This is a genomic window from Variovorax sp. ZS18.2.2 (assembly GCF_024701975.1).
Taxonomy (GTDB): Bacteria; Pseudomonadota; Gammaproteobacteria; order Burkholderiales; family Burkholderiaceae_C; genus Variovorax.
On the sequence record NZ_JANLNM010000008.1, the window covers coordinates 55,371 to 110,251 of the forward strand.

At 67.5% G+C, this 54,881-nt stretch carries 58 protein-coding genes and 1 pseudogene (2 of these 59 cut by a window edge); 26 read left to right on the forward strand and 33 right to left on the reverse strand.

The features are described from left to right. The 3 genes in view from coaD to NU688_RS25745 are tightly spaced (at most 43 nt apart) and all read right to left on the reverse strand, a layout consistent with a single transcriptional unit that may run on beyond the window. Positions 1-24, reverse strand: partial view of a pantetheine-phosphate adenylyltransferase gene (gene coaD, locus NU688_RS25735; protein ID WP_257863675.1) — the beginning only. Its footprint begins 480 nt before the window's first position; the window shows 24 of its 504 coding nt (coding positions 1-24); its start codon is at positions 22-24; the stop codon falls past the left edge of the window. 43 nt (positions 25-67) lie between these two features. Continuing rightward, on the reverse strand, positions 68-724 hold the full coding sequence (locus tag NU688_RS25740; protein WP_257863677.1) for an RsmD family RNA methyltransferase: 657 nt from the start codon (positions 722-724) through the stop codon (positions 68-70). Positions 725-758: 34 nt separating this feature from the next. Next, positions 759-1,394: a LysE/ArgO family amino acid transporter gene (locus tag NU688_RS25745; protein ID WP_257863678.1), complete on the reverse strand. Its 636-nt coding sequence runs from the start codon at positions 1,392-1,394 to the stop codon at positions 759-761. Between the two features lie 79 nt (positions 1,395-1,473). On the opposite strand from NU688_RS25745, the gene NU688_RS25750 reads away from it, so the two are divergent. Beyond that, positions 1,474-2,385, forward strand: coding sequence for a LysR family transcriptional regulator ArgP (locus NU688_RS25750; protein ID WP_257863679.1), 912 nt, complete (start codon positions 1,474-1,476; stop codon positions 2,383-2,385). Between the two features lie 3 nt (positions 2,386-2,388). Here NU688_RS25750 and NU688_RS25755 read toward each other — a convergent pair whose 3' ends face one another. Further along, the gene (locus NU688_RS25755; protein WP_257863680.1) at positions 2,389-3,732 is read right to left on the reverse strand and encodes a pitrilysin family protein; all 1,344 of its coding nucleotides are present in this window, start codon (positions 3,730-3,732) and stop codon (positions 2,389-2,391) included. Positions 3,733-3,746: 14 nt separating this feature from the next. After that, positions 3,747-5,198, reverse strand: coding sequence for a pitrilysin family protein (locus NU688_RS25760; protein WP_257863681.1), 1,452 nt, complete (start codon positions 5,196-5,198; stop codon positions 3,747-3,749). Between the two features lie 29 nt (positions 5,199-5,227). Between NU688_RS25760 and ftsY the strand changes: the two genes are divergently transcribed. Beyond that, positions 5,228-6,472, forward strand: a complete 1,245-nt coding sequence (gene ftsY / locus NU688_RS25765; protein ID WP_257863682.1) for a signal recognition particle-docking protein FtsY — start codon at positions 5,228-5,230, stop codon at positions 6,470-6,472. A gap of 211 nt (positions 6,473-6,683) precedes the next feature. On the opposite strand, the gene NU688_RS25770 is transcribed toward ftsY, so the two are convergent. Next, the gene (locus tag NU688_RS25770; RefSeq protein ID WP_257863683.1) at positions 6,684-8,513 is read right to left on the reverse strand and encodes a hybrid sensor histidine kinase/response regulator; all 1,830 of its coding nucleotides are present in this window, start codon (positions 8,511-8,513) and stop codon (positions 6,684-6,686) included. 19 nt (positions 8,514-8,532) lie between these two features. Continuing rightward, entirely contained in the window at positions 8,533-9,243 is a 711-nt protein-coding gene (locus tag NU688_RS25775) for a response regulator transcription factor (protein WP_257863684.1), read from the reverse strand. Positions 9,244-9,418: 175 nt separating this feature from the next. Here NU688_RS25775 and NU688_RS25780 point away from each other — a divergent pair, with 175 nt between their 5' ends. Continuing rightward, entirely contained in the window at positions 9,419-9,883 is a 465-nt protein-coding gene (locus tag NU688_RS25780; protein WP_257863685.1) for a DUF962 domain-containing protein, read from the forward strand. Positions 9,884-10,577: 694 nt separating this feature from the next. Here the strand turns inward: NU688_RS25780 and NU688_RS25785 are convergent. Further along, positions 10,578-10,943 carry a DUF2513 domain-containing protein gene (locus tag NU688_RS25785; protein ID WP_257863686.1) on the reverse strand — a complete coding sequence of 122 codons (366 nt, stop codon included), beginning with the start codon at positions 10,941-10,943 and terminating at the stop codon, positions 10,578-10,580. Positions 10,944-11,078: 135 nt separating this feature from the next. Then, positions 11,079-11,336 (reverse strand): annotated as a pseudogene (locus NU688_RS25790) (helix-turn-helix domain-containing protein); the annotation flags it as partial. A 292-nt stretch (positions 11,337-11,628) separates the two neighbouring features. On the opposite strand from NU688_RS25790, the gene rpoH reads away from it, so the two are divergent. Then, positions 11,629-12,570: an RNA polymerase sigma factor RpoH gene (rpoH, locus tag NU688_RS25795; protein ID WP_042582807.1), complete on the forward strand. Its 942-nt coding sequence runs from the start codon at positions 11,629-11,631 to the stop codon at positions 12,568-12,570. 43 nt (positions 12,571-12,613) lie between these two features. Here the strand turns inward: rpoH and NU688_RS25800 are convergent, their stop codons facing one another. Genes NU688_RS25800 through NU688_RS25825 form a run of 6 tightly spaced genes read right to left on the reverse strand, consistent with a single transcriptional unit; the run spans position 12,614 to position 17,793 of the window. Then, positions 12,614-13,453: a DNA alkylation repair protein gene (locus tag NU688_RS25800; protein WP_257863687.1), complete on the reverse strand. Its 840-nt coding sequence runs from the start codon at positions 13,451-13,453 to the stop codon at positions 12,614-12,616. Positions 13,454-13,466: 13 nt separating this feature from the next. Continuing rightward, the gene (locus NU688_RS25805; RefSeq protein ID WP_257863688.1) at positions 13,467-14,072 is read right to left on the reverse strand and encodes an SCO family protein; all 606 of its coding nucleotides are present in this window, start codon (positions 14,070-14,072) and stop codon (positions 13,467-13,469) included. 19 nt (positions 14,073-14,091) lie between these two features. Further along, complete coding sequence (gene cyoE / locus NU688_RS25810; protein WP_257863689.1) at positions 14,092-14,997, reverse strand: heme o synthase; 906 nt, start codon at positions 14,995-14,997, stop codon at positions 14,092-14,094. 55 nt (positions 14,998-15,052) lie between these two features. Continuing rightward, positions 15,053-16,279: a heme A synthase gene (locus NU688_RS25815; protein WP_257863690.1), complete on the reverse strand. Its 1,227-nt coding sequence runs from the start codon at positions 16,277-16,279 to the stop codon at positions 15,053-15,055. A 7-nt stretch (positions 16,280-16,286) separates the two neighbouring features. Further along, positions 16,287-16,970 carry a hypothetical protein gene (locus NU688_RS25820; RefSeq protein ID WP_257863691.1) on the reverse strand — a complete coding sequence of 228 codons (684 nt, stop codon included), beginning with the start codon at positions 16,968-16,970 and terminating at the stop codon, positions 16,287-16,289. Next, positions 16,954-17,793 carry an SURF1 family protein gene (locus tag NU688_RS25825; RefSeq protein ID WP_257863692.1) on the reverse strand — a complete coding sequence of 280 codons (840 nt, stop codon included), beginning with the start codon at positions 17,791-17,793 and terminating at the stop codon, positions 16,954-16,956. Before NU688_RS25825 ends, NU688_RS25820 begins: the two co-directional genes overlap by 17 nt. A gap of 27 nt (positions 17,794-17,820) precedes the next feature. Here NU688_RS25825 and NU688_RS25830 point away from each other — a divergent pair, with 27 nt between their 5' ends. Beyond that, a complete protein-coding gene (locus tag NU688_RS25830) occupies positions 17,821-18,051 on the forward strand; it encodes a twin transmembrane helix small protein (RefSeq protein ID WP_013543416.1) in 231 nt (76 codons plus the stop codon). Between the two features lie 77 nt (positions 18,052-18,128). Here the strand turns inward: NU688_RS25830 and NU688_RS25835 are convergent, their stop codons facing one another. The 8 genes from NU688_RS25835 to NU688_RS25870 form a co-directional block, all read right to left on the reverse strand. Continuing rightward, a complete protein-coding gene (locus tag NU688_RS25835; protein WP_257863693.1) occupies positions 18,129-19,010 on the reverse strand; it encodes a cytochrome c oxidase subunit 3 in 882 nt (293 codons plus the stop codon). A 63-nt stretch (positions 19,011-19,073) separates the two neighbouring features. Continuing rightward, positions 19,074-19,280, reverse strand: a complete 207-nt coding sequence (locus tag NU688_RS25840) for a DUF2970 domain-containing protein (protein ID WP_257863694.1) — start codon at positions 19,278-19,280, stop codon at positions 19,074-19,076. After that, entirely contained in the window at positions 19,277-19,903 is a 627-nt protein-coding gene (locus tag NU688_RS25845) for a cytochrome c oxidase assembly protein (protein WP_257863695.1), read from the reverse strand. The genes NU688_RS25840 and NU688_RS25845 overlap by 4 nt, the downstream gene beginning before the upstream one ends. A gap of 30 nt (positions 19,904-19,933) precedes the next feature. Continuing rightward, on the reverse strand, positions 19,934-20,050 hold the full coding sequence (locus NU688_RS25850) for a cytochrome oxidase small assembly protein (RefSeq protein ID WP_007836360.1): 117 nt from the start codon (positions 20,048-20,050) through the stop codon (positions 19,934-19,936). Between the two features lie 14 nt (positions 20,051-20,064). Continuing rightward, positions 20,065-21,705 carry a cytochrome c oxidase subunit I gene (gene ctaD, locus NU688_RS25855; RefSeq protein ID WP_257863696.1) on the reverse strand — a complete coding sequence of 547 codons (1,641 nt, stop codon included), beginning with the start codon at positions 21,703-21,705 and terminating at the stop codon, positions 20,065-20,067. Positions 21,706-21,748: 43 nt separating this feature from the next. Then, entirely contained in the window at positions 21,749-22,927 is a 1,179-nt protein-coding gene (gene coxB / locus NU688_RS25860; RefSeq protein ID WP_257863699.1) for a cytochrome c oxidase subunit II, read from the reverse strand. 62 nt (positions 22,928-22,989) lie between these two features. Further along, a complete protein-coding gene (locus NU688_RS25865) occupies positions 22,990-23,466 on the reverse strand; it encodes a DUF2244 domain-containing protein (RefSeq protein WP_257863994.1) in 477 nt (158 codons plus the stop codon). Positions 23,467-23,656: 190 nt separating this feature from the next. Beyond that, positions 23,657-24,571 (reverse strand): class I SAM-dependent methyltransferase, encoded by a 915-nt coding sequence (locus NU688_RS25870; protein ID WP_257863700.1) that lies wholly within the window; start codon positions 24,569-24,571, stop codon positions 23,657-23,659. Between the two features lie 23 nt (positions 24,572-24,594). Between NU688_RS25870 and NU688_RS25875 the strand changes: the two genes are divergently transcribed. From NU688_RS25875 to NU688_RS25885, 3 genes are all read left to right on the forward strand, one after another. Beyond that, the gene (locus tag NU688_RS25875; RefSeq protein WP_257863702.1) at positions 24,595-25,311 is read left to right on the forward strand and encodes a ComF family protein; all 717 of its coding nucleotides are present in this window, start codon (positions 24,595-24,597) and stop codon (positions 25,309-25,311) included. 31 nt (positions 25,312-25,342) lie between these two features. Further along, positions 25,343-25,804, forward strand: a complete 462-nt coding sequence (gene trmL / locus NU688_RS25880) for a tRNA (uridine(34)/cytosine(34)/5-carboxymethylaminomethyluridine(34)-2'-O)-methyltransferase TrmL (protein WP_257863703.1) — start codon at positions 25,343-25,345, stop codon at positions 25,802-25,804. A gap of 256 nt (positions 25,805-26,060) precedes the next feature. Further along, positions 26,061-26,354: a DUF4148 domain-containing protein gene (locus NU688_RS25885; RefSeq protein ID WP_257863704.1), complete on the forward strand. Its 294-nt coding sequence runs from the start codon at positions 26,061-26,063 to the stop codon at positions 26,352-26,354. A 19-nt stretch (positions 26,355-26,373) separates the two neighbouring features. Here the strand turns inward: NU688_RS25885 and NU688_RS25890 are convergent, their stop codons facing one another. Both NU688_RS25890 and NU688_RS25895 read right to left on the reverse strand, forming a co-directional pair. After that, positions 26,374-26,844, reverse strand: coding sequence for a MaoC family dehydratase (locus NU688_RS25890; RefSeq protein WP_093438523.1), 471 nt, complete (start codon positions 26,842-26,844; stop codon positions 26,374-26,376). A 66-nt stretch (positions 26,845-26,910) separates the two neighbouring features. Next, on the reverse strand, positions 26,911-27,531 hold the full coding sequence (locus NU688_RS25895; RefSeq protein ID WP_257863705.1) for a ParA family protein: 621 nt from the start codon (positions 27,529-27,531) through the stop codon (positions 26,911-26,913). A gap of 93 nt (positions 27,532-27,624) precedes the next feature. Between NU688_RS25895 and NU688_RS25900 the strand changes: the two genes are divergently transcribed. Then, complete coding sequence (locus NU688_RS25900) at positions 27,625-28,383, forward strand: NAD(P)H-dependent oxidoreductase (protein ID WP_257863707.1); 759 nt, start codon at positions 27,625-27,627, stop codon at positions 28,381-28,383. A gap of 2 nt (positions 28,384-28,385) precedes the next feature. Continuing rightward, a complete protein-coding gene (kefC, locus tag NU688_RS25905; protein ID WP_257863708.1) occupies positions 28,386-30,236 on the forward strand; it encodes a glutathione-regulated potassium-efflux system protein KefC in 1,851 nt (616 codons plus the stop codon). Between the two features lie 13 nt (positions 30,237-30,249). On the opposite strand, the gene NU688_RS25910 is transcribed toward kefC, so the two are convergent. Then, the gene (locus NU688_RS25910; protein WP_257863709.1) at positions 30,250-31,116 is read right to left on the reverse strand and encodes an amidohydrolase family protein; all 867 of its coding nucleotides are present in this window, start codon (positions 31,114-31,116) and stop codon (positions 30,250-30,252) included. A 104-nt stretch (positions 31,117-31,220) separates the two neighbouring features. Between NU688_RS25910 and NU688_RS25915 the strand changes: the two genes are divergently transcribed. The 6 genes from NU688_RS25915 to NU688_RS25940 are packed head-to-tail and all read left to right on the forward strand — an operon-like array spanning position 31,221 to position 37,942. Beyond that, positions 31,221-31,994 (forward strand): crotonase/enoyl-CoA hydratase family protein, encoded by a 774-nt coding sequence (locus tag NU688_RS25915; RefSeq protein WP_257863710.1) that lies wholly within the window; start codon positions 31,221-31,223, stop codon positions 31,992-31,994. Then, positions 31,991-33,844, forward strand: a complete 1,854-nt coding sequence (locus NU688_RS25920; protein WP_257863711.1) for a feruloyl-CoA synthase — start codon at positions 31,991-31,993, stop codon at positions 33,842-33,844. Before NU688_RS25915 ends, NU688_RS25920 begins: the two co-directional genes overlap by 4 nt. 22 nt (positions 33,845-33,866) lie before the next feature. Further along, positions 33,867-34,631, forward strand: coding sequence for an SDR family NAD(P)-dependent oxidoreductase (locus NU688_RS25925; protein ID WP_257863712.1), 765 nt, complete (start codon positions 33,867-33,869; stop codon positions 34,629-34,631). 35 nt (positions 34,632-34,666) lie between these two features. Continuing rightward, a complete protein-coding gene (locus NU688_RS25930; RefSeq protein ID WP_257863713.1) occupies positions 34,667-35,659 on the forward strand; it encodes a Bug family tripartite tricarboxylate transporter substrate binding protein in 993 nt (330 codons plus the stop codon). Between the two features lie 8 nt (positions 35,660-35,667). Next, positions 35,668-37,413, forward strand: coding sequence for an acyl-CoA dehydrogenase family protein (locus NU688_RS25935; protein WP_257863714.1), 1,746 nt, complete (start codon positions 35,668-35,670; stop codon positions 37,411-37,413). Between the two features lie 37 nt (positions 37,414-37,450). Continuing rightward, positions 37,451-37,942: a MarR family winged helix-turn-helix transcriptional regulator gene (locus NU688_RS25940; RefSeq protein ID WP_257863715.1), complete on the forward strand. Its 492-nt coding sequence runs from the start codon at positions 37,451-37,453 to the stop codon at positions 37,940-37,942. Between the two features lie 22 nt (positions 37,943-37,964). On the opposite strand, the gene NU688_RS25945 is transcribed toward NU688_RS25940, so the two are convergent. After that, positions 37,965-38,618, reverse strand: coding sequence for a TetR/AcrR family transcriptional regulator (locus tag NU688_RS25945; RefSeq protein WP_257863717.1), 654 nt, complete (start codon positions 38,616-38,618; stop codon positions 37,965-37,967). A 131-nt stretch (positions 38,619-38,749) separates the two neighbouring features. Between NU688_RS25945 and NU688_RS25950 the strand changes: the two genes are divergently transcribed. The 5 genes from NU688_RS25950 (at position 38,750) to NU688_RS25970 (ending at position 42,140) form a co-directional block, all read left to right on the forward strand. Then, entirely contained in the window at positions 38,750-39,184 is a 435-nt protein-coding gene (locus NU688_RS25950) for a VOC family protein (RefSeq protein WP_257863718.1), read from the forward strand. Positions 39,185-39,226: 42 nt separating this feature from the next. Then, positions 39,227-39,754 carry an SRPBCC family protein gene (locus NU688_RS25955; protein ID WP_257863719.1) on the forward strand — a complete coding sequence of 176 codons (528 nt, stop codon included), beginning with the start codon at positions 39,227-39,229 and terminating at the stop codon, positions 39,752-39,754. 19 nt (positions 39,755-39,773) lie between these two features. Beyond that, complete coding sequence (locus tag NU688_RS25960; RefSeq protein WP_257863720.1) at positions 39,774-40,193, forward strand: VOC family protein; 420 nt, start codon at positions 39,774-39,776, stop codon at positions 40,191-40,193. Between the two features lie 47 nt (positions 40,194-40,240). After that, positions 40,241-41,710, forward strand: a complete 1,470-nt coding sequence (locus NU688_RS25965) for a DHA2 family efflux MFS transporter permease subunit (RefSeq protein ID WP_257863721.1) — start codon at positions 40,241-40,243, stop codon at positions 41,708-41,710. A gap of 70 nt (positions 41,711-41,780) precedes the next feature. Next, positions 41,781-42,140 carry a DUF1428 domain-containing protein gene (locus NU688_RS25970; RefSeq protein ID WP_257863722.1) on the forward strand — a complete coding sequence of 120 codons (360 nt, stop codon included), beginning with the start codon at positions 41,781-41,783 and terminating at the stop codon, positions 42,138-42,140. Between the two features lie 15 nt (positions 42,141-42,155). Here NU688_RS25970 and NU688_RS25975 read toward each other — a convergent pair whose 3' ends face one another. Continuing rightward, a complete protein-coding gene (locus NU688_RS25975; RefSeq protein ID WP_257863723.1) occupies positions 42,156-42,914 on the reverse strand; it encodes a sulfite exporter TauE/SafE family protein in 759 nt (252 codons plus the stop codon). Positions 42,915-43,023: 109 nt separating this feature from the next. Then, positions 43,024-43,869, reverse strand: a complete 846-nt coding sequence (locus NU688_RS25980) for an intradiol ring-cleavage dioxygenase (protein ID WP_257863725.1) — start codon at positions 43,867-43,869, stop codon at positions 43,024-43,026. Between the two features lie 376 nt (positions 43,870-44,245). Here NU688_RS25980 and NU688_RS25985 point away from each other — a divergent pair, with 376 nt between their 5' ends. The 3 genes from NU688_RS25985 (at position 44,246) to NU688_RS25995 (ending at position 48,889) form a co-directional block, all read left to right on the forward strand. Then, positions 44,246-47,182, forward strand: coding sequence for a hypothetical protein (locus NU688_RS25985; RefSeq protein WP_257863726.1), 2,937 nt, complete (start codon positions 44,246-44,248; stop codon positions 47,180-47,182). A gap of 182 nt (positions 47,183-47,364) precedes the next feature. Beyond that, positions 47,365-48,294 (forward strand): LysR family transcriptional regulator, encoded by a 930-nt coding sequence (locus NU688_RS25990; protein WP_257863727.1) that lies wholly within the window; start codon positions 47,365-47,367, stop codon positions 48,292-48,294. A 124-nt stretch (positions 48,295-48,418) separates the two neighbouring features. Continuing rightward, the gene (locus tag NU688_RS25995; protein WP_257863731.1) at positions 48,419-48,889 is read left to right on the forward strand and encodes a DoxX family protein; all 471 of its coding nucleotides are present in this window, start codon (positions 48,419-48,421) and stop codon (positions 48,887-48,889) included. A gap of 15 nt (positions 48,890-48,904) precedes the next feature. Here NU688_RS25995 and NU688_RS26000 read toward each other — a convergent pair whose 3' ends face one another. Beyond that, positions 48,905-49,642 (reverse strand): Crp/Fnr family transcriptional regulator, encoded by a 738-nt coding sequence (locus NU688_RS26000; RefSeq protein WP_257863732.1) that lies wholly within the window; start codon positions 49,640-49,642, stop codon positions 48,905-48,907. Between the two features lie 29 nt (positions 49,643-49,671). Between NU688_RS26000 and NU688_RS26005 the strand changes: the two genes are divergently transcribed. Next, positions 49,672-51,342, forward strand: coding sequence for an adenylate/guanylate cyclase domain-containing protein (locus NU688_RS26005; RefSeq protein ID WP_257863733.1), 1,671 nt, complete (start codon positions 49,672-49,674; stop codon positions 51,340-51,342). 116 nt (positions 51,343-51,458) lie between these two features. After that, positions 51,459-51,845, forward strand: a complete 387-nt coding sequence (locus tag NU688_RS26010; protein ID WP_257863735.1) for a helicase SNF2 — start codon at positions 51,459-51,461, stop codon at positions 51,843-51,845. 108 nt (positions 51,846-51,953) lie between these two features. Here NU688_RS26010 and NU688_RS26015 read toward each other — a convergent pair whose 3' ends face one another. From NU688_RS26015 to NU688_RS26025, 3 genes are all read right to left on the reverse strand, one after another. Continuing rightward, complete coding sequence (locus NU688_RS26015; RefSeq protein ID WP_257863736.1) at positions 51,954-53,015, reverse strand: maleylacetate reductase; 1,062 nt, start codon at positions 53,013-53,015, stop codon at positions 51,954-51,956. A gap of 176 nt (positions 53,016-53,191) precedes the next feature. Beyond that, positions 53,192-54,403: a 3-hydroxybenzoate 6-monooxygenase gene (locus NU688_RS26020; protein ID WP_257863737.1), complete on the reverse strand. Its 1,212-nt coding sequence runs from the start codon at positions 54,401-54,403 to the stop codon at positions 53,192-53,194. A gap of 1 nt (position 54,404) precedes the next feature. Further along, positions 54,405-54,881, reverse strand: the 3' portion of a protein-coding gene (locus NU688_RS26025; protein WP_257863738.1) for an amidohydrolase family protein. The gene runs 495 nt beyond the window's last position; only the last 477 of its 972 coding nucleotides appear in the window; its start codon lies beyond the right edge, outside the window — the gene reads right to left on this strand; its stop codon occupies positions 54,405-54,407.

Sequence of the window (54,881 nt, forward strand, 5' to 3'; positions counted from 1 at the left end):
AACCGCGATGACGTTGCTGGCCATGGTTGCTTCTTCCTCATGCAGCCGGTGCGGCTTGTTCGGCGGATTATGCAGTCCCCTCCGAGGCCAGTCGCAGCAGGTGGGCATGCACGGCGCCGGCCTTCAGATAGCGGAAGCCCGCGAGGCCGAACGCGGCCAGTTCCTCGTCGTTCCACTGACGGGGGGCTTCGAGGTAGGCGACGCCACCGGGGCGCAATGCGCGCGCCGCGGCGCGCAGGGCCGGTTCGTAGAGCGCGGTGCTCTCGAAGGGCGGATCGAGGAAGACGGCGTGCAGGCTGCCCGCCGTCGTGCGCTCCAGCGCCGTGAGGCCATTGCCGCGCTCGATGCGCACCGCCTCGGCCGACAGCTTGGTCTTCGCGGCCTGCAATTGCGCGACCAGCGCCGCGTCCTGCTCGCACAGCAGCACGTTGGCCGCGCCGCGCGAGGCAGCTTCCAGGCCGAGAGCACCGGTGCCCGCGAAGGCGTCGACGCAATGCCAGCCCGGCAGTTCTCCACCACCCGCGCCGGCCAGGCTTGCGAGCCAGTTGAACAGCGTCTCGCGCACGCGGTCGGGCGTAGGGCGCAGGCCCGGCTTGTCGGCCACCGCGAGGCGGGTGCGCTTCCATTGGCCGCCGATGATGCGGACCTCGCTGGGTCGCACGGGGCGTGCGGGGCGCTTGGTTGCGGGCGGACGGGAGGCTGCGGCGGCTTTCTTCTGGGGCATGCGGCGAGCTTAACGCCGCCGCACCGGCGGCCGGTCAGGCGCCGGTCAACGCACGCCGCGCCAGCATGGCCGCCAGCACGAGCATGGTGCCGCCGATCAGCGCATCGAGCATCTGCCAGGCGCGCGGACGCGCGAACACCGGCGCGAGCAGCCGTGCGCCGAAACCCAGCGCGGTGAACCACAGCACGCTCGCCATCGAGGCGCCCGCGACGAACCAGACCTTGAGCGAGCCCGCGTACTGCGCGCCCGCGCTGCCCACGAGCAGCACGGTGTCCAGATAGACATGCGGGTTCAGCAGCGTGAAGCCCGCCGCCTGCGCCACCACGGCCGCGCGCGAGAGCGAAATGCCCTGCGCCGTCGCCTGCAGCGCGCCGGGCTGGCGCGAACGCCACAGCGCACGAAGACCATAGGCGCACAGGAACGCCGCGCCGAGCCCCGCGAGCGCCGTCGCCAGCATCGGCCGCCCCTTCAGCGCCTGCGCCATGCCAGCGACGCCCGCACCGATCAGTACCGCATCGCTGGCCGCGCAGAACAGCACCACGGCGCTCACATGCTCGCGCCGCAATCCCTGGCGCAGCACATAGGCGTTCTGGGCGCCGATGGCGACGATGAGCACCAGGCTCATGAAGAGCCCGTGGAGGAAAGCGGTGGTGGCGAGTTCGGCAGACATGGTGCGAGCTTGCCGCGCACCTCGGATTAATTCAAACTAAACCTCCTAACTTCAATTCAGTTTGACTTAATCAATCAAGATGCTCGACTACGCCGCCCTCAACGCCCTGGCCGCCGTCGTGCGCGAAGGCAGCTTTGAGCGCGCCGCGCGCGCGTTGAACGTCACGCCCTCGGCCGTCTCGCAGCGCGTGAAGCTGCTCGAGGAGCGCACGGGCGGCGCGCTGCTGGTGCGCGGCCAGCCCTGCGTCGCGACGGAAGCCGGCCTGCAGCTGTGCCGGCACCTGGAGCGCGTGGGCATGCTGGAGCACGAACTGCGCGACGCCCTTCCTGCCCTCGGCATGGGAAGCGGCGAGGCGCACGAACGCGTCACGGTGCGCGTGGCCGTCAACGCCGACAGCCTGGCGACCTGGTTCATGGCCGCGGCCGCCGCCTTCTCCACGCAGGAGGAAGCCGCGCTGCTCGATCTCTCGGTCGATGACCAGGACCACACGGCCGAGCGCTTGCGCAGCGGCGCCGTGCTCGCGGCAGTGACCGCGCTGGCCGAGCCGGTGGCCGGCTGCAACAGCGAGGCGCTGGGCACGATGCATTACGTGGCCGCCGCAAGCCCCGAATTCGTGAAGCGGCATTTCGCCAAGGGCGTGGGCGCGCGAACGCTGGCAAGCGCGCCGAGCCTGGTGTTCGACCGCAAGGACCGCCTGCAGGCACGCTGGGTGCGCCGCATCTGCCACCGCAACGTCGAGACGCCGCGGCACTGGATTCCATCGCCGAACGCGTTTGTCGAGGCGGCGTGCGCGGGCATGGGCTGGGGCATGCATCCGGCCAGCATGGTGGCCGATGCAATCCGCGAGGGGACGCTGATGGAGCTGGTGCCCGGCTCGACGCTGCCGGTGCCGCTCTACTGGCAGCAGGCGCGCGCGGCGCCGCAGTTGCTCAAGCGGCTCGGCGCGGCGGTGCGTGCGGCCGCGACGAGCGGCCCGCACGCGCTGGCATAACGGTTACTTTCCGCCCACCACCACCGTCACCATCCGCGCCGGCTGCAGCTTGCGCGCGAACGCCGCCTTGACGTCCGCCGCCGTGACCGCATTCATGCGCGTGGTCCAGGTATCGAGGTAGTCCAGCGGCAGGTCGTGCCAGGCGATGTTGGCGACGTTGCCGATGAGCTTGCGGTTGCTGTCCAGCAGCAGCGGGAAGCCGCCGATCAGGTTGTCCTTCGCGGCCTTCAGCTCGCTCTCGGTCGGGCCTTCGGCCACGAACTTCGCCAGCACTTCGCGCGACATCTTCACGGCCTCTTCAGCCTGGTCGGGCCGGGTCTGGAAGCCGATGCGAAACGCCCCCGCATCGAGCCCCGGCGCAAAGCCGCTGTAGATGCTGTAGGTGAGGCCGCGCTTCTCGCGCACCTCGTTGGTCAGGCGCGAGACGAAACCGCCGCCGCCGAGCACGTAGTTGCCGAGGGTGAGCGCGAAGTGGTCGGGGTCCTTGCGCGGGTAGCCGGGCTGGCCGATGAAGACGTGGGCCTGCGCGGAGTCGAACGGGATGCGCTCGTCCTTCTGCGCAGCGAGCGCGGCCACCGGCGCGATGGTGGGCAGCGGCGCGCAGCTGTCGGCGGCCGGCAGGCGCGACAGCAGCGTGACCGCCACCGATTCGGCCTCGGTACGCGTGACCGCGCCCACGATGCTGAGCTTGGCGCGGCACGGCACGATGAGCTGCTGATAGCGCTGGCGCATCGCGACCGTGTCGATGCGCGCCAGCGTTTCCTCGGTGACTTCCTGCCCGTATGGATGCACGCCGTAGACGGCCTGTGCGAACGCGCGGCCGGCGATGGTCGCGGGCTTGGTGTTCGACTCCTTGATGGAAGCGTTGATGCGTTCGCGCTCGCGCAGCCAGACGTCGTCGGGGAACGAGGGCTCGCCGAGCTCGCGCGAGGCCAGCGTCACGGCCTTGCCGAGCAGTGCCGGATCGGAGAGCGTCCGCAGCGAATAGCTCATGCGGTCGGTGCCTGCGCTCACGTCGAAGCTCGCGCCCAGGTCCGCCCAGGCTTCGCCGAGGGCATTCTGGTCGAGCGCGGGCTCGCCGTTCTTGCCGGCGCGCACGCCCTTCTCGACCATCGCCGAGGTCACGCTGGCCAGGCCCGCCTGCGGTGCCGGGTCGCGCCGGCTGCCGGCGTCGAAGTCGATCTGCACGTCGACGATCGGCAGCGCGTTGGTCGACACGAGGTATATCTTGGCGCCGTTCGCGAGCGTCCATTGCTGGATGGGCAGCGCGGCCTGCGCGCTGGCAAGGCCGAGAACGGCGGTGCCGGCAAACACGGCGCGCAGCGCCAGTTTCTTGAGAGTCATCATGTGTTCCGGGTCTTTCAGCGCAGCTCGCCTGCGGGTGCCGCGAAGCCGCGGCCGCGGGGCTTGGCTTCGGGCGGCAAGGGACGCAGCGTGGCCACCGTGAGCTGGTCGTCGCCGAAGTACTTGGCAGCCACGGCCTGCACCTGGGCGGCGGTGACGGCCTGCAGCCGGGCGACGATGCGCTCGCTCGCGTCGAGCGGCAGGCCCTGGACCCAGTTGCTGCCCAGTTCGCGCGCCTGCGCCATCACCGAGTCGCGCTTGTAGGTTTCGCTGGCCACCCACTGGGTCTTGACGCGTGCCAGTTCGGCTTCGCCCACGCCGTCCTTCGCGATGCGCGCCACCTGGGCGCGCAGCGCGGCTTCGACCACCTCGGCGCTCTTGCCCTGAGAGGGCACGCCGTCGAGCACGAAGAGCTGCGGACCGCGGCCGATGAAGCCCGAATAAGCGCCGGCGGAATCGGCCACGCGGTCAGGGCCCTGCGTGAGCGCGCGGTCCAGGCGCGCACCGGCGTAGCCGTCGAGCACCGCCGAGAGCACCACCAGCGCCCACGAATCGCTGTTCGTGTCGTCGATGTTCGCGAGTTGCGGCACGCGGTAGGCGAGCGACACGTAGGCCTGCTCGGCCGGCGCCTTGAATTCGAGGCGGCGGATGCCGCGCTGCACTGGCTCGACGCGCGGCTTGCGCGTGGGCACGGCGCGCGACGGGATGCCGCCGTAGTACTTCTCGGCGAGCGCGCGGACCTTGGCGATATCGACATCGCCGGCCACCACGAGCACCGCGTTGGCGGGCACGTACCAGCGCTTGCGGAACTCGCGGGCATCGTCAGGCGTCATCGCGTCGAGGTCGCTCATCCAGCCGACCACCGGGCGGTGGTAGGGCGAGGCGGTGAAGACGGCGGCGTTCTGCTGCTCGCCGAGCAGTGCGCGGGGCTGGTCTTCGGTGCGGAGGCGCCGCTCTTCCTTGACGACCTCGATCTCGCGCTTGAACTCGTCGTCGGGCCACTGGTTGTTGGCGAAGCGGTCGGATTCGAGCTTCATCACCTGCTCGAGACTGCCGACCGGGATCTGCTGGTAGTAGCCGGTGTAGTCGCGCGTGGTGAAGGCGTTTTCCTGGCCACCGAGCTGCGCCACGCGGCGCGAGAACTCGCCGGGCTTGATGGTCTTGGTGCCCTTGAACATCATGTGTTCGAGCGCATGTGCGACGCCGGAGGTGCCGTCGACCTCGTCCATGGAGCCGACGCGGACCCAGACCATCTGCACCGCGGTCGGCGCGCGCCGGTCGGGCTGCACGATCAACGTCATGCCGTTTGCGAGGGTGAATTGCTGGGGGCCCGGTGCGGCCGCGGTGGCGGCTGGAGATGCAGCGGGGGGCGGTGTGGACTGGGCCTGCGCAGGCATGGCCCCGGACGCCATCAGCGCCACCGCCAGCACCGCACCAGACGCAGCACTGCGTGGCGAGAGGTGTTTCATAGAATGGGTCGGATTGTAAAAAGCTCCTGATGTTCAGTTTCTTCAAGAAAAAACCGCCTGCCGAAACCCCGGTCGCGCCGGCACCGACCCCACCCGTCGAACCGCCCGCCGCCCCCGCACCTGTTGCCGAGGCCGCACCGGCGCGCTCGGTGTTCTCGCCTTCGAGCTGGTTTGGCGGGAAGCCGGCAGCCGAAGAGGCGGCGCCTGCTGTGGTGGTCCCTGCACCGACCCCGGTTGCACCGCCGGCGCCCTCCCCGGCCCCGATTCCAGCGCCCGTGCCAACGCCGGTCGCAGCGCCTGCGCCGGTCCCGGTTCCTCCCCCGGCTCCCGTCCCCGCCCCGACACTCGCCGTCGTCGAAGCAGCGGCGCTCCCCGAGCGCAAGGGCTGGTTCGACAAGCTCAAGACCGGCCTGCGCAAAACGGGCACCGGCATCCAGGCCGTGTTCGTCAACGCGCAGATCGACGATGCGCTGTATGAAGAACTCGAATCCGCGCTGCTGATGGCCGACACCGGCGTCAAGGCCACCGAATACCTGCTCGACGACCTGAAGGTCCGCGTCAAGCGCCAGATGGCCACCAACGCTGCGCAGGTCAAGGTGCTGCTGGCCGAGGCCATCGCCGATCTGCTGCGCCCGCTCGAGAAACCGCTGGTCATCGGCCAGTTCACGCCCACCGTGATCATGGTGGCCGGCGTCAACGGCGCGGGCAAGACCACCTCCATCGGCAAGCTCACCAAGCATCTGGCGACCGAGGGCGCCTCGGTGCTGCTGGCCGCGGCCGACACCTTCCGGGCCGCGGCACGCGAGCAACTGCTGGTCTGGGCCGACCGCAACACGGTCGAGATCGTGAGCAACGAGGGCGGCGACCCCTCGGCCGTGAGCTTCGACGCGGTGAACGCCGGCAAGGCGCGCGGCAAGGACGTCGTGCTGGTCGACACCGCCGGCCGCCTGCCGACGCAGCTGCACCTGATGGACGAGCTCAAGAAGATCAAGCGCGTCGTCACCAAGGCCGACGCCACCGCGCCGCACGAGGTGCTGCTGGTGATCGACGGCAACACCGGGCAGAACGCGCTCGCGCAGGTGAAAGCCTTCGACGAGACGCTGGGCCTCACCGGCCTGATCGTGACCAAGCTGGACGGCACGGCCAAGGGCGGCGTGCTGTGCGCCATTGCGCGCGAGCGGCCGATCCCGGTCTATTTCATCGGCGTGGGGGAAAAGCTCGAAGACCTCGAGACCTTCGACGCGCGCGAATTCGCGCAGGCACTCCTCGGGTGATTTCGGACAAAAGAAAGCGGCCCCCGCTTGCGCCGGGGCCGCTTCTCACTTTTCTTCTTCTCTCCCTTCCCCCTGGTTTGTGCCGTACGGCCCACTGGGCTGTGTCGGGAATGCAGTGAAGATATTCGGCGGAGCGAATGCTCACCAGTGCCGAAAGTCATGCCATTCGATCTTTACGCCGGCGATTGGCGCCCAACTACTACCAATGTGTTCAAACATCGGCTGTTGATGACCGGGAAGCCAGCTTCGGCGTGGCCAGTTCAGCCATTGCCTGGAGCAGCGCGGCCGCCACGACCGGCTTGAACAACACCGGGACCTGCGATTCCCGCACGCGCTGCAGGCGGGCCGGCGAGGTCTCGCCGGTGATCAGCAGCAGCGGGGTTTCAGCGTGACCCTCGCCCGGCCCCTGGCTCAGGCGCAGGCCGGCGTCCAGGCCGTCGACGCCGTCGGCCAGGCGGTAGTCGCACAGCAGCAGATCGAACGGGCGCCCTTCGCCGTGGGCTTTTTGCAAGGCCGCGGCCGCGCCAGCCTCGTCGGCCACGGCGTGCGCATCGATCGCGTGCGAGCGCAGCAGGCCCACCATGGCTTCGCGGATCTCGAGTTCGTCGTCCAGCAGCAGCACGCGACCCGGCAGCGGTGGCGCGTTCCTGCGCTGCGGCGCCTGCGCCGCTTCCCCCGTGTCGGAGGGAAAGGAAGGCAGCAGCCCGCCGGCGTGCGCACGGGCGGCCGGCAGCACGACGCGAAAGTGCGTGCCGCGCCCCGGGCGCGAATGCATCTGCACCGGATGGCCGAGCAGCCGCGACAGCCGCTGCACGATCGACAGCCCGATGCCCAGGCCCCGGGAGCGGTCGCGGCCGGGATTGTTGATCTGATAGAACTCTTCGAAGATGCGGCCCGACTGCTCGGGCGCGATGCCGATGCCGGTGTCGCGCACCTCGACCCACACCGAATCGCCGCGCGCGCGCGCCATCACCGTCACGCCACCATGGGCGGTGTACTTGAGCGCGTTGTCCATCAGGTTGGACAGCATGCGGTGCAGCAGTTGCGGATCGCTGTGCACCCACAGGCCGCTGGCGCGCACGCGCAGCTGCAGCTGTTTCTGCTCGGCGCGCGCCGAGAAGGTGTGGTTGAGCGGCAGGAACAGCGCGTCCAGTTGCACCGGCTGCGGCACCGGCGTAATCACGCCCGCATCGAGCCGCGAGACGTCGAGCATGGTGTCCAGCGACGCACCCAGCGCATTCACCGCGCGCATCAGGCGCTCGGCGTTGCGGCCCTCGGGGCGGTCGCGCAGTTCGTTCTCGAGCGCGGCGCCGAAAAGCGCGATGGCGTGCAGCGGCTGGCGCAGGTCGTGGCTGGCGGTGCCGAGGAAGCGGGTTTTCTCCTCGCTGGCGCGCTCGGTGGCGGCGATCTGCTCGCCCAGACGCGCGGCCAGGGCCTCGTTCTCGAAGCGCAGCATGAGCGATTCGGTCAGGAGCCTGTGCTGGCCGATGCCCGCGCGCAGCGTCAGCAGCAGGTAGGCCGCACCGGCCGCCGCCAGGAAAAGATGCAGGCCGTCGCCCTGCCATGCCAGCGCGGTGATCAGGCCCAAAGACATTGGCAGCGTGTAGCCGAACAGTGCCGACTTCAACGGCCAGAGCGACTGCGCCGCCCGGGCGCAGCTGCCCACGATCACCGCCATCAGCAGCGAGGTCATCGGCAGGTTGTCGTAGGGCACGATGAGCCAGGGCACCACCGCCGTGATCATGCTGACCAGCGTGACCATGCGGGAAATCTTGCGCGCCCAGTACGCGCTTTCCCGCGCGGGCCGCAAGGGGGTCCAGCGCGGCGTGAAGAAGACGTAGATGTCGGCGATCACCAGGCCGCCGATCCAGAACAGCAGACTCAGGTTGCGCAGCTGCGAATAGATGATGCAGCCGAACACCACCACGAACGCCATGTGGGTCAGCGTCGAGACGATATAGGTGTCGTAGACCGAGGCGACATGCTCGCGCAGCACCCGCTGGCCGAGGGTGTGGTCGGCGGACGGATCGCTGGACGCCACGGCCGGTATGTTCAGAAGCTCAGTGCAGCGTGCTGATCAACTGGGCGCGCGAGCGCATGCCGAACAGCAGCAGGATGGTCGAGACGTGGTTCTTCACCGTGCCTTCGCTCAGGTTCGCGAGCTGGGCAATTTCCTTGTTGGCCTTGCCCTCAAGCACCCACTGCAGCACCTGCATCTGGCGCGGCGTGAGTTCCTGCCATGCGCTGGCATGGGCGAACTCGGCATAACCCGAGAGCGCCTTCGGCACGGCCGGCGGCGGGTTGTCGGCGGCGTCGGGGTCCAGCAGGCCGCAGGCGCGGATGAAGCTCACCACCTCTTTCAGATCGGCCGACTTGGGCAGGAAGGCGCTGGCACCCAGTGCGAGCACGCCTTGCGCCAGCGAGCTGTTGCCCGTGCCGGAAAGCACCACGATGCGCGCCGCCGGAAAGCGCAGCCGGAATTCGGCCAGGCCGCTCAGTCCGTGGGTGTCGGGCAGCGCGAGGTCGAGCAGCACCAGGCCGATGGCGGACTGGTTGGCCTCGTACAGCGCGAGGGCGTCGGTGACGTTGCCGGCCTCGAAGACCTCGATGCGCGCGCCCGAGGAGCTGGCCTGCGCCTGTACCAGCGCGCAGACCCCCAGGCGGAGCAGGTCGTGGTCGTCCACGACCAGGATCGCGGTCGGTGCGCGAACTGGAAGACCCGCCCCCGCAGTCTCGGGCGGAGGCGTGGAAGAAGAATCGAAGGGAGCCACGCGTTTGATCTTAGCGGGGCAAAGGGCCAGCAACAGTGCCCTAAGTCATGACACGGCCCGCCCTTCGGGCCGGAATTGCTACTTTTTCAGTAGCATCCGCTGCTCTTGCCATTGCCGACGGCCGTGGGCACCATTGAAGTCTCGCCGCACCGAACGGCGCTTTTGGAGACTCACCATGATGCACACCGCTGCCGCCCCGCTGGCATCGAGCGATCGCAAGGTCGACCGGCTGCTCGCGCACTACGAGGAAAGCCACCGCAATCCGACCAACGAGCTGATCCACTACATCGCCATCCCGGCCATCATGCTGAGCATCGTGGGCCTGCTCTTCGCGATCCATCCGTGGGTGGCCTACGTTTTCGTCGCTGCGAGCCTCGTCTATTACGCGCTGCTGCGCGCACCGGCCTTTTTGCTGACGATGCTCGCGCTCACCGCGCTGGCTCTGGTGGCAGTGCATGCCTTGGGCGGGCTTGTTTTGCCGATTTCAGCCGCCATCTTTGTTGTGGCGTGGATATTCCAGTTCGTGGGCCACAAGATCGAGGGCAAGAAACCTTCGTTCTTCGAAGACATCCAATATCTCTGGGTCGGCCCGCTGTTCGTTTTGTCGAAGCTGTTCCTGAAGTTGGGGGTCCGCTGGTAGCTGTCGGTTTCCATTGATCGCGGAACTGCTATCCCTTTGGAATCAACGGCATATGCCGCAACCACTCATTGGGATTGGAACTCGTGTTTCACTAATGATGGAATTCTTTGCGATTTGCACCACTAAGTTTGGAATTTTCCACCAGCGTCAACTCTGCTTTGCCCGGTAGGTTAGCGCCAATCTCTGGGTACGCAAATAGAGGGCTAAGCCCGATAATTTGCCCCATGGGTCGCTACGTTTTCTTCAACAACAACGCTCAAGACACCAGGGTCCTGAACGCGGCGAAGAGGGCTGCGCGCTCACATGGCGCGGTCGTCGTGAAATCTCTGGCTGGCTCCATGCTGCTAGAGCTGCCTCCGGCGCAGGTTTCCGGCCTAGCGCAGGCTTTGCCTGGTTGGCGCTACTCGATCGAACGCAAGACAACACGACGCCCCTAGGCGGGGCTAGCGGCCTCGTGCTGGCGCACCTCAGAACGCATGGCACGCTTCGTGTTGAATTCCTCTGATCTCTGGCTCTGGTCAGTTCCACCTACACATCGCGTGACCGCGCTTTCGAGCGGTACCTGCACTTGCAGGTCTAACCGTAGCGGACGAGGGCGGGCGCCGTCCAAACCCAGTTCCACCGAAACCGCAAAAAAGGCCGGCGAGTTCCCGGCCGACCTTGAATGCAGCCTGTGCAATTGATGGTCTCAGCGCTAGGCCATGACTTGGTCGAACGCTACCTTCGCAAGAGCCTTCACGGTATCGAACGTCAACTCGACACCCTTTTCCTTGGCGATCTTCTTGGTGCGCTCCCAGACAGTCGCACTGCGCAGCGTGTCCAGCAGGTCGTGACCCTTCATGGTCAGCTCCGGGGAGATGATCCCCGCCCCCTCCAGCGTGTCGGCCTTTACGCCTTTGATGTAGCCCGCATCGCGCAGCAACAGGATGTGGCGCACGCGGGTTTCTCCGTCGACGGCCATGCCCCGATGCACGCTGTATTGGGCGGCCTGGAAATTTTGCTCACCCAGACCCTCAATCTCTTCAAGCACCGAGCGAATAACGTCCCAGTCTCTTTTCATCATTAATCTCCAACGGGCGACAAAGTGTTGAATTCCGCTGATCTCTGATCCTAGATTTCCATCGAATACTGACCCACCCGATTTGTGAGCCTGAAGGCTTCACGGTGTGGATAAGTGCTTGGTGTTCTCCTTTGTGTGGATCTGCCGCAGATTGCGCCGCTGTTTCCGCGATTTGGTTGCCTCGATCGCGAGCCAGGTCGCGAGTTTCTCGGCATAGGGATCGAGCTTGCTTGAGCTCTCCCGCTTGGCGTAGCGCGGCATTTCTTCGCCCGCTCGCAGGTACTTCTTTACGGTGTTGCGAGACAGGCCTGTACGCCTGGCTATCTCGCGGATGGACATCTGCTCGCGCAGGGCCCAACGTCTGATGACACTCAATGTCGCCACGTCTATCACTCCTAGGATCCCCTGCTTTAAAAATGAGCAGGGTAGAGTTTTACGTGGGTCAGTCTTAGACGGAAATTACTGCGTTTAGAGGGTCAATTTTCGGCGGCAATCAACAAAAAGTGCCCCTAAGCTGTTGATTTCAAAAGAATCCGGGTTCCATTCCCAGTGAAAAAAGTTCCAAACTCAGTGAAAACCGACAGTAGCCTTTGGCTATCAAAACGATAGGAACTCAGGGGAACCCTTGGCTTAGCACTCCCTCTAACCGAGTGCTAATATGGCCAACACAAAGGAGTTTCCCCTGATGACAACGCTGTCTGGAGTCTCTGCCAACCAGCTGGCCGTCGCCAATCCATGGTCGATGGTCCCCCCGCTGGGCAACCTGGATGCCTACATTTCGGCCGCCAACCGCCTGCCGCTGCTCACGCTCGAAGAAGAGCAGGGCTTCGCACGCAAGTTGCGCGACCAGAACGACCTCGACGCCGCCGGTGCGCTGATCCTGTCGCACCTGCGCCTCGTGGTTTCCATCTCCCGCCAGTACCTGGGCTACGGGCTGCCGCACGGCGACCTGATCCAGGAAGGCAATGTCGGCCTGATGAAGGCCGTGAAGCGCTTCGACCCCGATCAAGGTGTGCGGCTGGTGAGCTACGCCATGCACTGGATCAAGGCCGAGATCCACGAGTACATCCTGAAGAACTGGCGCATGGTCAAGGTCGCGACGACCAAGGCCCAGCGCAAGCTGTTCTTCAATCTGCGCTCGATGAAGCAGGGCTTCAAGGCCGACTCGGCCGCGTCCGACAACGGCACGCACCGCGAAACGCTGAGCCCCGACGAGGTGTCGCAAATGGCGACCCGGCTCAACGTCAAGCCCGAGGAAGTGCTCGAGATGGAAACCCGCCTGTCGGGCGGCGACGTGCTGCTCGATCCGGGTCCGTCCGATGACGGCGACGAAGCCTTCGGCCCGATCGCCTACCTGGCCGATGCCACGCAGGAACCGACCGCCCTGCTCGAATCGCAGCAGCGCGATCGCCTGTCGAGCGACGGCATCGCGACTGCGCTCGAAGCGCTGGACGACCGCAGCCGCCGCATCGTCGAAGAGCGCTGGCTCAAGGTCAACGACGACGGCTCGGGTGGCATGACGCTGCACGATCTGGCCGCGGTGTACGGTGTGAGCGCCGAGCGTATTCGCCAGATCGAAGTCGCTGCGATGAAGAAGATGAAGAAGGCACTGGCGGACTACGCGTAAGCCGCCCTCTTCCAGCAAAAAGCCCGGCAGTGCCGGGCTTTTTTCATGGGCCTTTGGAGAGCGTCCGCAAGGCCCGCTTCGCGATGTAGCGCGTCGCGTCGGTGCCCGATTCGGCGACCCAGCGCTTGCACAGTTGCTCGACCCATTCCCCTTGCGTCTTGCTCGCATCGTTGAGCCAGTTCGCGACCGAGTTCTGCACATAGCGGCTGCTGTCCGCCCGCAGCGGCTCGATCAGCGGCAATGCACGCCAGGGTTCCGCCTTGAGCGCCTCGATCTGCGCGCACCACACGCCGCGCGGGCGCGTGAGCTCGCTGGCGAAGCGGCGGATGTTCGGGTCGGCATCGAACACCCATGGCTGCAGCAGCGCGAGCGCTTCGTCCAGCGAGGCGATGACCGCGTCGCGCACCGCCATCCAGGCGATCTCGCGCACGCCGAAATGCGAGTCGGCAGCGAAGCGACGCACCGCCTCCAGTTGCGCCGGCAGAGGCAGTCCGGAGAGCGTGACCCACTGCGCCGCCCAGCAGCGTGCCACGTCGCTCACGTGCGTGGCCAGCCGGTGCGCGACGGCATCGCGCTCGGCGTGCAGCGCCGTCAGGTCGTAGAGCGCGCGGGCGATGTGGGTGTGCCGCTGCATCGGCTTGAAGGCGCCGAGCATGGTGATGGTGTCGACCAGCCGCTCGCTCGCCGCATCGAGCCCGACATGGCCCGCCACGCTGCGCGCCAGTTGCGGCAGCTCGAGCGCCATGAATTCGTTGAGGTTGACGGTTTCGAGCAGCCCGTCGTTAAGGGCGCGCAGCACCTCGGGCGGAATGAGCGCGATGCGGAAGGCGCCCTTGCGCGTCTTCAGGTGATCGACCGACGCAACAACGACAGCAGCATCCATCGGCCGGCCCTCCTCAGGAACCGAGCAGCGTCTTCAGGTCCGACACCATCGACGGCACACCCGCGCCGTAGCGCGCATAGAGCCGCAGCCGGCCCTGCGGGTCGTAGATGAAGCTCGCGGCCGAGTGGTCCATCGAATAGCTGGTGGGCGTCTTGCCGTCGACCTTCTTGTAGTAGACCTTGAAGTCCTTGGCGGTCGCGGTGAGCTCGTCGAGCGTCGGGATCAACGCCACGAAGTTCGGATCGAACGCGCCCATGTAGGCCTTCATCACCTCGGGCGTGTCGCGCGCCGGATCGACGGTGACGAACAGCACCTGCAGCTTGTCGCCGTCCTTGCCCAGTTGCTGCTTGACCTGCGCCATCTCGGTCATCGTGGTCGGGCAAACGTCGGGGCACTGCGCATAGCCGAAGAACAGCACGACCGCCTTGCCCTTGAAGTCGACCATGGTGCGGACCTTGCCGTCGGCGTCCTTCAGCGAGAAGTCCTTGGCGTAGTCGGCGCCGGTGATGTCGACGGCATTGAAGCTCTGCTTCGTCTCGCTGCAGGCCGCGAGCCCCACGCCCAGAGCCGCCACGGCCATGCTGCCGGCGATCAGTTGGAGAGCGTTGCGCTTGTTCATGGGACGGGTGGTGTTCGATTCAATGGAGGTAGTGATCGACGAGCAGCGCCAGGAACAGCACGCTCAGGTGGATCAGCGAAAAGCGGAAGGTCTTGCGCGCGAGCGTGTCGGAGTAGTTGCGCCAGAGCGCGAACGCATAGCCCGTGAAACCGATGCTCACGGCCACGGCGACCGCGAGGTACAGCCAGCCGCTCATGCCGTAGATGAAGGGCATCAGGCAGGCCGCGAAAAGAATGAAGGTGTAAAGCAGCACCTGCAGCCGCGTGAACTCGTTCCCGTGCGTGACCGGCAGCATCGGCAGGCCCGCCTTGCGGTAGTCCTCGACGCGGTAGAGCGCAAGCGCCCAGAAGTGCGGCGGCGTCCACAAGAAGATGATGAGAAAGAGGATCAGCGCCTCGGGACCCACGTCGCCCGTCATCGCGGCCCAGCCCAGCACCGGCGGCATCGCGCCTGACGCGCCGCCGATCACGATGTTCTGCGGCGTCAGCGGCTTGAGGATGACGGTGTAGACCACCGCATAGCCGACGAAGGTGGCGAAGGTCAGCCACATGGTGAGCGGGTTGACGGTGAACCACAGCAGCGCCGACCCGGCCGCGCACAGCAGCGCGGAGAACACCAGCGCCTGCAGGTCGCTGAGCTGCCCGCGCGCCGTGGGACGCCAGGCGGTGCGCTTCATCTTGGCGTCGATGCCCTTCTCGACCAGGCAGTTGAACGCGGCCGCCGCGCCGGCCACCAGCCAGATGCCGATGCAGGCCAGCACGGCGCGCTGCACGTCGAACCACGAGGGCAGCCCGGGCACGGCCAGCACCATGCCGATCAGCGCGCAGAACACGATCAGCTGCACCACACGCGGCTTGGTCAGCGCGTAGAACTGGCGCAGCACGTTCGCGGTGCTGGTGTGCTGAACGGGGATCGGGGTGTTCATTAAAAAACCTTCGCGCTGCGCGCTGCGGTGTTCGCCTTGGGAACGGCCCGGCGGCTCACGCGGGTGCTTTCTTCGAGGTGGGGGTCGTGGAGGTACCGCGTGCATTGTCGTCGGCGCGCACCGTGGCGGTCGCGGCGGCTTCACGGCGGCTTTCGCACAGCGCCCAGGTCAGCACCACCGCGAGCGCCGCGGCGCCGCCTGTGTGGAGCACGGCGGCGGCCAGTGGCCAGCCGAGAAGCACGTTGCCGAGGCCGGTGGCGAGCTGGAGCAACGCCAGGCCGGCCAGCCAATGGGCCTGCGGGCGCAGCGTGTCGATGCGGCGCAGGCGCCAGGCGAGCACGCCCAGCGCGACGAAGACCGCGTAGGCCATCAACCGGTGCGCGTAGTGGATGGCGGTGAGCGCCGAGAAATCGAGCGGCTGGCCGTCGCCGGTCACGCCGAGGTGGCGCCAGATCTCGAAGCCTTGCGCGAAATTCATCGGCGGCCACCAGCTGCCCTGGCAGGTCGGGAACTGGGTGCAGGCGAGCACCGCGTAGTTGGTGCTGACCCAACCGCCGAGCGCGATCTGCAGCACGAGCAATACGGTGGTCGCGATCAGCCCGTTGCGCAGGGCCGGCGACACCGGGGTCGGCAAGCGGTCTGCGGCAACCTGCCGGTAGCGAACCGCCTGGATGCACAGCAGCGCGAGCAGCACGATGGCGCCGAGCAGGTGCATGGTGACGATCGCGGGGAAGAGTTTCCAGGTGACCGTCATCGCGCCGAAAGCGCCCTGCAGGCACACCCAGACCAGCGTTGCTGCGGGCCACCATGCGCTGAGCGTGGCGTGGTCGCCTTCCGCCAGCGCTGCGGGCTTGCGCGATTGCCGCCGCCGCACGATCCAGGTCGCACCGGCGAGCGTGAGAATCAGCACGCCCACGCCGGTCGCCAGATAGCGATGGACCATCTCCACCCACGCCTTGCTGTGCGTCACCGGCCCGGTCGGCTGGGCCGACTGCGCCATCGCGATCTCGTGCCGCGCGCCGACCGGGCTGGCGTTGCCGTAGCAGCCGGGCCAGTCGGGGCAGCCGAGGCCCGAATCGGTCAGGCGCGTGAAGGCGCCGAACAGCGTGAGGTCGAAGGTGAGGAACAGCGTGAGCACCGTCAACGCATGCAGCCGTCGCGCCGGGCCGTGCCCCGCGTTGCGGCGCCACACCCAGATGAGCGGCCCGAGCGCGATCAGCACGCCGGCCGCCATCAGCCAGGCGATCGGTGCGAGGTCGTACAGGGAGCTCGTGTCCGTCATGGGCAGGTCAGCGGCCGGGTTCGTCCCACGAGGACGAAGCGCGCAGCAGGCGATCGACGTCGCGCTTGGCGCGGCTCGCGCCCGCGGCGTCCATGCGCGCCGGGAAACGCATCATCCAGTTGCCCATCGGGTCGACAACGAAGAGGTGCTCGGCAAGGGAGTGACCCGAAACAGGGGCAAGCCATTGGGCCAACTGGTCGGCTGGCACGCGCAGCACCGTCGCGCCATGCAGGCCGTTGTTCAGGCGCTCGGGGATGGGCGCAGCGTCGCTCACGAGCCAGACGCGGTCCATGCGGTCCTTCTCGCGGCCGAGGCTCTCGCGCAGTTGCCGTTGCAGGTAGAGCTGCTGCTCGCACAGCGCGTCGCAGGCCGCATCGGCCACCGCAACCAGGAGCCACTGGCCCTTGAGCGTGGCGACGTCGACGGGTGCGCCGTTGCGGTCGGTGGCGGTCAGTCTGGGCAGTTCGCGCTGCGGGTTGATCAGCTCGCCGTAGACGCTCCGGCCTTCGGGGCGAATCACGTAGTAGGTGAAGTACGACGCGATGACCGGCGCGGCGCACATCAGCAGCACCGCGATCATCTTCCAGCGACCGACGACCGTGCGCCTGCCCTCGGCGCCGTCGAGCGCCTGGTTCGGCGACGGCATCGAGTGCACCGTCAGGCCGAGCGGTTCGTCAGAGGCGGCGTTCATCGCGTGCGCGGCGCCGCGAGCGGCGGAAGGGGGTGATGAATTGGAACCAGACATAGAGGATGACGACGAGGGCCGAGAGGCCGAACCACTGGAATGCGTAACCGTAGTGCCTCTCCAAGCCCAGCGCCGGGGCCGGCCAGTCGCGCTGCAGGCCCTCGGAGGCCGGCCCGGTCTGCTGCAGCGACACATCGGTTCGCAGCGGCAACTTGGTCTCGGCACGGAACGCCTCCAGGTCGAGATTTTGCCGGATGGACGAAGACCCCTCGGCGGCCGGTGCCTGCAGAGGCGCAGAGGCCGCTGGAGCGGGCGCCGAAGCGGCGGCGGCCGGCGTGCCCAGCTCGAGCAGGTGGCTCGGCGGCGGCTCGATCAGGCCCGTGACCTCGACGATGCCGGGCGGCGTCTCGACCGCCCCTAGCTTCGTGCGGTCGACGAAATTGCGCTGCACCCAGCCGCGCTGGATCATCACTGCCTGCTCGGTGCCTTCGAGGGCGAAGGGCGTCAGCACGTAGAAGCCGGGCACGCCGTGCATCTGGCGGTTGTCGAGGTAGACCGTCTGCGGCGTGAGCCAGAGGCCGCGCAGGCGCACCGGCCGGTGCAGCGAATCGCTCGCTTGCGCAAGCGCGAGGAACTCGGCCTGGTCGAGCGCGGGCTTCTGCCTTTCGGCATCGATGCTGGCCTGCAGCGCTTCTTTCTGCGCGGCGCGCGACAGTTGCCAGCGGCCCAGCGAGACGGTGGCGGCCACCGTCAGGATGGCCGCAATGGTGAGGAGCCAGAAGCGGCCGGGGCGGTGTGGTGCTTCGCTGTTCAGGGGTTCGGGGATCACTGGAGAGGGCGGGGCGTGCGGCCGATAATGCGGGTCATGAAATATTTCGTCGCCCTGGTGTTCCTGGGCATCTTCGCGAGCCTCGGATTTGCGCTGTACTTCATGTTGAAGGACGGGCGCAATGGGCGCGCCAAGAGCGGCGGCATGGCGCGCGCGCTCACCTTTCGGATCGGCCTGTCGGTGTTTTTGTTCCTCTGCATGCTGCTCGCCTGGAAACTCGGCTACATCCAGCCCACCGGACTCCCGCTCGGCAAGTAGATGGTGCTCGTTCCACGAGAACCATGAAAAAGGCGCCTTGCGGCGCCTTTTTTCTGGAGTGACGCGAGGCTCTTCGCTCAAAGCCAATAGACCAGCATGTAGAGACCCAGCCACACCACGTCCACGAAGTGCCAGTACCAGGCCGCGCCTTCGAAGCCGAAGTGACGCTCGGGCGTGAAGTGGCCCTTCTGCAGCCGCAGCGTGATGAACAGCAGCATCAGCATGCCGATGAACACGTGCAGGCCGTGGAAGCCGGTCAGCATGAAGAAGGTCGAGCCGTAGGTGCCCGAGCTGAGCTTCAGGTTCAGTTCGGTGTACAGGTGGTGGTACTCGTAGCCCTGCACGCCCAGGAAGATGATGCCCAGCAGCACGGTGAGCCACATGAAGCGGATGGTCTGCGCACGATGGCCGGCACGCAGCGCGTGGTGGGCGATGGTGAGCGTCACGCCAGAGCTGAGCAAGAGCGCGGTGTTGATGGTGGGCAGCCAGAACGGGCCCACGGTCTGGAACGGCTCGACGATGTCGGCCGGCGAAGCGGTCGCACCGGCGGCCACGCTGGGCCACACGGCCTTGAAGTCGGGCCAGAGGATCGCGTTGTCCAGGCTGCCGAGCGCCGGCAGCGAGTGGGTGCGGGCCCACCACAGCGCGGTGAAGAAGGCGCCGAAGAACATCACTTCGGAGAAGATGAACCAGCTCATGCTCCAGCGGAACGAGAGGTCGACCTTGTGGCCGTACTGGCCGCCTTCGCTTTCGCCGATGGCGGTGCGGAACCACACGAAGAGCGTGCCTAGCCAGCCGAGCATGCCGGCCAGCAGCGACCAGGCGCCCCACTCGTGGCCGTTGATCCATTGCGCTGCACCGAGGATCACGAAGAACAGGCCGGTCGCGGCCATGACCGGGTAGGCCGATGGTCCGGGCACGAAGTAATAGGGCGTGGTGCCGTGGGTGGTTGAACTCATATCAGCTCCTGGCTTTCTTTCTTCTCTCGATTCAATCGATTCTGGTTATCGTGGGTTTCGTCATCAGGCCGTGGCAACCACATGCCGCACCAGCAGCACCAGCCCGACGACGAAAACGATCACTGCGACGAACGCCACCGCAATGATGTGCAACGGATTCAGCTTGCCCAGGTCTTCCTGGTAGGCGCTGTTCTTGCGAACGCCGAAGAACGACCAGCCGACCGCCTTGACGGTGTCCCACAGCGTGGCCTTCTTGCCTGACGAAGTCACGAGCGCGGCTCATTGGCAGTGTTCGAAACAGCGGCCACCGGTGCCGGCGGCGTCCTGCCGCCCACCTCGAAGAAGGTGTACGACAGCGTGATGGTCTTCACATCCTTGGAGATCTTCGGGTCGATCACGAACGCGACCGGCCACTGCTTCTTCTCGCCCGGATCGAGCGTGTACTGGTTGAAGCAGAAGCACTCGAGCTTGTTGAAATACGGCGCCGCCTGCTGCGGCGCGTAGCTCGGAATGGCCTGCGCGGCCATGCGGCGGTTCTGCACGTTCTGGAATTCGTAGATCACCGTGTTGAGCTGGCCCGGGTGCACCTCGATGGTCCGCTCGGCGGGCTTGAAGTCCCAGAGGCCGCCGCGCACGTTGGAGTCGAACTCGACCGTGATGGTGCGGCTCATGTCGACCTGCGTGTTGTCGGGCACGCGCACGTTCTTGCCGCCGCTCGCACCGCCCGGCACCTCGAGCTCGGAGAGCGCGAGGATGTTGATGCCGGTCATCTCGCAGATCGCGCGGTACATCGGCACCAGCGCATAGCCGAAGGCGAACATGCCGCAGGTCACGACCACGAGCTTGCCGACCATGCGGACATTGGCGCGGCGGATGCGTTGGCCGAGACTCATGGGTGCTGCTCCGGTTCGGTTGGCCAGCGGTCAGCGACCGCTGAAGAAGACCATGCGCACGATGAAGCCGATGAAGAAGATCACCGCGATGGAGGCCAACGTGAGCCCCATGCGACGGTTGTTCTTTCTTTGCTCGGGCGTCGTCATCGTCGTGCGGTCGGTCAACCGATCACCTTGGTGGCGGTCGCGTCGAGCTTGGGCGGGTTCTCGAAGGTGTGGAACGGCGCCGGCGACGGCACTTCCCACTCGAGGCCTTCAGCCGCTTCCCACGGCTTCTGCGAAGCCTTCTCGCCCTTGCCGCGCATGGTCGGCAGCACGATGAAGAGGAAGAAGTACACCTGCGCGAAACCGAAGAAGAAGGCACCGACCGACGCCAGCGCGTTGAAGTCGGCGAACTGCATCGGGTAGTCGGCATAGCGTCGCGGCATGCCGGCGAGGCCCAGGAAGTGCATCGGGAAGAAGGTCACGTTGAACGAGATCAGCGACCACCAGAAGTGCACCTTGCCGCGCGTTTCGTTGTACATCACGCCGGTCCACTTGGGCACCCAGTAGTAGAAGCCCGAGAACATGGCGAACAGCGAGCCGGCCACCAGCACGTAGTGGAAGTGGGCCACCACGTAGTAGGTGTCCTGCAGCTGCGTGTCGATCGGCGCGACCGCGAGGATCAGGCCGGTGAAGCCGCCCATCGTGAACACGAAGATGAAGCCGACCGCGAACAGCATGGGCGTCTCGAAGGTCATCGAGCCCTGCCACATCGTCGCGATCCAGTTGAAGATCTTCACGGCCGTGGGCACCGCGATCAGCATGGTCGCGTACATGAAGAACAGCTGGCCGGTGAGCGGCATGCCGGTCGTGAACATGTGGTGGGCCCACACGATGAACGACAGGATGGCGATCGACGAGGTGGCGTACACCATCGAGGCGTAGCCGAAGAGCTTCTTGCGGGCGAAGGCCGGCACCACCTGGCTGATGATGCCGAAGGCCGGCAAGATCATGATGTAGACCTCGGGGTGGCCGAAGAACCAGAAGATGTGCTGGTACATCACCGGGTCGCCGCCGCCGGCGGGGTTGAAGAAGCTGGTGCCGAAGTGGCGGTCGGTCAGCGTCATCGTGATGGCGCCGGCGAGCACCGGCATCACGGCGATCAGCAGGTAGGCGGTGATGAGCCAGGTCCAGCAGAACATCGGCATCTTCATCAGCGTCATGCCGGGCGCGCGCATGTTCAGGATGGTGACGATGATGTTGATCGAGCCCATGATCGACGAGGCGCCCATGATGTGCATCGCGAAGATGCCGGCGTCCATCGAGGGGCCCATCTGCAGCGTGAGGGGCGCGTAGAGCGTCCAGCCCGCAGCCGGTGCGCCGCCGGGCATGAAGAACGAACCCACCAGCATCAGCGCCGCGGGAATCAGCAGCCAGAAGCTGAAGTTGTTCATGCGCGCGAACGCCATGTCGGACGCGCCCACCTGCAGCGGGATCATCCAGTTCGCGAAGCCCACGAAGGCCGGCATGATGGCGCCGAACACCATGATCAGGCCGTGCATGGTGGTGAACTGGTTGAAGAGCTCGGGGTTCACCAGCTGCAGGCCGGGCTGGAACAGCTCGGCGCGGATCAGGAGGGCCAGGATGCCGCCCACCATCAGCATCGTGAAGCTGAACAGCAGGTAGAGCGTGCCGATGTCCTTGTGGTTGGTCGCGAAGACCCAGCGACGCCAGCCGGTGGGCGCCCCGTGATGCTCGTCGTGGCCGTCGTGTGCGTGGTCGCCGTGGGCGTGACCGTGGGGGTCGAGGACTGCGCTCATTTCGTTGTTCCTTGCAATTTCTTCTTCGCGGGGCGCTGCCGTATCACTTGCCGCGCAGGGCCAGCACTTCGGCCGGCTGCACCAGCTGGCCCGTCTTGTTCGACCAGCTGTTCTTGGTGTACGTGGCCACTGCCGCGAGGTCGGTATCGCTCAGTTGCTTCCAGGAAGGCATCGCGCCATTGTTCTGGCCGTTGAGCAGCACGTCGAGCTGCACCTTGTGCTCGGCAGCAACCACCTTGGCCGAGCCGTCGAGCGGCTTGATCGGGCCCGCACCCTTGCCGTTGGCCTGGTGGCAGGCGGCGCAGTTGGCGGCGTAGACCTTCTCGCCGCGCACCAGCATCTCGGGCAGCGCCCAGACCTTGGTCGGGTCGTCGAGCTTGGCGGCGGCTTCCTTGCGCTTGGTGGCAACCCAGGTCGTGTAGTCACCGGCCGAGACCACCTTCACGTGGATCGGCATGTAGGCGTGCTCCTTGCCGCACAGTTCCTGGCACTGGCCGTAGTAGTCGCCCACGGTCTCGGCGCGGAACCAGGTGTCGCGCACGAAGCCGGGAATCGCGTCTTGCTTGAGGCCCAGCTGCGGCACTGCGAACGCGTGGATCACGTCGTTGGCGGTGGTGATGATGCGGACCTTCTTGTTGACCGGCACGACCATCGGGTTGTCGACCTTGAACAGGTAGTCGTCGGGCATCACGCCCTTGGCGCCTGCATCGGACATCGCGCGCTGCGAGCTGTCGAGCGTGGAGATGAAGGCCAGGCCCTCGCCTTCGCCGTTCAGGTAGTCGTAGCCCCACTTCCACTGGTAGCCCGTGGTCTTGATCGTGAGGTCGGCGTTGGTGGTGTCCTTCTGGGCCACCAGCACCTTGGTGGCGGGCAGCGCCATCACGATCACGATGAGGAAGGGCACGATGGTCCAGATGACCTCGACCACCACCGATTCATGGAAGTTGGCCGCCTTGTGACCGACCGACTTGCGGTGCTTCCAGATCGAATAGAACATGACCGCGAACACGGCGACGAAGATGACCGTGCACAGAATCATCATGACCGTGTGGAGCAGATGCTGCTCCTGCGCGATCTTGGTCACACCGACCGGAAGATTCAACTGGCGAACCGAAGGGCCGCCGGGCAGATCGTTGACTGCGTGCGCCGCGCTGCTGAAAGCCGCGCCGGCCGCCAGCAACAGATTCGCCGGCCTGTACTTGTTGCGCCAAATGCTCATCATCGTGTTCACGTTTCTTCAATTTTTTTCGACAAACCCAACCGTGCAGCGCTGCGCAAGCCGCTTCAAGCGCCACGCAACGCCATGCGAATCTCGCGCGCCAGTGCTGCACGCAACTCCGGGCGTACATAGCGCCCTACCCTGACCGATCGACCCTGTCCCGAGACCTCGATCAGCGAGCGATCGCTGGTCTGCGGTTCGATCCGCACCTGGTGCGGAAGAAATTCCGTGCGTTCGTAGTGCCCACCGTCCTCGAGCTCCACGACCAGCCGTCCGCCCTGCAATGCGATCCGTTCTCCATCGGTCGCATGCCGCGCGTACAGCATGAATGCGAAACCCACCGCGGCCAGCTCGAGCCAGGCGAATGGCAGCACCAGCGGCGCACCGTGCAGCCAGAACACCGTACCGATACCGAGCGATACCACGCACAGCGACGCGTAGAGCCAGCCCAGCTGGCTCGGGGTCACCGAGCAGTTCCGCTTCAGGAACCAGTGAGTGCTCTGGCCTGAAACGGTGGCAAAACGAAACACGGAATTCGACACGGGCGAGTTCAGCAAATCGGTGCGTCGATGGTTGCCAAAACCCCCTCGTACACCCTCGTACAAACGGGATCCGACAGGCCCTCGATCGCGGGACAATACCCGCGAGTTTCACGCAACGGCGGATTGTAGCGGGTAGATACCGGCGCTCGCAGGCCCTGTGGGACGCCTACGGGTCACTACTACTAGGCAATCAGGCGCCTGGCCGACCTCGTTGCAGCATCGAGCGCATCTCGCGCAACGACACCGCGCTTTCGGCCGACAGCGACACGCGCGGCGTCGGCTTGAAGGCATGGCCGTAGATGACCTCGAAGGTCAGCGCGATGTGGCCGTTGCCACCCTCGGCCGGCGCCAGTTCGGGCAGCGCGCCCTTCAGCGCCTTGTGCCAGGCCTTGCCGCGCAGCGCCGGAAAACGCCCTGGGTGCAGGTTGCGCCCGAGCGTGCGCAGCTCGGCCAGCGCGGCCTCGGGCGTGGCCCAGGTCAGCACGATGCGCTCCATGTCCATCACCGGCTCGGCGAAGCCGGCATGCACCAGCATGTCGCCCCAGTCGTGCATGTCGGTGTATTCATGGCCGGCCGCGGGCCAGCGGAGACGGGCATGCAGCGCGCGCAGCTCGCGCACGGTGTCGGGGCCGAGGCACGAGAACATCAGGAAGCCGTCGGTCGCGACCAGCTTGTGCCACTGCGAGATCAGCGCCTCGGGGTCGGCCGCCATGTGCAGCGACATGTTGGCCCAGAGCAGGTCGACGCCGTCCTCGGGCGGTGCATCGAAACGGGCCTTGCCGCCCTGCCAGCGGCGCGCGCTCCACCAGGGCGCGGCCAGCGCTTCGCCGGTCCTGCCGGCCAGGGCCGGTTCGGGTTCGATCACATAGGAGGCTGCGTCGCGGTAGCGGCGTGCCACGAGTTCGTGCGCCTCGAGGCCACCTCGCAGCGGCGACCAGTCGGCCCAGGTGCGGGGTTGGGCCTTGATCCACTGCAGCCGGTCTTCCATGCGCCGGCCGATTTCTTCATGCAGCCACGGCGAGCCCTCGGCGGGCGGGAGCCGACGCCAGCGCGCGGCCGCCGTGGGGTCGATGGTCGGCGGTCTTCTTGCGGGGTCGGTGGCCATGGGGCCGTGAGTATATTGAGACCATGTTGAGCCACCGGGCCCTGAGGCCTTTCACCTCCCTGCTCGCGCGGCTGCCCAGCCAGTGCGAGGTCTGCCGTGCCTGGCCTTCGCAACCGGTGTGCGACGCCTGCGTCTCACGCTTCGCCCCGCCGGCCATGCGTTGCGGCGGCTGTGCGCTACCGGTGCCTGAAGGCGTGGCCCGTTGCGGCGACTGCGTGCTGCACCCGCCGCCGCTGGACGCCTGCCTCGCGGCCTGCACCTATGCATGGCCCTGGCCCGACGCCATCGCCCGCTTCAAGTTTCGCGGCGACGCCGGCTGGGCCGGCCCGTTCGCGACCCTGCTGCGCAGCGCGCCCTGGGTGGAGCCGGCGCTGGAGCAGTGCGACATCGTGCTGCCGATGCCGCTCGCGCCCGGCCGGCTGCGCGAGCGCGGCTTCAACCAGTCGCTCGAACTCGCGCGCCGCATGGCGCCGACCAAGACCGACGCGACGCTGCTGCTGCGCACCCGCGAAACCCCGGCGCAGAGCGGCCTCGCGCGCGCCGAGCGCCTGCGCAACCTGCGCGGCGCCTTCGCCGTGGAGCCGCTGCGCGCGGACAAGGTGCGGGGAAAACGCATCGTGCTGGTCGACGACGTGATGACCAGCGGCGCCTCGCTGTTCGCCGCGGCCGAAACGCTCCGGCTGGCCGGCTCGTCGCACATCACCGCGGTCGTGCTGGCCCGCACCGACCCACCGCGCTGACCGGCCCGCGCGCGCCGTCGACAATCGGCGCATGTTCCATATCGTCCTGGTCCACCCCGAAATTCCGCCGAACACCGGCAACGTGATCCGGCTCGCCGCCAACACGGGCTGCACGCTGCACCTGGTCGAGCCGCTCGGCTTTTCGATGGACGACCGCCTCTTGCGCCGCGCCGGGCTCGACTATCACGAGTACGCCGAAGTGAAGCGCCATGCCGACTGGCAGGCGCTGATCGATGCGGAAAGCCCCGCCGCCGACCGCATGTTCGCCCTCACTACCCGCGGCACGCGCGCCGTGCACGACGTGCGCTTCCAGCCGGGGGACTGGCTGGTGTTCGGCTCCGAAACCAGCGGCCTGCCGCTCGCGGTGCGCGACGGCTTCGCCGAGCCGCAGCGCCTTCGGCTGCCGATGCGCGAAGGGCAGCGCAGCCTGAACCTCTCGAATGCGGTGGCGGTGACGGTGTTCGAAGCCTGGCGGCAAAACGGATTCAACTGAGAAGGTGTGAATAAACCTACTGCGCGATCCGATCTCGCACCTGCGGTCCTCACCGTACAGAGTACGGCTCCGGTCCTCGGTGCAAGCTCGAACCGCTCGCTACGGTTTCTTCACACCTTCTGACCCTTCGGGCGGCAAGGGCGCATCCGGTCGGTGCGGCAGAGCGTATGGATGACATGCCGGCGCGAAAAGCAGCAGTCACTGCATCCCGCTCCGGCATCGAGTCCTTCAACGCTTTGCCTCAAGGAGTTCCGTCATGAATGCCAAGTCGATTGCCTTCGCGACCTTCGCCACGCTTGCCCTCAGCACCGGTGCCCAGGCCTTCCTGGGTGAACAGAACCCGCTGCCGCCCGCGCCCTTCCAGTCGACGCTGTCCCGCGCCGAGGTGCAGGCCCAGGCCCGCCAGCCCTTGAAGATCAGCAACGGCGGCACCGGGGTGGCCCAGCAGACCAATGGCAACACCGACCGCGCCGCGGTTCGCGCCAGCGCACTCGGCATCACGCGGCAAGGCGCCGCCACCTACGGCGAAGTGACCGACCGCCGGATGTAAGAAAAAAAGAAAGCCGCTCTCAGCGGTAGCGGCGCACCACCGATTCGGCGACGCAGGCCGGCTTGGCCGCGCCTTCGAGCTCGATGGCGGTTTCCCAGGTCATCTGGAGGCCGTCGTCGGGAATCGGCTCCGCGGTGAGCAGCTTCATGCGGGCCCGCAGGCGCTTGCCCACCGGCACCGGCGACATGAAGCGCACCCGGTTCAGCCCGTAGTTCACGCCCATGCGCGACTCCACCACGTCGAACGCGGTCTCGTAGAAGCGCGGCAGCAGCGACAGCGTCAGGAAGCCATGGGCAATCGGCCCGCCGAAGGGGCCGGCCTTGGCCCGCTCGACATCGACATGGATCCACTGGTGGTCGCCCGTCGCCTCGGCGAACTGGTTGACCTGCTCCTGCGTGACGGTGATCCAGTCGCTCACGGCGACTTCCTGGCCGACGCAGGCGGCGAGATCCTGAAGGGTCTGGAATGTCTTTTTGGTCATGCGCGGCATTCTGGCGCCAAGGGCTTCGGCGCGGCTGTCGGCATCGCGACAACCGGCCTCAGGGAAAACAAGGGGTCAGGCTTCGAGCCATTCGCAGATGGGCTGCCACTGCTCCAGGTCGCGCTGCACCCGGCCGGGCGCAATGTCGAACAGCGTGAGCCCGCGCGCTGCGAGCTGCACGTAGTTCTGCGTGTCGCGCAGCTCGCCCAGCACCGGCACGCTGAGCCCGGCGATGAATTCGTTCAGCCGGTCGGCCGCCAGGGTGCGGGCATTCACGCGCATGCCCACGAGGCCGATCTTCGTTTTCTCGGCCTTGCGCTGCTCCAGCAGCCGGTCGAGGAAATCGCGCGTCGCGTAGATGTCGAAGATGCTCGGCTGCAGCGGCACGATCACCCGGTCGGCCAATGCCAGCACCTCCTTGAAGCGCCAGCCGTGCAAGCCGGCGGGCGTGTCGAGCACCGCGTGCGTGGTGCCGCGCGGGGGCCGCACCACGGTGCTGTCGCCGGAGGCTTCCCAGGTGGAAATGGGCCGGGCCAATGGCGGGCGCAAACCCAGCCAGAGCCGCGAGGATTGCTGGCGATCCACATCGCCCAGCATCACGGCATGGCCGCGGCTCGCAAAGTAACCCGCGATGTTCGTCGCGATCGTCGACTTGCCAACGCCACCCTTGGGGTTGGCGACCAGAACCACCGGCATGAAGTTCTCCTCCAGAGCTGGAACAGGACAGGATGGTAGTGCCTCGCCCTTTTTGCACCGGTGAATCGCCTCCGGTTGCGCTATGTTCGCGGCATGACGACGACAACACTTCCGGGAAACCCCGCCGCTGACAGCGGCGGCATCTACGTGATCGCGGCCCACCCGCACTGGCGCGATTCGCGCGTGAACCGCCGCATGCTCGCCGCCGCGCGCGCGGTGCCGGGGGTGGAGGTCAACGACCTCTATGGCAGCTACCCCGACTTCGCCATCGACGTCGAGGCCGAGCAGGCCCGGCTCGCGAAGGCCAGTCTGGTCGTGCTGGTGCACCCGATCCAGTGGTATTCGATGCCGGCGCTGCAGAAGCTCTGGCTCGACGACGTGCTCGCCTACGGCTGGGCCTACGGCCCCGGCGGCACCGCCTTGCAGGGCAAGGACTTCTGGCTGGTCGCCACCACCGGCAGCCCCGAGCCGAGCTACCACCCCCAGAGCTACCACCGCTATTTCTTCGACGCCTTCCTGCCGCCCTACGAGCAGACCGCGGCGCTCTGCGGCATGCGCTTTTTGCCGCCGCTCGTCTTCTACGGCGCACGCAGCGCCGACGAGGCCGAGGTAACACGGCATGTCGACACCTACGCCCAGCGCCTGGGCAGCTACCCCGACTGGCCCGAGATCGAGGAGATCGACGCCTGCGTGGCCTGCCCCGTGCCCGAAGCCGACCGCCCGGCCGAATCCGACGACATGGGCAAGGTGGTGTCCAGCGCCTTCCACTCCGCGATGACCCGGGGCATCGCCTCCGTGTCCGCCGCCAACGAAGCCAAGAACGACGACAACAACCGGGAAGGCACGGCCTGAGCATGGAACACGCACCCGCCTGGCTGACCAGCAGCCTGATCTACCTGGGCGCCGCCGTGCTGGTGGTGCCGCTGTCGAGGTTCCTCGGGCTCGGCTCGATCATCGGCTACCTCGTGGCCGGCATCGCGATCGGCCCATGGGGGCTGGGCCTCGTGTCCAGCGTGGAGGACGTGCTGCATTTCGCCGAATTCGGCGTGGTGCTGATGCTGTTTCTCGTGGGCCTGGAGCTCGAACCCAAGCGCCTGTGGAACCTGCGCCGGCCCATCTTCGGCTGGGGCGCCGCGCAGGTGCTGACCTGCGCCGCCGTGCTCTTCGCCGCGGGCTGGGCCGTGGGCGCCGAATGGCGCGTGGCGCTGGTGGCGTCGCTCGGTCTAGCGCTCTCCTCCACCGCCATCGCGCTGCAGGTGTTCGGCGAACGCAACCTGCTGAAAACGCCGAGCGGCCAGGCCGGCTTCTCGATCCTGCTGTTCCAGGACGTGGCCGCCATCCCGATCCTCGCGCTGCTGCCGCTGCTGGCCGGTGCCACCGCCGCGGAGCAATCGTTCAGTGGCCTGGACCGCGCGCTGGAGGCGCTCAAGATCGTCGGCGTGATCGCCGGCATCATCCTCGGCGGGCGTCTCTTGCTGCGCCCGATCCTGCGCTGGATCGCGCGCAGCGACACGCCGGAGATCTTCACCGCCGCGGCGCTGCTGCTCGTGGTGGCCATCGCGGCGCTGATGCAAGTGGTGGGCCTGTCGATGGCGCTGGGCGCCTTCCTCGCCGGCGTGCTGCTGGCCGAAAGCGAATACCGGCGCGAACTCGAGACCGACATTGAGCCCTTCAAGGGATTGCTGCTCGGCCTCTTCTTCATTGCCGTGGGCATGTCGATCAATTTCGGTGTGCTGATCGCGAGCCCCTGGGTGATGGCCGCGCTGGTGATCGGCTTCATGGTCATCAAGCTGGCCGTGATCTACGCGCTCGCCAAGGCGATGGGCCTGGCCTACCAGGAGCGGCCGGTGTTCACGCTGCTGCTCGCGCAGGGCGGCGAATTCGCGTTCGTGGTGTTCCAGGCGGCGGGGCCCGACGTGCTGCCGCCCGAGATCACATCGCTATTGATCGGCGCGGTGGCGCTGTCGATGCTGCTGTCGCCGCTTCTCCTGGTGCTGCTCGACAAGTTCGTGCTGCCGCGCTACAGCCGCAACACCGGCCCGCAGATGGAAGAAATTTCCGAGCAGCAGGACGCCAAGGTGCTGATCTGCGGCTTCGGCCGCTACGGCCAGATCGTCGGCCGCATGCTGATGTCGCAGGGCCTGCGCGTGACGGTGCTGGACCACGACGCCGACACGGTCGAGGGCCTGCGCCAGTTCGGCTTTCGCGTGTTCTATGGCGATGCGACGCGGCTCGACCTGCTGCGCACCGCGGGCGCCGGGTCGGCCAAGGCCATCGTGGTGGCGGTGGACGACATCGAGCAGTCGCTCGACATCGTCGACCTCGTGACAGAGCACTTCCCGCAGGCCCGCATCATCGCGCGGGCCCGCAACGTGACCCATCTCTTCCAGCTGCGCGACCGCGGCGTGAAGGACATCGAGCGCGAGGTGTTCGAGTCGTCGCTGCGCAGCGCGCGCTCCACGCTCGAGGCGCTGGGCTGGCCGGCGCACGAAGCGCGCGAGTCGACGATGCGGTTCCGCACGCGGAACATCAAGCTGAGCGACGAGATCTATCCGCACTACAAGGACCGCGCGAAGCTGATCGCAGCCAACAAGGAAGGCCGCCAGCAGTTCGAGGAGCAGATGGCGCGCGAGCGCGAGGAACGGCAGCGCCGCTCGGGGCGCGACTGGGACCGGATCGACGAGAAGGAAGAGGCGGATTCGTAGCCGTCTTCTCCCCTCAGCCTTCGAGTCTCAGCAACCTGACCGCATTGCCCTTCAGGATCCCCGGCATCACCTCCGGCTTGAACCCCGCCGCCTCGAAGTCCTTCATCCAGCGGTCGGGGGTGATCAGCGGGTAGTCGCTGCCGAAGAGGATGCGGTCCTTCAGCAGCGTGTTCGCGTACTGCACGAGCTGCTTCGGAAAGTACTTCGGGCTCCAGCCCGAGAGGTCGATCCACACGTTGGGCTTGTGCGTGGCCACGCTCAGCGCCTCGTCCTGCCAGGGAAAGCTGGGGTGGGCCATCACGATCTGCATGTCGGGGAAGTCGATGGCTACGTCGTCCAGGTGCATCGGGTTGCTGTACTCCAGCCGCAGGCCCCCGCCGCAGCGCATGCCCGAGCCGATGCCGCTGTGGCCGGTGTGAAAGATGGCCGGCAGGCCGTGTTCGGCAATCACCTCGTAGATCGGCCAGGCCATCCTGTCGTAGGGATGGAAGGCCTGCACCGTCGGGTGGAACTTGAAGCCCTTCACGCCGTGCTCCTCGATGAGCCGGCGCGCCTCGCGCGCGCCCATCTTTCCCTTGTGCGGATCGATGCTGGCGAAGGCAATCATGATGTCGCTGTTCGCTGCCGCGGCCTCGGCGATCTCCTCGTTGGGGATGCGGCGGCGGCCCATGTTCGACTCGGCGTCGACCATGAACATCACCAGCCCGATCTTTCTTTCACGGTAGTACGCCACGCTCTCGGCGATGGTAGGACGGCCGCTGGAGCCGAAGTACTTGTCGGCGGCGCGGTCGTATTCCTCGCCGTAGTTGTCGAACGGGTTCCAGCAGCTCACTTCGGCGTGGGTGTGGATGTCGATGGCGATCAGGTTCCGGTGGTCCATGTCGTTGTCTCCAATGCGGGTAAGTCCCTAGGATCCGAGGCACTCAAATGCCTTGAATTGATTATTTATCATAACCATAATTCGTCTCACACTCAAACCCGATCATGACCAATCCCGACCTCCAACTCGACATTCGCGACGACGTCGCCATCGTCCGCCTCGCACGCGGCGCCAAGCGCAATGCGCTGTCGGACGGCCTGATCCTCGCGTTGCGCGACACCTTCGAGCAACTGCCCTCCACCGTGCGCGCCGCAGTGCTCGACGGCGAGGGCCCGCACTTCTGCGCAGGCCTCGATTTGAGCGAACTGAAAGAGCGCGACGCCGGCCAGGGCATGCAGCACTCGCGCCTGTGGCACGCCGCGCTCGACCTGATCCAGCACGGCCCGGTGCCGGTGGTCGCGGCGCTGCACGGCGCGGTGGTCGGCGGCGGGCTCGAGCTGGCGAGCGCCTGCCACATCCGCGTGGCCGATCGCTCCACCTTCTATGCGCTGCCCGAAGGATCGCGCGGCATCTTCGTGGGCGGCGGCGGCTCGGTGCGCATCCCCAAGCTGATCGGCGTGGCCCGCATGACCGACATGATGATGACCGGCCGCGTCTACAACGCCGAAGACGGCGAGCGCGCCAACTTCGCGCAGTACCTCGTCGACGAGGGCACGGCCTTCGACAAGGCCTTCGAGCTCGCCAAGCGCATCGCCACCAACGCGCCACTCACCAACTACGCGCTGATGCACGCGCTGCCGCGCATCGCCGAGCAGTCGGCCGACCACGGCTTCTTCACCGAAGCGCTGATGTCCGGCATCGTGCAGGCCGCGCCCGAGGCCAAGGAGCGCGTGCGCGACTTCCTCGAAGGCCGCGGCGCGAAGGTGAGCAAGGGATGACCGCCATCCGCTACCGCCCGCTGGCCTTCGGCGTGACCCGCGCGGTGCTGCGCGACGGCGCGCCAGGCACGCAGTACCTGCAGGCCGAGACGCAGCTCGACGCCTACCGCGAGCGCATGACCGACCGCCTCGCGCACTGGGCCGAACATGCGCCCGAACGCACCTTCATCGCCCGCCGCGAACGGCTGGCCGACGGCAGCACCGGCGACTGGCTGCGCGTGTCGTATGAACAGGCGCTGCAGGAAGCGCGCGGCATCGGACAAGCGCTGCTCGACCGCGGCCTCGACGCCGAGCGCCCGGTCGCGATCCTCAGCGAGAACGGCATCGAGCACGCGCTGCTCGCCCTCGGCTGCCTCTATGCCGGCGTGCCCTACTGCCCCGTCTCGCCGCCCTATTCACTCGTGAGCCAGGATTTCGAGAAGCTGCGCCACGTGCTGGACACGCTGACGCCCGGCCTCGTGTTCGCCACCGACGCGGCGCGCTACGGCCGCGCCATCGAAGCCGCCGTGCCGGCCGGCACCGAGGTCGTACTCGCGGAAGGCCGGCTCGAAGGCCGCGCCGCCACCGCGTTCAGCACGCTTGCGTCGACGCCCGCAACACCCGCCATCGACGCCGCGATGCGCGCGACCGGCCCCGACACCATCACCAAGTTCCTCTTCACCTCGGGCTCGACCAAGATGCCCAAGGCGGTGATCAACACGCACCGCATGTGGTGCGCCAACCAGCAGCAGCTGCGCCAGTCGATTCCCGCGCTGGGCGACGAGCCGCCGGTGCTGGTCGACTGGCTTCCCTGGAACCACACCTTCGGCGGCAACCACAACGTGGGCATCGTGCTGGACAACGGCGGCACGCTCTACATCGACGACGGCAAGCCCACGCCCGCGGGCATGGCCGAGACGCTGCGCAACCTGCGCGAGGTCGCGCCCACCATCTACTTCAACGTGCCCACGGGCTTCGAGGCGATCGCGCACGCGATGGAAAGCGATGCGGTGCTGCGCCGCAACCTGCTGTCGCGCGTGAAGATGTTCTTCTACTCGGGCGCGGCGCTGTCGCAGCCCATCTGGGACAGTCTGCACAAGACGCAGGAGGCCGAAGTCGGCGAGCGCATCGTGATGGGCACGGGCCTCGGCATGACCGAGTCGGGACCATTCGCGCTTTACGTGACTGGCCCCGAAGTGAAGTCGGGCGACATCGGCCTGCCCGCGGCCGGCATCGAACTCAAGCTGATCGAGGTCGACGGCAAGACCGAGGTGCGCTACCGCGGCCCCAACATCACGCCCGGCTACTGGCGCGCATCCGAAGCCACGGCCGAGGCCTTCGACGAAGAAGGCTTCTTCTCGACTGGCGATGCCGTGAAGTGGATAGACGACGCGAACATCCATCGCGGCCTGCGCTTCGACGGCCGCATCGCCGAAGACTTCAAGCTCGCCACCGGCACCTTCGTGAGCGTGGGCCCGCTGCGCGCGAAGATCATCGCGGCCGGCGCACCCTATGTGCAGGACGCGGTGCTGACCGGCATCAACCTGAAGGAAGTCGGCGCGCTGATCTTCACTACGCAGAAGGTGCGGCAACTTGCCAACCTGAGTGCGAACGCCACGATGCAGCAGGTGCTCGAAAGCGCGCCGGTACAGGCGCACTTCCAGCAGGTGGCGAACGAGCTGGCCGCCATGGGCACCGGCAGTGCGAACCGCATCGCGCGACTGCACCTGATGGCCGAGCCGCCTTCCATCGACAAGGGCGAAGTGACCGACAAGGGCTCGATCAACCAACGCGCCGTGCTCAAGCACCGCGCCGCGCTCGCCGATGCGATGCACGCCGGCACGCTGCCTTTCACCCTCGTGCCCCGCTAGACATTCCAGGAGACCACACACCATGAAGATCGAAGGACAAGCCGCCCTCGTCACCGGCGGCGCATCGGGCCTGGGCGAAGCCACTGCGCGCGAACTGGCACGGCTGGGCGCGAAGGTCGCGGTTCTCGACCGCAACGCCGCGCTCGCCGAGAAGGTGGCCGCGGAAATCGGTGGCGTCGCCTGCATCTGCGACATCACCGACACCGACAGCGTCACCGCCGCGCTGGACAAGGCCGCCGCCGCGCACGGCCCCGCGCGCATCCTGATGAACGTGGCCGGCATCGGCAGCGCCAAGCGCATCGTCGGCAAGGACGGCAACCCGGCGCCGCTCGAAGACTTCGTGCGCGTGGTCAACATCAATCTCGTCGGCGGCTACAACATGGCGCGCCTCTTTGCGGCACGCTGCGCCAAGCTCGAAGTGCTGGCCAACGGCGAGAAGGGTGTGATGCTCTTCACCGCTTCGGTCGCAGCCTTCGACGGGCAGGTGGGCCAGCAGGCCTACAGCGCCTCGAAGGGCGGCCTCGTCGGCATGACGCTGCCGATGGCGCGCGACCTCGCGCAGCACGCCATCCGCGTGTGCACCGTGGCGCCGGGCCTGTTCGCCACACCGCTGCTGCTGGAACTGCCCGAAGCCGTGCAGCACTCGTTGGCCGCGTCGATCCCGTTCCCGCCGCGCCTGGGCAAGCCTTCGGAATTTGCCGAGCTGGCCTGCCACATCGTCACCAACGGCCACCTCAACGGCGAAGTCATTCGCCTCGATGGCGCCCTGCGCATGGCGCCGCGCTGATTCCAGCCCCCAGCAGCAAACCAGGAGACAAGACCATGACCAACCGACGTCAGTTCGTGAACATGCTCGGCGGCACAGCCGCCATCGGCGCCCTGCATCCCCTCGCCGCACTCGCCCAGCTGGTGCAGCAGCAGGTGAAGATCTACTACGGCTTTCCCGCCGGCAGCGCTGGCGACAGCGTGGCGCGCCGCGTGGCCGACAAGGTGGGCGACACGCCCTTCACCAAGACGAACCCGGTGGTCGAGAACAAGCCCGGTGCGGGCGGACGCATCGCGCTCGACACGCTCAAGACCTCGCCGGCCGACGGCTCGGTGCTGTGTCTCGCGCAGGCCTCGGCGTTGTCGATCTATCCGCACATCTACACCAAGCTGGCCTACGCCATTCCGGACTTCGCGCCGATCTCCATCGGCGCGGTGATGACGCACGGCCTGGCCGTTGGCCCCATGGTGCCCGCCAGCGTGAAGACGCTGAAGGACTACATCGCCTGGGCCAAGGCCAACCCCGGCCAGGCCAGCTACGGCTCGCCGGGCGCGGGCTCCACGCCGCACTTCCTGGGCGCGCTGCTGGGCCTGAGCACCGGCGCCGACCTGCGCCATGTGCCCTACCGCGGCTCGCTGCCCGGCATCAACGACGTGGTGGGCGGCCAGATCGCCTCGTGCGTGACGCCCGCCGGCGATTGCCTGCCGTTCGCCAAGGCCGGCAAGCTGCGCGTGCTCGCCACCTCGGGGGCGCAACGCCCGGCCTACCTGCCCGATGTGCCGACCTTCACCGAACAGGGCTTTCCGGAGATCGTGGCCGACGAATGGTTCGGCTTCTTCGCACCGGCGAAAACGCCCGCCCCCGTCATCACCGCTGCGAGCACCGCGATCCAGGCTGCGCTGAAAGACAAGGCCGTGGCCGACGGCCTGCTGTCGGTCGGGCTGATCGCCCATGGCTCCTCGCCCGAGGAGATGAAGAAGTCGCTGCAGGCGGAGTACGAACGCTGGGGTCCGCTGGTCAAGAAGATCGGCTTCACCGCCGAGTCCTGAAGCAGCTGATGGATTACCGGCCCCGCCCCGAAGACGTCCGCTTTCTGCTGAACGTGGTGCTTGATGCGCCGGCGCGACTGCGGGCGCTCGCGCCCTTCGCCGAGGTCGACGAGGCGCTGCAATCGCAGGTGCTCGAAGAGGCCGCGCGCTTCGTTGGCGAGGTCGTGGCGCCCGTCAATCGCGAGGGCGATGAGGTCGGCTGCCGGTTCGACAAAGGCGAAGTCATCTCGCCGCCGGGCTTTCGCGCGGCGTACCAGGCTTTCGTCGATGGCGGCTGGCCTGCGCTTTCGGCCGCGACGGAAGACGGCGGCCAGGGCCTGCCTTCCGTGCTCGAGGCTGTGCTCTACGAATGGCTCAGCGCGGCGAACCACGGGCTCACGATGGCGCCGGGCCTGCTGCACGGCGCCTACGCCTGCCTCAAGCACCATGGCAGCGACGAACTGAAGCGCCGCTATCTGCAGAAGATCGCGACCGGCGAATGGCTCGCCACCATGTGCCTGACTGAAGCGCACGCAGGGAGCGATCTCGGCCAGGTGCGCACGCGCGCCATGCCGCAGGCCGACGGCAGCCTGCGTGTGAGCGGCAGCAAGATCTTCATCTCGGGCGGCGAGCACGACCTGACGCCGAACATCGTTCACCTGGTGCTGTGCCGATTGCCCGATGCATCGGCCGGGCCGAAGGGCCTGTCGCTGGTGCTCGTGCCCAAACTTTTGCCCGACGGCACGCGCAACGCGGTGCACTGCGAACGCATCGAGGAAAAGATGGGCCTGCACGGCAGCCCGACCTGCTCGATGCGTTTCGACGATGCCACCGGCTGGCTCGTCGGCGAAGCGGGCCGCGGGCTCGCCGCGATGTTCGTGATGATGAATTCGGCGCGCCTGCACGTGGCGCTGCAGGGCATCGGCCTGCTAGACGCCGCCTGGCAGAAGGCCGACGCCTACGCGGCCGAACGCCGCCAGATGCGCGCACCCGGCGCCGTGCCCGCGAGCCGCGGCACGGAAGCAGCCGACCTGATCGCCGAGCACCCCGCCATCCGCCGCATCCTCGACACGCAGCGCGCCTGGATCGACGGCGCGCGCACGCTGGCGTATCGCAGCGCGCTGATGCTCGACGTGGCCGCGCACGACGCCGACCCCAAAGCCCGCGAGCGCGCGCTGCGCTGGTGCTCGCTGGTCACGCCGGTGCTCAAGGCGGCCTGCACGCACCAGGCCTTCCACGGCGCGAGCGAATGCCTGCAGGTGTTCGGCGGCCACGGCTATGTGCGCGAGTGGGGCATCGAGCAGGTCGTGCGCGACGCGCGCGTCACCATGATCTATGAGGGCACCAACGAGATCCAGGCCATCGACCTGCTGGTGCGCAAGGTGCTGCCCGACGGCGGCGCCGCGATGTCGGCCGTGCTGCTCGAACTGCGCGACACGCTCGATGCATCGCGCGACGCCGACGCCGATGTGCAGCGCCGGCTCGCGCAGCTGCGCTACCTGGGCACGACCATCGCGATGTCTGCGCATGCCAACCCCGTGCTCCCCTACGAAGTGGCCGACGACTACCTGCGGGTGGTGATGCTCACGATGATGGCCTGGGCCTGGGCGCGCATCGAAGCGACCGGCGGCACCGACGACGCCGGCCGAACGCGCGCGGCCGCAGCCTTCCGCCGCTGGGTGCTGCCCGAGTTCGAGATGCGGCTGGGCATCGTCAAGCGCGCCTGCGAGAGTCTGGCCCTTTCGCACGCGGCAGCGGAAGGTGTCGCGCGGTAGGCTCCTGGCGCAGTCACGGGCGGTTACGCTCGGGGCCATGCCTGCTCCCGCGAAAAAAACCTCCCCCAAGAACGAGCCCCTCGCGGCCGCATCGAACCGATCGGAACGGCTCGATGCCCGCGTGCTCGAAACCCTGGTCGGCTACAACGCCCGCCGCGCCTGGCTGATCATCAGCGGCGTCTTCTCGGAGCGCATGGCGCCCTACGGGCTCAAGCAGATCGATTTCTCGGTGCTCTCGCTGCTGGCGCACAACCCGGGCGCCACCTCGCGGCAGCTGTGCACCACGCTCGACATCCTGCCGCCCAACCTCGTGAGCCTGGTGGCCACGCTGGACAGCCGGGGGCTCATCGAACGCCGGCCGCATCCGCACGACGGCCGCGCGGTGGGGCTGCATCTCACCGCTGACGGAGAGGCGCTGGTGCGGGAAGCCGAGCAGACCGTGGTGCAGCTCGAGTCCGATGCCAGCGCCAATCTCACGGTGCGCGAGCGCGAGACGCTGATCAAGCTGCTGCAGAAGATCTATCTCTGATCTCTGAGATTGCGGGCAGGCGTTAGAGCCCCCGCTCCACCATGTCGATCAAGCGCTGCCCCAGCGCATGCGTGGTCTCCGCATCGAGCGTGCGCAGCGGCCCGTGGATGATGAGCAGCGCCAGCCCGTGCACCGCCGACCACGCGAAGAATTCGGCATTCGGGCGCCGCGCCGGGTCGAGCACACCGGCGTCCACCAGCCGGTCGATCGCCGCACCCAGCAGCTGGAACGGGCCCATGCCGCTCGCCCCCGTGGCTGCGGGGCCCACTTCGCCCTCACCCTCCTCGGTCACCACGAAGGCCGTGCGGAACAGGCCCGGCTCGGCCTGCGCGAACCGCAGGTAGGCCGTGCCGATGGCGCGCACCTGCGCGCGGGCGAAGTCGGCGGGCGGCTGATCGAAATGCAGCACGGCCAGTTCCGACTCCATCGCCTTGGCCGCGGCCGAGAGCGCCGCGCCGCGCACCGCCAGCAACAACGCCTGCCGGCTGCCGAAATGCCGGTACGCCGCATTGGGCACAACGCCCGCGCGCCGCGTGGCCTCGCGCAACACCACGGCATCAGGTCCGCCGTCGCGCGCCAGTTCGACGCCCGCGTCCAGCAGCGCGCGGCGCAGATCACCGTGGCGGTAGGTGCTGCGGGCGGGCGGCAGGCTTTCGGGGACGTTGTTCAGCTTCATTGCAATTTCCATGTGGACACTGTCCATTATCCCTGCTATTCTTTGTGGACGGTGTACACAAAGTAGTTCCATCGTACTCGCGCAGAACCCGGTGCGCATCCTCGAAACCTCGATAGTCCAAAGGAAATGCCATGAAAGTCCAGTCTTACCTGTCCTTCGAAGGCCGTTGCGACGAAGCGATCGCCTTCTACAAGAAGGCGATCGGCGCCGAAGTCGTCCAGCTCATGCGCTACAGCGATGCGCCCGCCGATGCCTCCATGGAAAGCGGCGACGGCTGCGCCGGCGCCATGCCCAGCCCCGAGAAGGTGATGCACTCCGTGATCCGCATCGGCGAGACCGAACTGATGTTCTCCGACGGCCGCTGCTCGGGCCAGGCCGAGTTCAAGGGAATCATGCTGTCGATCACCGCCGCCACCGATGCCGACGCCCGCAAGTGGTTCGATGCGCTGGCCGATGGCGGCCAGGTCATGCAGCCGCTCACGCCGACCTTCTTCACCAGCAACTTCGGCATGCTGGCCGACCGCTTCGGCGTGGGCTGGCTGATGGTGGTGGACGCGGCAAAGTAATCGGTCACCACGAACAGCCCGCCCTGCCCCAGGAGTCCTCTCATGCTCAAGAAAATCGTCCTCGTCATCCTCGCGCTGATCGCGATCGTGCTCGTCTACGCGGCCACCCGGCCCGACACCTTCCGCGTGGAGCGCACGGCGCGCATCGCGGCACCGGCCGACAAGATCTTTCCGCTGATCAACGACTTCCACCGCTGGGGCGAATGGTCGCCCTACGAGAAGCTGGACCCTGCCATGAAGCGCACCTTCGGCGGCACGCCGGCCGGCCAGGGCGCCACCTACGCCTGGGAAGGCAACGACAAGGCGGGCGCGGGCAAGATGGAAATCGCCGAGTCGACGCCCTCCTCGAAGGTCGCGATCAAGCTCGATTTCATCAAGCCCTTCGAAGGCCACAACATCGCCGAGTTCACGCTGCAGCCGCAGGGCGACGCCACGCAGGTCACCTGGGCCATGTCCGGCCCGAGCCCCTACATCGCCAAGCTCATGGGCATCTTCTTCAACATGGACCAGATGATCGGCAAGGACTTCGAAACCGGCCTTGCCAACCTCAAGACGGCCACCGAAAAGTAACCAACCCAAGGAAACCACCATGTCCCCCATCCACGCCTACCTCACCTTCGACGGCAACGCGCAGGAAGCCATGCGCTTCTACGAAAAGACCCTCGGCGGCACCATCCAGATGATGATGACCATCGGCGAAGCGCCCGACACCGAGCAGATGCCGCCCGACGCCAAGAAGCGGATCATGCATGCCTCCCTTGCCTACGGCGACGGCATGCTCATGGCCTCCGACACCATGCCAGGCCAGACCTACGAGGGCATGAAGGGCTTCGGCGTTGCGCTGACCCTCGACAGCGTCGCCGAAGGGCGCCGCGTGTTCGATGCCTTCGCCGAAGGCGGCACCGTCTCCATGCCCTTCGAGAAGACCTTCTGGGTCGAAGGCTTCGGCATGGTGACCGACCGCTTCGGCACCCCCTGGCTCATCAACGGCGGCAAGCCGCTGGTCTAACAAGAACAGAACGCCGCATCGGCGACTTCTTCTCAGGAACCCACCCCATGACCGAAACACTCGACAACCGGAAGCGCTGGCTCGCATTGATGGTGCTCTGCCTCGGCGTCCTGATGATCGTGCTCGACACCACGATCGTGAACGTGGCATTGCCCTCGATCCGCACCGACCTCGGCTTCACCGAGACCTCGCTCGTGTGGGTGGTGAATGCCTACATGCTGACCTTCGGCGGCTTCCTGCTGCTCGGGGGCCGGCTCGGCGACCTGTATGGCCACCGCAAGCTCTTTTTGATCGGCCTCGTGCTCTTCACCGTCGCCTCGCTGGCCTGCGGCCTTGCCAACTCGCAGGTCCTGCTGGTCGCCGCGCGTGCGGTGCAGGGGCTGGGCGGCGCGGTGGTCTCGGCCGTGTCGCTCTCGTTGATCATGAATCTCTTCACCGAACCGGCCGACCGCGCGAAGGCGATGGGCGTCTACGGCTTCGTGTGCGCGGGCGGCGGCAGCATCGGCGTGCTGCTGGGCGGGCTGCTCACGAGTTCACTGAGCTGGCACTGGATCTTCCTGGTGAACCTGCCGATCGGCGTGGCGGTGTACGCGCTCTGCGTGGCGCTGCTGCCCAACGCGCGCGGCCAGGCGCATGGCGAAAAGCTCGACGTGGCCGGTGCAGTCACAGTCACGCTCTCGCTCATGCTCGCGGTGTACGGCGTGGTCAACGGCAACGAGGCCGGCTGGGGCTCCACCCAAACGCTGGGCCTGCTCGGCGCGGCGGTGGTGCTGCTGGCCAGCTTCATCACCATCGAGGCGCGCGTCGAGCATCCGCTGATGCCGCTCGGCCTCTTTCGCCTGCGCAGCGTGTCGGTCGCCAACGTGGTCGGCGTGTTGTGGGCGGCGGCGATGTTCGCGTGGTTCTTCATCTCGGCGCTCTACATGCAGCTGGTGCTGAACTACTCGCCGATGCAGATCGGCCTGGCCTTCCTGCCGGCCAACATCATCATGGCGGTGTTCTCGCTCGGCCTCTCGGCCAAGCTGGTGATGCGCTTCGGCATCCGCAAGCCGCTCGCGGCCGGACTGTGGCTCGCGGCCATCGGGCTGGCGCTGTTCGCGCGCGCACCGGTCAACGGCAGCTTTGTCGTCGACGTGCTGCCCGGAATGATGCTGCTCGGCCTGGGTGCGGGCATGGCGTTCAACCCGGTGCTGCTCGCGGCCATGAGCGAGGTCGATCCCGCCGATTCGGGCCTCGCCTCCGGCGTGGTCAACACCGCCTTCATGATGGGCGGCGCCCTGGGCCTGGCCGTGCTGGCCAGCGCCGCCGCGGCGCGCACCGGTTCGATGGAAGCGGCCGGCGCGCAGATGCCGCTCGCGCTCACCGGTGGCTACAACCTTGCGTTTCTCGTCGGCGCCGTGTTCGCGGCACTGGCGGGTTTGATCGGGGCCTTGCTGCTTCGCACCGCACCGCCGGCGCAAATGCAGAACAACGAAGAAGCGGCACCCCGCGGGGCGGCGAGCGAATCGGCGTCGTGACGAGCACGACGCCATGCAGCCGCCGCTGTTTTTCCTTCAACGTTTCTATCTTTCATTCAGGAGATCTCCCATGGCCCGCTATGTAGACGGTTTCATCGTTGCCATTCCCACAGCGAAGGTCGAGGCTTATCGCAAGCTCGCACGCAAGGCCGGCAAGGTCTGGATGGAGTACGGCGCGCTCGAGTACGTGGAGTGCATCGCCGACGACGTGAAGCCCGGCAAGCTCACCTCGTTTCCGCAGAGCGTGAAGCTCAAGGCCGACGAAACCGTGGCCTTCTCGTGGATCGTCTACAAGTCGCGCAAGCACCGCGATACGGTCAACAAGAAGGTGATGGCCGACCCGCGCATCGCTGCGATCGACCCGAAGACGATGCCGTTCGATGGCAAGCGGATGATCTTCGGCGGCTTCAAATCAATCGTGGAACTCTGACCCGACGCGCAGGCCTCAGGCGATGAACCCGTCATAGACGAGCTTGAGGCCGGTGAGCAGCATCCCGAGATACGCGAAGCGATAGAACCACGTCGCATCGATGCGCCTCGCGATCCGGATGCCCACCCACACGCCGAGCGGCGCGAGCGGCATCAGCGCCACCGACGTGGCCAGCGTGCGCAGGTCGATGAGGCCGAGCCATGCGTAGGGAATCCACTTGCTGAGATTCACCACGAAGAAGAAGTACGCCATCGTCGCCGTGAACACCACCGGCTTGAGCCTGAGCGGAATCACGTAGGCATTGATCGGCGGCCCGCCCGCATGCGCGATGAAGCTCGTGAAGCCCGACACCACCGTGAGCGCCGCGCCCACGCCGCGCGAGGGCAGCGGATCGTCGGACTTGGGCGGAAACGCGAACCGCTGCGCCAGGAACAGCAGCGTGAACACGCCGACGATGCCCGCCACCGTGTGCGCCGGCAGCACGCGGAACAGCAGCGTGCCGACCACCGTGCCGATCAGCCCGAACGGAATCAGGAACTTGAGCAGCGACCGATCGAAGTCGCGCCGGAACGCGGCGATTCCCAGCACATCCATCAGCAGCAAGAGCGGCATGAGGATCGCCGCCGCCTGCGGCACCGTGACCGCGAGCGCCATCAGGGGCACCGCGAGCGAACCGAAGCCGGCGCCGAAGCCGCTCTTGCTGATGCCGAGCAACAGCACGGCGGGAACGGCGACCGCATAGAAATGCGGGTCGGTGATGAGGGGGAAGACCATGGGTGTGACGGGCGCAGAAAAAAGCCTGCGGTGACGGCAGGCTGGGCGAGCGTAGCAGGATGGTCCGGGGCGCGCTCGCGGCGGCGGAGCGCGCCATCGTCGTTCTTCTTCAGGCGGGCTGGGTCTGCTTCAGCGGGTTCAGCACGAAGTCGAAATCCAGGCGCCAGCGCCCATCGCTCTGCTGCTTCCACGGCGCGACCAGCGATTGGCGCACCGCGAACACCGCGTCGGAGTCGAGCCACTTGTCGCCCTCGCGGAACACATGGGTGATGAGGTTTTCATAGCCCGGCGCCTCGATCTTGAAATGCAGGTGCGCGGGCCGCCACGGATGGCGGTTCGTCGCGCGCAGCAGGTCGCCCACGGGGCCATCGACCGGAATCGGATAGGCCTCGGCCAGCACGCTGCGGAAGTGCAGCGCGCCATCGACCCCGGTGCGCAGGCGGCCGCGATTCTCGGCATGGTCGAGCCCCGCGTGCTGCACGTCGTAGTGGCCGCCTTCGTCGGCCTGCCACACGTCGACGACCGCACCGGCCACCGGCTCGCCGTCGAGTCCGCGCACCGTGGCGTACACATCGCAGGGCACGCCCGCGGCGCCGTTGGCCACGTCGTCGCCGTGCTCGTACTCGGGCGCGCCTTCGACGTAGAAGGGCCCGAACACGGTGGCCTCGGTGCAGCCGTCCGGCTTGCCGTTGTTCATCGCGATGGTGAGCATCGACAGGCCCAGCACGTCCGACAGCAGGATGAATTCCTGGCGCTTGTCGTCGCACTTCTGGCCGGTGGCGGTCAGGTACTGGATGCCCTGGAACCACTCGGCCTCGGTGAGCTTCACCTCGCGCGCGAAGGCGTGCAGGTGCTGCACGAGGCTGGTCAGGATCTCGTGCAGCCGCGCATCGGGCGTGTCGGCCAGGCGCGCGAGCACGGCCTGGGTGATGTTGTCCTGGTTGAGGTTGCGCATCGTGGCTGTCTCCTTGTTCCTGCCGTCGCCGTGTCTGTCGTGTCGTGCCTTTTGGGGTGCTGCGGACTGTAGGCCGCGCACCGCGCCCCCGGAAGCGCCACGGCGCAAATGATTTTTCCGCCCAGCGGAACGGTCGTGCCATCGGCCACCGCGCATCACCAGTCGATGCGGCCGGCGTTCCGGAAAAAAAGTGCGCCGCGTTACGTAACGAATCGCGAAAGCAGGCCGCCGCACAGCCCGGAGCCTGCCCCTCCCGATGCAGGAAACCCTTTTCAAATCAATCACATAGCTCGCTTGTGGCGAGTGCGGCGAAGACCTCTCGCAAAGGCGGCACGCATGTTGCGCTTTGTGTTTACTTTTCCACGAGGAGGTCGCCATGATCACCACCGCCCAAGCCCCCATCGGCTCGATCCCGGCATCTGCCGACAACGGTGCGGCCCCCGTGGTCCTGGCCCAGGCCAGCGTCACGCCGATCGCGCCCATGGGTGCGGCCGCGACGACAGCGGCGCCCTCCGGACCTGTGAGCCTCGGCTCGTTGTCCAACGCCACGCCCGGCACGGTGGTCGTGCGCGACGGCGTGCGGATTCCGGTGGACGGCAGCCAGAGCCTGATGGCCGGCGACCGCGTGATCGTTCCCGACGGCGGCCATGCCAACGTGCTGTTCCCCGGCTCGACAATCAACAAGGCGCCGCTCTCGGGCGTCTTCGAAGGCGGCACCGACGCCACCATCGGATCGACCAAGCTGCCCGGCGGCCTGGAGCAGGTGAATGTTGACGTGGCCGCCGGCAACCTGGAGGTCACGCCGGCCGACAGCGATGCGGACGCCGCAGCCGTGGCCGTGACCAAGAAGGCCGCGGGCGGCAGCGGCATCGGACTGGGTGAATTCGCCCTCGGCGCGCTGGGCGCTGTCGCGCTCGGCGCCGCGCTCGGCGGTGGTGGTGGCGGCGATGGCGGCGGTGTTCCCTTCCTCGTTCCGGGCATCGGCGACGGCGACGCGGACGCCGATGCGGATGCAGATGCCGACGCGGATGCGGACGGAGATGCAGACGCGGACGCTGATGCAGACGCGGACGCTGATGCCGACGCGGACGCTGATGCAGATGCAGATGCAGATGCAGATGCAGATGCAGATGCAGACGCAGACGCAGACGCAGACGCAGACGCAGACGCAGATGCGGACGCTGATGCAGATGCCGATGCAGATGCCGACGCGGATGCCGATGGAGACCATCTGCTCGATCCAGGCGACGGCGCCGTCGGCCATCTGGTCGGCGCGCTGGACGACCTTCTCGGTCTGGGCGGCGGAAGCGGCGCGGCCGCGGCCCGGGCTGCTTCCAGTTCGTCCGGCACGCTGGGGTCGCTGATGCCCACGGTCGATGGCCTGACGGACCTGGTGGACAACGTGCTCTCGCCGATCGCGGGCAGCGAGTTCACGGCCAACGATCCGAACGAATTCGATCCGGTGGACGACACGGTCGAGAACGTGCTCGTGGACATCGGCGGCGTGCTGACTCCCGTGGTCGACGGCCTGCTGGGCAACGGACTGACGGATGCACTCGTCGATTCGCTGATCGGCCAGGTCGACTACCTGACCGATGCGCTCGGCAACATCCTGGACAACGTGCTCGGCAGCGACGGCCTGCTCGGCGGCGTGACCACTGGCCTGGGCATCGACGGCCTCGTGGACGGTTTGATCGGCGACGACGGCGTGGTCGGCCAGGTGCTCGAAGGCCTATTGGGCGACGACGGCTTGCTCGGCGGCCTGCTGGGCGACGACGGTCTGGTCGGACAACTGCTGGGTGACGACGGTTTGCTGGGCGGCTTGCTCGGCGATGGTGGCCTCCTCGGCGGTGTCCTGGGTGACGACGGCCTGCTGGGTGGTTTGCTTGGCGGCGACGGCGGTCTTCTCGGCGGCGTGCTCGGTGACGACGGCCTGCTGGGCGGCCTGCTCGGCGGCGACGGCGGTCTCCTCGGCGGCATCCTCGGCGACGACGGTCTGCTGGGCGGTTTGCTCGGCGGTGAAGGCGAGCTCCTCGGTGGCGTGCTGGGTGACGACGGCCTGCTGGGCGGTCTGCTCGGTGGCGACGGCGGCCTCCTCGGTGGTTTGCTCGGCGACGACGGCCTGGTGGGCGGCCTGCTTGGCGACGACGGACTCGTTGGTGGATTGCTCGGCGGAGACGGCGCGCTTGCCGGCCTCTTGGGCAGCGAAGGTCTCTCCGGCGGACTGCTCGGTGAGGGTGGCCTCGTGGACGGCCTGCTCGGACCCGACGGCGTGGTTGGCGGCCTGCTCGGTGGCGACGGTGGTCTCCTCGGCGGCGTGCTGGGTGGCGAGGGCGGTCTCCTTGGCGGTGTCCTGGGTGATGACGGCCTGCTGGGCGGCTTGCTCGGCGGCGACGGTGGTCTCCTTGGCGGCCTTCTCGGTGACGACGGCCTCTTGGGTGGTGTCCTTGGTGGCGACGGCGGTCTCCTTGGTGGCCTGTTGGGCGACGATGGCCTCCTGGGCGGATTGCTCGGAGGTGATGGCGGCCTGCTCGGCGGTGTGCTGGGTGAGGACGGTCTCCTGGGCGGTGTGCTCGGTGGCGAGGGCGGTCTCCTTGGCGGCCTGCTCGGCGACGACGGCTTGCTCGGTGGGCTGCTCGGCGGCGACGGTGGTCTCCTCGGCGGCGTGCTCGGTGAAGACGGCATCGTCGGTGGCCTGCTCGGCGGCGACGGCGGTCTCCTTGGCGTCGTAATCGGCGAAAACGGCATCGTCGGTGGCCTGCTCGGCGGTGAAGGTGGCCTCCTCGGCGGCGTGCTCGGCGAAGACGGCATCGTCGGCGGCCTGCTCGGCGGCGACGGTGGTCTCCTTGGCGGCGTACTCGGCGAAGACGGCATCGTCGGCGGCCTGCTCGGCGGCGACGGTGGTCTCCTCGGTGGCGTACTTGGCGAAGACGGCATCGTCGGCGGCCTGCTCGGCGGCGACGGCGGTCTGCTCGGCAGCGTGCTCGGCCAGGACGGCCTCGTCGGCAACCTGCTCGGCGGCTTGCTGGGCGGCAACAGCCCGGCGGCCAACATCCTGGAGCCGGTCTCGTCGCTCACCGAAGCCATCGAGCCGATCGCGGCCAGCGTGACGCACGCGGTGTCCGGTGCGGCGGCGCCCGTGACCGACATCCTGGCCGGCGCGGGCTCGGCGCTCGCGCCTGTGGTCAGCGTGGTGGAAGGCGTCGGGCAAGCAGTCACCCCGCTGGTGACCGAGGTCGTGACCCCGATCACCAGCCTGGTCGACCACGCGGTGTCGCCGGTGACGAACATCCTGCACGGCCTGTTGGGCTGATCCCGCCGCGCGGACGGCACGAAGAGACAAGGAGGGACCGGCGACGGTCCCTCTTTTTTTGCGTGCGCTGCGGCCATCGCGGCGCATGGGGCGGCCTCCTAGAATCACCGGCTCGGTGGCCCGGCAAAGCAAAAGCCGGAGTCAGCCACCACAAGCCAAGCCCTCGGAGACACACACCCGCCATGGACCGCTGGACCGAAATCGCCCTGCTCGTGCAGATCGCCGATGCCGGCAGCCTGAGCCGTGCGGCCGAGGCGCTGGGCCTCTCGAACGCTGCCGCGAGCCGCCACCTGAGCGCGCTCGAAGCCCGGTTGGGTGCGCGGCTGGTGGAGCGCAACACGCGGCGCCTCTACCTCACCGACACCGGCCGCGAGTTCTGCGTGCGCGCCAAGACCATCCTGGCCGACCTGGCCGATGCCGAATCGACGGTGAACGCCACCGCGCTCAACCCGACCGGCGTGCTGCGCATCACGGCCTCGCTCTCGTTCTCGATCCACCACATCGCGCCGCTGCTGCGCGAGTACACGCAGCGCTATCCAGGCGTGATGGTGCATGTGGAAGCGGCCAACCGCTACTTCGACCTGATCGACAACAACATCGACGTGGCGATCCGCACGCGCGAATACGAGCCCGATTCGAACGTGACGATCCGCCGGCTGGGCGAGACACGGCGCATCCTCGCGGCGGCGCCGCGCTACTTTGCCCAGCACGGTTTCCCGAAGACGCTGGACGACCTGAAGCAGCACAAGCTGCTGATCTACACCCACGCCAACAACCCGAACGAGCTGCGTTTCACGCGCAAGGGCGAGACGCACACGGTGTCGGTCGCCGGCCTGCTCGAATCGAACGACGGCCAGGTGCTGCGCGCCGCCGCGCTCGACGGCATGGGCATCCTGGTGCAGCCGACCTACATCGTCTACGACGACATCGTGGCCGGCCGCCTCGTGCCCACGCTGGACGACTGGGACCTGCCGCACCTGGCGATCAACCTGGCCTACCCGAGCCGCAAGCACCTGTCGGCAAAGGTGCGCAGCTTCATCGATTTCATGGCCGCTCACTTCCAGAAAATGGACTACGAGCGCAAGTGGACCAGCCATTTCGGCGCCCACTGATCGCGCCATTCACCAAAAGATGTGCGTTTACGCACATCCCGCTTTCCGGCAGATCCGCACACTGGAACCGCAACCGCCGCACTCCGTGGCGGACCCTTCCTTTTTCAAGTTCCAAGGATCTGCCATGAACACCGTAGCTGCCAACACCCCGCGTGCGCCGATCGCATCGTCGTCGTTCACGTCCCCCTCCCCCGCCGCGCTGGACGATGCCGGCAAGTTGCTGCTGCGCGTGACCATCGGCGTGCTCGTGCTGCTGCACGGCATCTTCAAGCTCTCGGCCGGCGTCGGCTTCATCGGCGGCATGCTGGCCAAGGCCGGACTGCCGGGCAGCCTCGCCTACCTCGTGTATGTCGGTGAAATCGTCGCGCCGCTGCTGCTGCTGGCCGGTTACTGGACCCGCGCCGCCGCCGGCGTGATCGTCATCAACATGATCGTGGCCCTCGGCCTCGTGCACATGGCCGACCTGTTCGCGCTGACCAAACAAGGCGGCTGGGCGCTGGAACTGCAGGGCCTGTACCTGTTCGGCGCGCTGACCGTGGTGCTGCTGGGCGCGGGCCGCTTCAGCGTCGGCGGGACGAGCGGACGCTGGAACTGATCCGGAAACTCGGCCTCAATCGCCGCGCACCTGGGAGACCATCAGTTCCAGGCGGGCGGCGTCGGCCACCAGCAGCGCCTTGCCGTCCTTACGTAGCACGCCGCTGCGCACCAGCACATTGAGCTCGCGGGTCACCTGCTCGCGGTTCGTGCTGATCTGGCTGGCCAGCGCCGCGTGCTTGGGGGCCGGCTCCAGACGGGCTTCGTTGCCCTCCACGCCGGCGGAGCGCGCAAGCCGCAATAGCTCCGCATGCAGCCGGTTCTGCACGCCGAGGGTGCTCAGGTCGATCACGCGTTCGGAGAGCTGGCGTACCAGCGAAGCCAGCCGCTGCATCACACGTTCGGCCACCCGCGGCTCGTCGCGGAGGAGCGCCATGAAGGCGGGGCGATCGAGGCTGGCGACCACGCTGGGCTCCAGCGTGACCACGTCGGCGGAACGCGGGCCGCCGTCGATGGCGGCGATGTCGCCGAAGTACTGGCCTGCTTCGGCATCGCGGAAGGTGACCTGCCGGCCGTTGGCCGAATAGGTCGTCACCCGCACACGGCCCGAGACCAGCAGGAACACCTCGCCCTGCTGCTCAGCGCGCAGCAGCAACGGCTTGCCGGCCTCCACGCTGTGCCACAGGCACTGCTGGGCGAGCAGGTCCAGGCGTTGGTCGGAGAGGCCTTCGAGCAGCGCGATCTGGCGCAGCGCAAGGCTGGAGCGAGGAGTGGGTTCGGGTGTGGCCATGCCGGTCGGTGGGAGCGCGCGCATTATGCTCGGGTGCCGCTTCGAACCCGTTCATGGACAGACGTTCCCCGCCACCCCCTTCTTCCCCTTTTTCGCTGAGACCGCCGACACGGCGCAATCTCCGCTGGGCGAGCGGGCTGGTGCTGATGGGCTACGTGACGGTTCACCTGCTGAACCATTCGCTGGGCATCTATTCCTTTGAGCTTGCCGAGAGCGTGCTGCGCGTCGCGCAGAAGTTCTGGCACAGCCTGCCGGGCACCGTGCTGCTCTACGGCGCGGCCTTCACGCATCTGGCGCTGGCCGTGGTCGCGCTGTGGGAGCGGCGCACCCTGCGCATGCCTCCGCTCGAAGGCCTGCGCGTGCTGCTGGGCTTTGCGCTGCCGCTGCTCATCGCCACCCACCTGACGGCCATACGCGGTGCCTACGAAGCCTATGGCATCGACGGCTCTTACGTCCGCGTGGTCTGGGGGTTGTGGAGCCTGCCGGGCGCGGCCGCGCAGTTCAGCCTGATGCTCGCGGCCTGGAGCCACGGCTGCCTCGGCCTGCACTTCGCGCTGAGGGCCAAGCCGACCTACCGGCGCTTTTCTTACCTGCTGCTGGCCTTCGCGGTGGTGCTGCCGCTCACGGCGGCGATGGGCTTCATCTCGATCGGCCGCGAGTTCCAGTGGACCGGCGTGCCGACCGTGCCGGTGCCGACGCCCGCGCAGGGCCAGGCGATCGCCGCGGCGGACCGCAACCTCAAGTGGCTCTACGCGCTGGCGCTGCTCGCGCTGCTCTCGGCACGCTGGGGACGCAACTGGTTCGCGCGCCTTTCGCGCCAGCCGTCCATCGCGCTGCGCTACCCCGATCGCACAGTGCAGGTGCCGCGCGGCTGGAGCGTGCTGGAGGCGAGCCGCTCGCACGGCATCGCGCACGTGTCGATCTGCGGCGGCCGCGCGCGTTGCTCCACCTGCCGCGTGCGCGTGGTCGGCGCGGCCGAACACATCGGCGTGCCGGGCCGCGACGAGCAGCGCACGCTCGAGCGCGTGCGCGCGCCGGCCGACGTGCGGCTGGCCTGCCAACTGCGCCCGCGCGGCGACATCGAGGTCACGCCGCTCTTCGCACCGCTGCCCAACGGGGGCCGGCCCGCACCGGTCGGTAACTTCGGGCGCGAGCGCGACGTGGCGATCCTGTTCGTCGACCTGCGCCGCTGGTCGGGGCTCTCGGAGCGGCAGTGGCCCTTCGACCTCGCCTACGTGCTCGACCGCTACTTCGCCACCGTCGGCGCAGCCGTGCGCGAGAGCGGCGGCGTGCCCAACCAGTTCATCGGCGACAGCGTGATGGCGATCTTCGGGCTCGAGTGCGACCTGCCCACCGCGTGCCGGCAGGCCCTGCATGCGACCACGCTGATCGCCCAGCGCATGGACGCGTGGAGCGAAGGCTTCGAGGCGCAGTTCGGGCAGCGCCTGGAGTTCGGCATGGGCCTGCATGCGGGGCGCGCGGCGGTCGGCGAAGTGGGTTACCTGGAGACCACCACCTTCACCGCCATCGGCGAAGTGGTGAACACCGCGAGCCGTTTGCAGGACCATTCGAAGACGGCCGTATCGCGCCTCGTCGTCTCGCTGTTCGCTGCGCAGCAGGCCGGCGTTGCGGACACGATGGGCGCATGCGAAACGCTCACCGTGCGAGGCCGCTCCGAACCGCTTCAGGTGCTGTATCCGCAAGCCGGAATCCTTCCCGCCTAGTTGACGAAAGCGGTGCGCAAACGCACAGCGCGAACCACGATGCGATTTCACACTGCATCCCGTGGCAACGACGAATGTCCGCCGCCCACACAGCAGTCATCCGAAGGACTTTCATCATGAACACCAAGCAACTCATCGCTCTTTCCGCCGCCGCATTCGCCATGTTGGGCGCAGCGGGTGCCGTACACGCCGAAACCTACGAAGGCGTGCATTCGATCGCCTCGCAAGCCAGCCGCGCCGACGTGCGCACCGAAGCCGTGGCGGCCGCGCACAGCGACAACCCCTATGCAGAGGGCGCCAACGCCGGCTCGGCCTCGACCATCGTTTCGTCGACCAGCCGCGCCGCGGTCCGCGCCGAAGCCGTTGCCGCCGCGCACAGCGACAACCCGTACGCCGAAGGCGCTTCGTCGGGCGTCGCACCCTTGGTGGCCAGCACCATCGACCGCGCCACGGTGCGTGCCGCCGCCCGCGCTGCCGCCCGTGGCGATGCGCTGCCGCTGTAAGCGGTTCGCAGCACCCCGCCCGCTTCGGCGGGCTCGCACATTCAAGCCGGCCCTTGCGAAAGCGGGCGCCGGCTTTTTCCTGCATGCCGGACGCCAGGAAACAGCGGCTCAGGGCCGCACACCCTCCCAGGCGTTCTGCAGCAAGGCACGAATCGCATCACGCGCCAGCGGGCGCGGATTGGGATACTGGTTTTGCAGCGCGTGCGCGCAGGCCACATCGAGGTCCGATTCCTTCATGCCGATGTCGCGCAGCGCGACCGGTGCGCCGTTGTCGCGCGCGAGGTCGAACACGGCCTGCGCCGCATTGCTTCCGCCCAATGCCTTCGCGATGCGCGCCATGGCGTCGGGGGCGGCCGCCGCGTTATAGGCCAGCGCATGCGGCAGCACGATGGTGTGCGTCTCCGCATGCGGCAGGTTGAAGCTGCCGCCCAGCGTGTGGCACAGCTTGTGGTGCAGCGCCATGCCGACGTTGCCGAGCACGGTGCCGCAGAGCCAGGCGCCGTAGAGCGCGTCGCTGCGCGCGCCCGCATCCTCTGCAAAGGCGCGGATCGCGGGCAGCGCACGGCCCAGTGCGGCGATGCCCTCCTGCGCCATCAGGTCCATGATCGGATTCGCATCCGTGGCGTAGAGACCTTCGGCCGCATGCGCGATGGCATTGATGCCGCTCGTCACGCTCATGCCCACGGGTAAGGTCAGCGAGAGCTCGGGGTCGTAGATCACGGTGCGCGGCAGCACCTTGAAGTCCTTGCCGGTCTTCTTCATGCCGGCTTCGGTGATGCCGTAGATCGGCGTCATCTCGGAGCCCGCGTAGGTGGTCGGTATCGCGAGGATCGGCAGGCCCGAGTCGAGCGCGATGGCTTTGCCCAGGCCCGTGGTCGAACCGCCGCCGATGGCCACGGCGCAGTCGGCGCCCAGGCGTTGTGCCACCTCCCTTGCTTCGCGCGCGGTCTCGATGGGCACGTGCATCACGGCCCGGTCGAACACGCCAGCCGCGTGCGCGCCCAGCATGTCGGCGATGCGCTCGGCCTGCGGGCGCTGCTCGGGCGTGGAGAGCACCAGTGCGCGGCGCGCGCCGAGTGCATCGATCTCGCGCGCCAGGTGTTGGAGCGATCCCGCACCGAAGACCACGCGCTGGGGAACGCTGTTGTAGACGAAGGATTGGACGGACATCGCGGGCTCTCTCCTTGGGGCAGCGCACGGGCATTTCCGGCGCAGGGTACGACGCCGCGAGTTTCCCCGCGGCGCGCAGTCCGTTCAACCGCGCGGGCGGAAAGGAGTTTTCCGCTCAGCGCGAGCGCGAGAAGTCGCTGTCGTTGCCGCCGGTTCTGGGGGATGGCGGAAAGGCTTCACGCCGTCGCCTCGTCGAGGCAGGTAGCGGCCGTCCAGCCGTAGAGCCATTCGAGCGCGTCGTAGAAGCGTTCTTGCGGACGGCCTTTCCACATGCTGTTGCGTACCAGGCGCTCCACGCCCTTGGCGTGATAGATGCGGCCCATCTCGCGCGCCGACAGCACCACGCGCGCGGTGCGTGCGACGCGGGAGCGTTCGTACAGCGCGAGTGCGCGCGGCCAGTCACCGCCTTCGCGGCGCAGCGCGAGGCCCAGCGTCACCGCGTCTTCGCAGGCCGTGCAGGCGCCCTGCGCGAGGTACTGCACCATCGGGTGCGCCGCATCGCCCAGCAGCGTCGCGCGGCCGAAGGTCCATTGCTCGATGGGGTTGCGGTCGGCCGTCGAATAGCGCTTCCACGCCTTCGGAATGCGCAGCAGTTGCTGCACCTGCTCGCAGGTCGCGCGGAAGTAGCGCTGCACCTCCGCCGGGTCGCCGTCCATCGAGCCCCATTCTTCGGGCTGGTCGCTGTGGAAGGTGACTGCGATGTTGAACTTGTCGCCACCCTTGAGCGGGTAGTGCACCAGGTGGCAGTTGGGGCCGACCCAGATGCAGGGCGCGGTGAAGCGCAACGCCTCGGGAAATTCGGCCGTGTCGACCACTGCGCGGAACACGACGTGGCCCGACACGCGGATGCCGTCGCCCACGTACTGCTGCCGCACCGCCGAGCGCACGCCGTCGCAGCCGATCACGGCCTGGCCTTCGTGCCGGCCGCCCTGCGCGTCGATGAGCGTCACGCCGTGGTCGTCCTGCTCGATGTGCACCACCTTGGTCGAGGTCAGGAACTCGATGCCTTCGGTCGTCTGCTTCACGCCTTCGAGCAGCGCGCCGTGGATGTCGGCGCGGTGGATCACCGCATAGGGGTTGCCGAAGCGCGCGCGGAACTGGTCCGACAGCGAAATGCTCGCCACGCGCTTCGCATCGATGGCATCGAACATCACCATCTCTTCGGTGTAGACCGCCTTGGCACGCAGGTGCTCGCCCACGCCAAGTGCGTCGCAGGCCGCGAAGGCGTTGGGGCTCAGCTGGATGCCGGCGCCGATCTCGCCGATCTGCCCGGCCTGTTCGATCACCTTCACGCGGTAACCCTCGCGCACCAGGGCCAACGCGGCGGCGAGGCCGCCGATGCCACCGCCGGCCACGAGCACGGGGCGGGTGTCTTTCTGCGTGCTCATGTCACTTCAAGCCGAAGAGCTTGCGGGCGTTGTCGCGACCAATCTTTTGCCGGTCGTTCTCGCTGATCTCGCATTTATCGAACCAGCGGGCCGCGTCCTCGTGCTTCTCGAATGGGTAGTCGACCGAATACATGATGCGGTCCGAGCCCACCTCGAGCATCGTCGAGAGCAGCGTCGGTGTGCGGAAGTTGCCGCTGGTGGTGATGTGCACGTTGCTGCGCAGGTACTCGCCGATCTCCTTGTCGCAGGGCATGCCGCGGCGGCCCTTGCGCAGGATGTGGTCGACGCGCCAGATGTTGAACGGAATGCCTTCGCCGAAGTGGCCGAGGATCATCTGCAGCGCCGGGTGGCGGTCGAACATGCCGCTGGACATGAGGCGCAGCGCGTGGATCGCAGTTTCCATCGCGAAGGCCCAGGTCGGGCCGGTGAGCCAGTGCGCGCCGTCGTAGATCGGTTCGCGGCTCGGCAGCGGATCGCG

Coding starts and splice junctions, on each gene's coding strand:
- NU688_RS25740 (WP_257863677.1), bottom strand. CDS start 724: ATGCCCCAGAAGAAAGCCGCCGCAGCCTCCCGTCCGCCCGCAACCAAG.
- NU688_RS25745 (WP_257863678.1), bottom strand. CDS start 1,394: ATGTCTGCCGAACTCGCCACCACCGCTTTCCTCCACGGGCTCTTCATG.
- NU688_RS25750 (WP_257863679.1), top strand. CDS start 1,474: ATGCTCGACTACGCCGCCCTCAACGCCCTGGCCGCCGTCGTGCGCGAA.
- NU688_RS25755 (WP_257863680.1), bottom strand. CDS start 3,732: ATGATGACTCTCAAGAAACTGGCGCTGCGCGCCGTGTTTGCCGGCACC.
- NU688_RS25760 (WP_257863681.1), bottom strand. CDS start 5,198: ATGAAACACCTCTCGCCACGCAGTGCTGCGTCTGGTGCGGTGCTGGCG.
- ftsY (WP_257863682.1), top strand. CDS start 5,228: ATGTTCAGTTTCTTCAAGAAAAAACCGCCTGCCGAAACCCCGGTCGCG.
- NU688_RS25780 (WP_257863685.1), top strand. CDS start 9,419: ATGATGCACACCGCTGCCGCCCCGCTGGCATCGAGCGATCGCAAGGTC.
- NU688_RS25785 (WP_257863686.1), bottom strand. CDS start 10,943: ATGAAAAGAGACTGGGACGTTATTCGCTCGGTGCTTGAAGAGATTGAG.
- rpoH (WP_042582807.1), top strand. CDS start 11,629: ATGACAACGCTGTCTGGAGTCTCTGCCAACCAGCTGGCCGTCGCCAAT.
- NU688_RS25800 (WP_257863687.1), bottom strand. CDS start 13,453: ATGGATGCTGCTGTCGTTGTTGCGTCGGTCGATCACCTGAAGACGCGC.
- NU688_RS25805 (WP_257863688.1), bottom strand. CDS start 14,072: ATGAACAAGCGCAACGCTCTCCAACTGATCGCCGGCAGCATGGCCGTG.
- cyoE (WP_257863689.1), bottom strand. CDS start 14,997: ATGAACACCCCGATCCCCGTTCAGCACACCAGCACCGCGAACGTGCTG.
- NU688_RS25815 (WP_257863690.1), bottom strand. CDS start 16,279: ATGACGGACACGAGCTCCCTGTACGACCTCGCACCGATCGCCTGGCTG.
- NU688_RS25820 (WP_257863691.1), bottom strand. CDS start 16,970: ATGAACGCCGCCTCTGACGAACCGCTCGGCCTGACGGTGCACTCGATG.
- NU688_RS25830 (WP_013543416.1), top strand. CDS start 17,821: ATGCGGGTCATGAAATATTTCGTCGCCCTGGTGTTCCTGGGCATCTTC.
- NU688_RS25835 (WP_257863693.1), bottom strand. CDS start 19,010: ATGAGTTCAACCACCCACGGCACCACGCCCTATTACTTCGTGCCCGGA.
- NU688_RS25845 (WP_257863695.1), bottom strand. CDS start 19,903: ATGAGTCTCGGCCAACGCATCCGCCGCGCCAATGTCCGCATGGTCGGC.
- NU688_RS25850 (WP_007836360.1), bottom strand. CDS start 20,050: ATGACGACGCCCGAGCAAAGAAAGAACAACCGTCGCATGGGGCTCACG.
- ctaD (WP_257863696.1), bottom strand. CDS start 21,705: ATGAGCGCAGTCCTCGACCCCCACGGTCACGCCCACGGCGACCACGCA.
- coxB (WP_257863699.1), bottom strand. CDS start 22,927: ATGATGAGCATTTGGCGCAACAAGTACAGGCCGGCGAATCTGTTGCTG.
- NU688_RS25870 (WP_257863700.1), bottom strand. CDS start 24,571: ATGGCCACCGACCCCGCAAGAAGACCGCCGACCATCGACCCCACGGCG.
- NU688_RS25875 (WP_257863702.1), top strand. CDS start 24,595: ATGTTGAGCCACCGGGCCCTGAGGCCTTTCACCTCCCTGCTCGCGCGG.
- trmL (WP_257863703.1), top strand. CDS start 25,343: ATGTTCCATATCGTCCTGGTCCACCCCGAAATTCCGCCGAACACCGGC.
- NU688_RS25885 (WP_257863704.1), top strand. CDS start 26,061: ATGAATGCCAAGTCGATTGCCTTCGCGACCTTCGCCACGCTTGCCCTC.
- NU688_RS25890 (WP_093438523.1), bottom strand. CDS start 26,844: ATGCCGCGCATGACCAAAAAGACATTCCAGACCCTTCAGGATCTCGCC.
- NU688_RS25895 (WP_257863705.1), bottom strand. CDS start 27,531: ATGCCGGTGGTTCTGGTCGCCAACCCCAAGGGTGGCGTTGGCAAGTCG.
- NU688_RS25900 (WP_257863707.1), top strand. CDS start 27,625: ATGACGACGACAACACTTCCGGGAAACCCCGCCGCTGACAGCGGCGGC.
- kefC (WP_257863708.1), top strand. CDS start 28,386: ATGGAACACGCACCCGCCTGGCTGACCAGCAGCCTGATCTACCTGGGC.
- NU688_RS25910 (WP_257863709.1), bottom strand. CDS start 31,116: ATGGACCACCGGAACCTGATCGCCATCGACATCCACACCCACGCCGAA.
- NU688_RS25915 (WP_257863710.1), top strand. CDS start 31,221: ATGACCAATCCCGACCTCCAACTCGACATTCGCGACGACGTCGCCATC.
- NU688_RS25920 (WP_257863711.1), top strand. CDS start 31,991: ATGACCGCCATCCGCTACCGCCCGCTGGCCTTCGGCGTGACCCGCGCG.
- NU688_RS25925 (WP_257863712.1), top strand. CDS start 33,867: ATGAAGATCGAAGGACAAGCCGCCCTCGTCACCGGCGGCGCATCGGGC.
- NU688_RS25930 (WP_257863713.1), top strand. CDS start 34,667: ATGACCAACCGACGTCAGTTCGTGAACATGCTCGGCGGCACAGCCGCC.
- NU688_RS25935 (WP_257863714.1), top strand. CDS start 35,668: ATGGATTACCGGCCCCGCCCCGAAGACGTCCGCTTTCTGCTGAACGTG.
- NU688_RS25940 (WP_257863715.1), top strand. CDS start 37,451: ATGCCTGCTCCCGCGAAAAAAACCTCCCCCAAGAACGAGCCCCTCGCG.
- NU688_RS25945 (WP_257863717.1), bottom strand. CDS start 38,618: ATGAAGCTGAACAACGTCCCCGAAAGCCTGCCGCCCGCCCGCAGCACC.
- NU688_RS25950 (WP_257863718.1), top strand. CDS start 38,750: ATGAAAGTCCAGTCTTACCTGTCCTTCGAAGGCCGTTGCGACGAAGCG.
- NU688_RS25955 (WP_257863719.1), top strand. CDS start 39,227: ATGCTCAAGAAAATCGTCCTCGTCATCCTCGCGCTGATCGCGATCGTG.
- NU688_RS25960 (WP_257863720.1), top strand. CDS start 39,774: ATGTCCCCCATCCACGCCTACCTCACCTTCGACGGCAACGCGCAGGAA.
- NU688_RS25965 (WP_257863721.1), top strand. CDS start 40,241: ATGACCGAAACACTCGACAACCGGAAGCGCTGGCTCGCATTGATGGTG.
- NU688_RS25970 (WP_257863722.1), top strand. CDS start 41,781: ATGGCCCGCTATGTAGACGGTTTCATCGTTGCCATTCCCACAGCGAAG.
- NU688_RS25975 (WP_257863723.1), bottom strand. CDS start 42,914: ATGGTCTTCCCCCTCATCACCGACCCGCATTTCTATGCGGTCGCCGTT.
- NU688_RS25980 (WP_257863725.1), bottom strand. CDS start 43,869: ATGCGCAACCTCAACCAGGACAACATCACCCAGGCCGTGCTCGCGCGC.
- NU688_RS25985 (WP_257863726.1), top strand. CDS start 44,246: ATGATCACCACCGCCCAAGCCCCCATCGGCTCGATCCCGGCATCTGCC.
- NU688_RS25990 (WP_257863727.1), top strand. CDS start 47,365: ATGGACCGCTGGACCGAAATCGCCCTGCTCGTGCAGATCGCCGATGCC.
- NU688_RS25995 (WP_257863731.1), top strand. CDS start 48,419: ATGAACACCGTAGCTGCCAACACCCCGCGTGCGCCGATCGCATCGTCG.
- NU688_RS26000 (WP_257863732.1), bottom strand. CDS start 49,642: ATGCGCGCGCTCCCACCGACCGGCATGGCCACACCCGAACCCACTCCT.
- NU688_RS26005 (WP_257863733.1), top strand. CDS start 49,672: ATGGACAGACGTTCCCCGCCACCCCCTTCTTCCCCTTTTTCGCTGAGA.
- NU688_RS26010 (WP_257863735.1), top strand. CDS start 51,459: ATGAACACCAAGCAACTCATCGCTCTTTCCGCCGCCGCATTCGCCATG.
- NU688_RS26015 (WP_257863736.1), bottom strand. CDS start 53,015: ATGTCCGTCCAATCCTTCGTCTACAACAGCGTTCCCCAGCGCGTGGTC.
- NU688_RS26020 (WP_257863737.1), bottom strand. CDS start 54,403: ATGAGCACGCAGAAAGACACCCGCCCCGTGCTCGTGGCCGGCGGTGGC.